The organism is Fervidicella metallireducens AeB (assembly GCF_000601455.1).
Taxonomy (GTDB): Bacteria; Bacillota; Clostridia; order Clostridiales; family Caloramatoraceae; genus Fervidicella; species Fervidicella metallireducens.
Genome location: NZ_AZQP01000009.1, coordinates 1 through 57,671 on the forward strand (window position 1 = coordinate 1; position 57,671 = coordinate 57,671).

General features: G+C 30.5%; 63 protein-coding genes, 3 tRNA genes and 1 pseudogene. 48 read left to right on the plus strand and 19 right to left on the minus strand.

The features are described 5' to 3' along the window. From Q428_RS16505 to Q428_RS04110, 3 genes are all read left to right on the plus strand, one after another. Positions 1-189: hypothetical protein (locus tag Q428_RS16505; protein WP_341349000.1), on the plus strand; the 189-nt coding region annotated here is incomplete at its 5' end. Beyond that, the gene (locus Q428_RS04105; protein WP_341349001.1) at positions 144-1,091 is read left to right on the plus strand and encodes a class I SAM-dependent methyltransferase; all 948 of its coding nucleotides are present in this window, start codon (positions 144-146) and stop codon (positions 1,089-1,091) included. The genes Q428_RS16505 and Q428_RS04105, both read left to right, overlap by 46 nt. A gap of 96 nt (positions 1,092-1,187) precedes the next feature. Then, the gene (locus tag Q428_RS04110; RefSeq protein WP_035378479.1) at positions 1,188-1,517 is read left to right on the plus strand and encodes a DUF1904 domain-containing protein; all 330 of its coding nucleotides are present in this window, start codon (positions 1,188-1,190) and stop codon (positions 1,515-1,517) included. A 153-nt stretch (positions 1,518-1,670) separates the two neighbouring features. Here Q428_RS04110 and Q428_RS16280 read toward each other — a convergent pair whose 3' ends face one another. The 3 genes from Q428_RS16280 to Q428_RS04120 form a co-directional block, all read right to left on the minus strand. Next, on the minus strand, positions 1,671-1,952 hold the full coding sequence (locus Q428_RS16280) for an HAD family hydrolase (RefSeq protein WP_341349002.1): 282 nt from the start codon (positions 1,950-1,952) through the stop codon (positions 1,671-1,673). Between the two features lie 23 nt (positions 1,953-1,975). Further along, positions 1,976-2,329, minus strand: coding sequence for an HAD family hydrolase (locus Q428_RS16285; protein WP_278244864.1), 354 nt, complete (start codon positions 2,327-2,329; stop codon positions 1,976-1,978). A gap of 89 nt (positions 2,330-2,418) precedes the next feature. After that, positions 2,419-2,658 carry a hypothetical protein gene (locus Q428_RS04120; protein ID WP_035378481.1) on the minus strand — a complete coding sequence of 80 codons (240 nt, stop codon included), beginning with the start codon at positions 2,656-2,658 and terminating at the stop codon, positions 2,419-2,421. A gap of 175 nt (positions 2,659-2,833) precedes the next feature. On the opposite strand from Q428_RS04120, the gene Q428_RS04125 reads away from it, so the two are divergent. Continuing rightward, a complete protein-coding gene (locus tag Q428_RS04125; RefSeq protein WP_035378483.1) occupies positions 2,834-5,299 on the plus strand; it encodes a DsrE/DsrF/DrsH-like family protein in 2,466 nt (821 codons plus the stop codon). A gap of 20 nt (positions 5,300-5,319) precedes the next feature. Here the strand turns inward: Q428_RS04125 and Q428_RS04130 are convergent, their stop codons facing one another. Then, entirely contained in the window at positions 5,320-6,138 is an 819-nt protein-coding gene (locus Q428_RS04130) for an RMD1 family protein (RefSeq protein WP_035378485.1), read from the minus strand. A 230-nt stretch (positions 6,139-6,368) separates the two neighbouring features. On the opposite strand from Q428_RS04130, the gene Q428_RS04135 reads away from it, so the two are divergent. Next, positions 6,369-7,022, plus strand: a complete 654-nt coding sequence (locus Q428_RS04135) for a hypothetical protein (protein ID WP_161633587.1) — start codon at positions 6,369-6,371, stop codon at positions 7,020-7,022. Between the two features lie 92 nt (positions 7,023-7,114). Here Q428_RS04135 and Q428_RS04140 read toward each other — a convergent pair whose 3' ends face one another. From Q428_RS04140 to Q428_RS04150, 3 genes are read right to left on the minus strand one after another with little or no spacing between them, the layout of a single operon-like run. Next, positions 7,115-7,894 carry a DUF2225 domain-containing protein gene (locus Q428_RS04140; protein ID WP_035378489.1) on the minus strand — a complete coding sequence of 260 codons (780 nt, stop codon included), beginning with the start codon at positions 7,892-7,894 and terminating at the stop codon, positions 7,115-7,117. A gap of 29 nt (positions 7,895-7,923) precedes the next feature. Beyond that, positions 7,924-8,187 (minus strand): EscU/YscU/HrcU family type III secretion system export apparatus switch protein, encoded by a 264-nt coding sequence (locus Q428_RS04145; protein WP_035378496.1) that lies wholly within the window; start codon positions 8,185-8,187, stop codon positions 7,924-7,926. Beyond that, positions 8,184-9,401, minus strand: coding sequence for a hypothetical protein (locus Q428_RS04150; protein ID WP_035378498.1), 1,218 nt, complete (start codon positions 9,399-9,401; stop codon positions 8,184-8,186). The genes Q428_RS04145 and Q428_RS04150 overlap by 4 nt, the downstream gene beginning before the upstream one ends. 76 nt (positions 9,402-9,477) lie before the next feature. On the opposite strand from Q428_RS04150, the gene Q428_RS04155 reads away from it, so the two are divergent. The 3 genes from Q428_RS04155 to Q428_RS04165 all read left to right on the plus strand — a co-directional run bounded on the left by Q428_RS04155 (position 9,478) and on the right by Q428_RS04165 (position 11,460). Then, positions 9,478-10,158, plus strand: coding sequence for a metallophosphoesterase (locus Q428_RS04155; protein WP_035378500.1), 681 nt, complete (start codon positions 9,478-9,480; stop codon positions 10,156-10,158). Between the two features lie 36 nt (positions 10,159-10,194). Then, positions 10,195-10,407: a heavy-metal-associated domain-containing protein gene (locus Q428_RS04160; RefSeq protein WP_035378502.1), complete on the plus strand. Its 213-nt coding sequence runs from the start codon at positions 10,195-10,197 to the stop codon at positions 10,405-10,407. Positions 10,408-10,554: 147 nt separating this feature from the next. Further along, a complete protein-coding gene (locus Q428_RS04165) occupies positions 10,555-11,460 on the plus strand; it encodes an AEC family transporter (protein ID WP_035378504.1) in 906 nt (301 codons plus the stop codon). 49 nt (positions 11,461-11,509) lie between these two features. Here Q428_RS04165 and Q428_RS04170 read toward each other — a convergent pair whose 3' ends face one another. After that, positions 11,510-12,055 carry a class IV adenylate cyclase gene (locus Q428_RS04170; RefSeq protein WP_035378506.1) on the minus strand — a complete coding sequence of 182 codons (546 nt, stop codon included), beginning with the start codon at positions 12,053-12,055 and terminating at the stop codon, positions 11,510-11,512. Between the two features lie 127 nt (positions 12,056-12,182). On the opposite strand from Q428_RS04170, the gene Q428_RS04175 reads away from it, so the two are divergent. The 8 genes from Q428_RS04175 (at position 12,183) to Q428_RS04205 (ending at position 17,953) form a co-directional block, all read left to right on the plus strand. Then, on the plus strand, positions 12,183-13,094 hold the full coding sequence (locus tag Q428_RS04175; RefSeq protein ID WP_051514918.1) for a DUF5685 family protein: 912 nt from the start codon (positions 12,183-12,185) through the stop codon (positions 13,092-13,094). Further along, positions 13,024-13,632 (plus strand): J domain-containing protein, encoded by a 609-nt coding sequence (locus Q428_RS04180; protein ID WP_035378508.1) that lies wholly within the window; start codon positions 13,024-13,026, stop codon positions 13,630-13,632. Before Q428_RS04175 ends, Q428_RS04180 begins: the two co-directional genes overlap by 71 nt. Positions 13,633-13,644: 12 nt before the next feature. Further along, positions 13,645-14,157 (plus strand): hypothetical protein, encoded by a 513-nt coding sequence (locus Q428_RS04185; RefSeq protein WP_035378510.1) that lies wholly within the window; start codon positions 13,645-13,647, stop codon positions 14,155-14,157. A 69-nt stretch (positions 14,158-14,226) separates the two neighbouring features. Next, on the plus strand, positions 14,227-14,409 hold the full coding sequence (locus tag Q428_RS16715) for a hypothetical protein (protein WP_479723634.1): 183 nt from the start codon (positions 14,227-14,229) through the stop codon (positions 14,407-14,409). A gap of 145 nt (positions 14,410-14,554) precedes the next feature. Next, entirely contained in the window at positions 14,555-15,223 is a 669-nt protein-coding gene (locus tag Q428_RS04190; protein WP_035378512.1) for an LCP family protein, read from the plus strand. Then, complete coding sequence (locus Q428_RS04195; protein WP_035378514.1) at positions 15,220-15,819, plus strand: LCP family protein; 600 nt, start codon at positions 15,220-15,222, stop codon at positions 15,817-15,819. The genes Q428_RS04190 and Q428_RS04195 overlap by 4 nt, the downstream gene beginning before the upstream one ends. Before the next feature lie 202 nt (positions 15,820-16,021). Then, positions 16,022-16,972 (plus strand): nucleoid-associated protein, encoded by a 951-nt coding sequence (locus tag Q428_RS04200; protein WP_051514919.1) that lies wholly within the window; start codon positions 16,022-16,024, stop codon positions 16,970-16,972. 48 nt (positions 16,973-17,020) lie between these two features. Then, the gene (locus tag Q428_RS04205) at positions 17,021-17,953 is read left to right on the plus strand and encodes a diguanylate cyclase (RefSeq protein WP_035378516.1); all 933 of its coding nucleotides are present in this window, start codon (positions 17,021-17,023) and stop codon (positions 17,951-17,953) included. A gap of 22 nt (positions 17,954-17,975) precedes the next feature. On the opposite strand, the gene fba is transcribed toward Q428_RS04205, so the two are convergent. From fba to Q428_RS04220, 3 genes are all read right to left on the minus strand, one after another. Next, positions 17,976-18,905 (minus strand): class II fructose-1,6-bisphosphate aldolase, encoded by a 930-nt coding sequence (fba, locus tag Q428_RS04210; RefSeq protein ID WP_035378518.1) that lies wholly within the window; start codon positions 18,903-18,905, stop codon positions 17,976-17,978. 135 nt (positions 18,906-19,040) lie between these two features. Continuing rightward, complete coding sequence (locus Q428_RS04215; RefSeq protein ID WP_035378520.1) at positions 19,041-19,433, minus strand: DUF4363 family protein; 393 nt, start codon at positions 19,431-19,433, stop codon at positions 19,041-19,043. Next, on the minus strand, positions 19,423-20,103 hold the full coding sequence (locus tag Q428_RS04220; RefSeq protein ID WP_035378522.1) for a YetF domain-containing protein: 681 nt from the start codon (positions 20,101-20,103) through the stop codon (positions 19,423-19,425). The genes Q428_RS04215 and Q428_RS04220 overlap by 11 nt, the downstream gene beginning before the upstream one ends. A 118-nt stretch (positions 20,104-20,221) precedes the next feature. Between Q428_RS04220 and Q428_RS04225 the strand changes: the two genes are divergently transcribed. The 5 genes from Q428_RS04225 (at position 20,222) to sdaAA (ending at position 25,807) form a co-directional block, all read left to right on the plus strand. Next, entirely contained in the window at positions 20,222-21,310 is a 1,089-nt protein-coding gene (locus tag Q428_RS04225) for an SMI1/KNR4 family protein (RefSeq protein WP_161633588.1), read from the plus strand. 91 nt (positions 21,311-21,401) lie between these two features. Then, the gene (locus Q428_RS04230) at positions 21,402-23,057 is read left to right on the plus strand and encodes a nucleoside kinase (protein ID WP_035378527.1); all 1,656 of its coding nucleotides are present in this window, start codon (positions 21,402-21,404) and stop codon (positions 23,055-23,057) included. An 18-nt stretch (positions 23,058-23,075) separates the two neighbouring features. Further along, on the plus strand, positions 23,076-23,888 hold the full coding sequence (locus tag Q428_RS04235; protein WP_035378529.1) for a carbon-nitrogen hydrolase family protein: 813 nt from the start codon (positions 23,076-23,078) through the stop codon (positions 23,886-23,888). Positions 23,889-24,246: 358 nt separating this feature from the next. Then, complete coding sequence (sdaAB, locus tag Q428_RS04240) at positions 24,247-24,915, plus strand: L-serine ammonia-lyase, iron-sulfur-dependent subunit beta (protein WP_035378530.1); 669 nt, start codon at positions 24,247-24,249, stop codon at positions 24,913-24,915. Between the two features lie 19 nt (positions 24,916-24,934). Next, a complete protein-coding gene (gene sdaAA / locus Q428_RS04245) occupies positions 24,935-25,807 on the plus strand; it encodes an L-serine ammonia-lyase, iron-sulfur-dependent, subunit alpha (RefSeq protein ID WP_035378531.1) in 873 nt (290 codons plus the stop codon). A gap of 25 nt (positions 25,808-25,832) precedes the next feature. Here sdaAA and cax read toward each other — a convergent pair whose 3' ends face one another. From cax to Q428_RS04265, 5 genes are all read right to left on the minus strand, one after another. Then, the gene (gene cax / locus Q428_RS04250) at positions 25,833-26,891 is read right to left on the minus strand and encodes a calcium/proton exchanger (protein WP_035378532.1); all 1,059 of its coding nucleotides are present in this window, start codon (positions 26,889-26,891) and stop codon (positions 25,833-25,835) included. A gap of 52 nt (positions 26,892-26,943) precedes the next feature. Beyond that, on the minus strand, positions 26,944-27,111 hold the full coding sequence (locus tag Q428_RS15355) for a hypothetical protein (protein ID WP_161633589.1): 168 nt from the start codon (positions 27,109-27,111) through the stop codon (positions 26,944-26,946). Positions 27,112-27,123: 12 nt separating this feature from the next. Then, positions 27,124-27,663, minus strand: coding sequence for a rubrerythrin (rbr, locus tag Q428_RS04255; RefSeq protein ID WP_035378533.1), 540 nt, complete (start codon positions 27,661-27,663; stop codon positions 27,124-27,126). A gap of 87 nt (positions 27,664-27,750) precedes the next feature. Beyond that, positions 27,751-28,260, minus strand: a complete 510-nt coding sequence (pssA, locus tag Q428_RS04260; protein WP_035378534.1) for a CDP-diacylglycerol--serine O-phosphatidyltransferase — start codon at positions 28,258-28,260, stop codon at positions 27,751-27,753. Beyond that, positions 28,260-28,892 carry a phosphatidylserine decarboxylase family protein gene (locus Q428_RS04265; RefSeq protein ID WP_035378535.1) on the minus strand — a complete coding sequence of 211 codons (633 nt, stop codon included), beginning with the start codon at positions 28,890-28,892 and terminating at the stop codon, positions 28,260-28,262. The genes pssA and Q428_RS04265 overlap by 1 nt, the downstream gene beginning before the upstream one ends. A gap of 232 nt (positions 28,893-29,124) precedes the next feature. Here Q428_RS04265 and Q428_RS04270 point away from each other — a divergent pair, with 232 nt between their 5' ends. Together Q428_RS04270 and Q428_RS04275 are read left to right on the plus strand one after the other, a co-directional pair. Beyond that, positions 29,125-29,553, plus strand: coding sequence for a CBS domain-containing protein (locus Q428_RS04270; RefSeq protein WP_035378537.1), 429 nt, complete (start codon positions 29,125-29,127; stop codon positions 29,551-29,553). Between the two features lie 264 nt (positions 29,554-29,817). Further along, positions 29,818-30,603, plus strand: a complete 786-nt coding sequence (locus tag Q428_RS04275) for a YegS/Rv2252/BmrU family lipid kinase (protein ID WP_051514921.1) — start codon at positions 29,818-29,820, stop codon at positions 30,601-30,603. 57 nt (positions 30,604-30,660) lie between these two features. Here the strand turns inward: Q428_RS04275 and Q428_RS04280 are convergent, their stop codons facing one another. Next, a complete protein-coding gene (locus Q428_RS04280) occupies positions 30,661-31,278 on the minus strand; it encodes a DedA family protein (RefSeq protein ID WP_035378538.1) in 618 nt (205 codons plus the stop codon). Between the two features lie 223 nt (positions 31,279-31,501). On the opposite strand from Q428_RS04280, the gene Q428_RS04285 reads away from it, so the two are divergent. From Q428_RS04285 to Q428_RS04330, 10 genes are all read left to right on the plus strand, one after another. Then, positions 31,502-32,569 (plus strand): hypothetical protein, encoded by a 1,068-nt coding sequence (locus tag Q428_RS04285; protein WP_035378539.1) that lies wholly within the window; start codon positions 31,502-31,504, stop codon positions 32,567-32,569. A 98-nt stretch (positions 32,570-32,667) separates the two neighbouring features. Further along, positions 32,668-33,333 carry a spore cortex-lytic enzyme gene (sleB, locus tag Q428_RS04290; RefSeq protein WP_035378541.1) on the plus strand — a complete coding sequence of 222 codons (666 nt, stop codon included), beginning with the start codon at positions 32,668-32,670 and terminating at the stop codon, positions 33,331-33,333. Positions 33,334-33,508: 175 nt separating this feature from the next. Further along, entirely contained in the window at positions 33,509-34,513 is a 1,005-nt protein-coding gene (queG, locus tag Q428_RS04295) for a tRNA epoxyqueuosine(34) reductase QueG (RefSeq protein WP_035378543.1), read from the plus strand. A 34-nt stretch (positions 34,514-34,547) separates the two neighbouring features. Next, positions 34,548-35,237, plus strand: coding sequence for a lysophospholipid acyltransferase family protein (locus Q428_RS04300; protein WP_035378544.1), 690 nt, complete (start codon positions 34,548-34,550; stop codon positions 35,235-35,237). A gap of 168 nt (positions 35,238-35,405) precedes the next feature. Beyond that, positions 35,406-36,599, plus strand: a complete 1,194-nt coding sequence (locus Q428_RS04305; RefSeq protein ID WP_035378546.1) for a glycine C-acetyltransferase — start codon at positions 35,406-35,408, stop codon at positions 36,597-36,599. Between the two features lie 121 nt (positions 36,600-36,720). After that, positions 36,721-37,350 carry an endonuclease III gene (gene nth / locus Q428_RS04310; RefSeq protein ID WP_035378548.1) on the plus strand — a complete coding sequence of 210 codons (630 nt, stop codon included), beginning with the start codon at positions 36,721-36,723 and terminating at the stop codon, positions 37,348-37,350. A 44-nt stretch (positions 37,351-37,394) separates the two neighbouring features. Beyond that, positions 37,395-38,777 (plus strand): VanW family protein, encoded by a 1,383-nt coding sequence (locus tag Q428_RS04315; RefSeq protein ID WP_051514922.1) that lies wholly within the window; start codon positions 37,395-37,397, stop codon positions 38,775-38,777. A gap of 104 nt (positions 38,778-38,881) precedes the next feature. Beyond that, positions 38,882-39,814: a UV DNA damage repair endonuclease UvsE gene (gene uvsE, locus Q428_RS04320; protein WP_035378550.1), complete on the plus strand. Its 933-nt coding sequence runs from the start codon at positions 38,882-38,884 to the stop codon at positions 39,812-39,814. Between the two features lie 72 nt (positions 39,815-39,886). Beyond that, positions 39,887-39,970: transfer RNA gene (locus tag Q428_RS04325), tRNA-Leu, on the plus strand. Positions 39,971-40,063: 93 nt separating this feature from the next. Next, positions 40,064-40,978, plus strand: coding sequence for a TRM11 family SAM-dependent methyltransferase (locus tag Q428_RS04330; RefSeq protein WP_051514923.1), 915 nt, complete (start codon positions 40,064-40,066; stop codon positions 40,976-40,978). Positions 40,979-41,016: 38 nt separating this feature from the next. Here the strand turns inward: Q428_RS04330 and Q428_RS04335 are convergent, their stop codons facing one another. Further along, a complete protein-coding gene (locus tag Q428_RS04335) occupies positions 41,017-41,460 on the minus strand; it encodes a copper chaperone Copz family protein (RefSeq protein WP_035378554.1) in 444 nt (147 codons plus the stop codon). Positions 41,461-41,696: 236 nt separating this feature from the next. On the opposite strand from Q428_RS04335, the pseudogene Q428_RS04340 reads away from it, so the two are divergent. From Q428_RS04340 to Q428_RS04350, 3 genes and pseudogenes are all read left to right on the plus strand, one after another. Then, a pseudogene (locus Q428_RS04340) lies at positions 41,697-42,490 on the plus strand (Cof-type HAD-IIB family hydrolase). A gap of 53 nt (positions 42,491-42,543) precedes the next feature. Next, a tRNA-Glu gene (locus tag Q428_RS04345) sits at positions 42,544-42,618 on the plus strand. 3 nt (positions 42,619-42,621) lie between these two features. Then, positions 42,622-42,712, plus strand: a tRNA-Ser gene (locus tag Q428_RS04350). A gap of 32 nt (positions 42,713-42,744) precedes the next feature. On the opposite strand, the gene splB is transcribed toward Q428_RS04350, so the two are convergent. Then, positions 42,745-43,770, minus strand: coding sequence for a spore photoproduct lyase (gene splB, locus Q428_RS04355; protein ID WP_035378556.1), 1,026 nt, complete (start codon positions 43,768-43,770; stop codon positions 42,745-42,747). Between the two features lie 66 nt (positions 43,771-43,836). On the opposite strand from splB, the gene Q428_RS04360 reads away from it, so the two are divergent. From Q428_RS04360 to secG, 12 genes are all read left to right on the plus strand, one after another. Next, the gene (locus Q428_RS04360; protein ID WP_035378557.1) at positions 43,837-44,979 is read left to right on the plus strand and encodes a DUF362 domain-containing protein; all 1,143 of its coding nucleotides are present in this window, start codon (positions 43,837-43,839) and stop codon (positions 44,977-44,979) included. A 219-nt stretch (positions 44,980-45,198) separates the two neighbouring features. After that, positions 45,199-46,551 (plus strand): radical SAM/SPASM domain-containing protein, encoded by a 1,353-nt coding sequence (locus tag Q428_RS04365; protein WP_035378558.1) that lies wholly within the window; start codon positions 45,199-45,201, stop codon positions 46,549-46,551. Between the two features lie 130 nt (positions 46,552-46,681). Beyond that, positions 46,682-47,149 (plus strand): tRNA (cytidine(34)-2'-O)-methyltransferase, encoded by a 468-nt coding sequence (locus tag Q428_RS04370; protein ID WP_035378559.1) that lies wholly within the window; start codon positions 46,682-46,684, stop codon positions 47,147-47,149. 56 nt (positions 47,150-47,205) lie between these two features. Beyond that, complete coding sequence (locus tag Q428_RS04375) at positions 47,206-48,315, plus strand: DUF362 domain-containing protein (RefSeq protein WP_035378560.1); 1,110 nt, start codon at positions 47,206-47,208, stop codon at positions 48,313-48,315. 147 nt (positions 48,316-48,462) lie between these two features. After that, positions 48,463-49,821 (plus strand): RNA polymerase factor sigma-54, encoded by a 1,359-nt coding sequence (rpoN, locus tag Q428_RS04380; RefSeq protein ID WP_035378562.1) that lies wholly within the window; start codon positions 48,463-48,465, stop codon positions 49,819-49,821. 157 nt (positions 49,822-49,978) lie between these two features. After that, a complete protein-coding gene (locus tag Q428_RS04385; RefSeq protein WP_035378565.1) occupies positions 49,979-51,013 on the plus strand; it encodes a sugar-binding transcriptional regulator in 1,035 nt (344 codons plus the stop codon). Positions 51,014-51,153: 140 nt separating this feature from the next. After that, entirely contained in the window at positions 51,154-52,164 is a 1,011-nt protein-coding gene (gap, locus tag Q428_RS04390) for a type I glyceraldehyde-3-phosphate dehydrogenase (RefSeq protein WP_035378567.1), read from the plus strand. Positions 52,165-52,324: 160 nt separating this feature from the next. After that, complete coding sequence (locus Q428_RS04395) at positions 52,325-53,512, plus strand: phosphoglycerate kinase (protein WP_035378568.1); 1,188 nt, start codon at positions 52,325-52,327, stop codon at positions 53,510-53,512. Positions 53,513-53,545: 33 nt separating this feature from the next. Continuing rightward, a complete protein-coding gene (tpiA, locus tag Q428_RS04400; RefSeq protein WP_035378570.1) occupies positions 53,546-54,292 on the plus strand; it encodes a triose-phosphate isomerase in 747 nt (248 codons plus the stop codon). A gap of 11 nt (positions 54,293-54,303) precedes the next feature. Then, on the plus strand, positions 54,304-55,833 hold the full coding sequence (gene gpmI / locus Q428_RS04405; protein ID WP_035378571.1) for a 2,3-bisphosphoglycerate-independent phosphoglycerate mutase: 1,530 nt from the start codon (positions 54,304-54,306) through the stop codon (positions 55,831-55,833). Between the two features lie 23 nt (positions 55,834-55,856). Then, on the plus strand, positions 55,857-57,152 hold the full coding sequence (eno, locus tag Q428_RS04410; RefSeq protein WP_035378573.1) for a phosphopyruvate hydratase: 1,296 nt from the start codon (positions 55,857-55,859) through the stop codon (positions 57,150-57,152). Positions 57,153-57,282: 130 nt separating this feature from the next. Then, positions 57,283-57,519, plus strand: a complete 237-nt coding sequence (secG, locus tag Q428_RS04415) for a preprotein translocase subunit SecG (protein WP_035378574.1) — start codon at positions 57,283-57,285, stop codon at positions 57,517-57,519. The last annotated feature ends 152 nt before the right edge of the window (positions 57,520-57,671 follow it).

Below are 57,671 nucleotides of genomic sequence, written 5' to 3' on the forward strand. Positions count from 1 at the left end.
TCAAATATGAATAAACAGATATGCGAAAAAATAAAGTTTGTGCTTTGGGGAACAACTTCCAGAATAGAAGAGAATAAAGATTTTATTAAAAAATATTTTTTACATTTAAGTCTGGGGCCAAGGAATATTATGGAAATTATCACTTGGAATCCAATACAGTTAATTTCAATGGAAAAAATGAATCTATAGAAATAAAAGCTCTCCCTGACTTTCTAAGTAATCAGGCATTGAATTATGATTCTTTAGAAGTTGTTGTGGAAGAGAGAGGGTTATCAACAATTTTAAATGCCGATAGTAAAAACGTGAAAGTAAAACAGGTAGATAATAAATCAGAGGACAAGGATAACAATCAGTCTAGAACTTCTCATATTTTGAAAAGAAATTATTTTGTAAAAATTGGAGAAGCTGACGATTTATTAAAAGAAATTGGCATTTTAACAAAAGAGGGAAAAATTAAAAATGATATGATAAGAAAGTATAATCAAATAGATCATTTTGTAGAATTAATAGATTCAATGATAGATGAATTAGGTGACGTTGATACAATAAATATTTTAGATTGTGGTTGTGGAAAATCCTATCTTACCTTCGTACTAAACTATTACATAAAAGAAAAGAAAAAGAAAAATTGTTTTTTCATAGGAATAGATAGATCAGATAAAGTTATATCAGCATCGGAGAATATTGCTAAAAATTTAGGATATAAAAATATGAAATTTGTTGTCGGCGACATTAATAACTATGAACCAGATAGAAGAATTGATATAGTAATCAGTCTTCATGCCTGTGATATAGCAACAGATATGGCTCTAGGTCTTGCTGTAAGAACAAAGGCAAAGGCGATAATGTGTGTACCTTGTTGTCATAAAGAACTCCTTGAACAATATAGATTTGATACAATGCAGCCAATAATAAAGCACGGTATCTTTAAAGCCAGGTTTGCAGACACATTAACAGATGGGGTAAGGGCTCTTTTACTTGAAACACAGGGTTATAAAGTATCAGTTGTAGAGTATATATCTCCCCTGGAAACACCAAAAAACTTATTGATAAGGCAATTAAGGTTGGGGAAAAGAGCCAAAAGTCAATAGAGGAGTATAAAAGAATAAAGGAATTATTTAATATTAATCCATATTTAGAGAGACTAATTTCATTATAACAAAAAATATAGTTAGGAGATGATAAAAATGCCACAGATAAGAATAAGAGGAGTTAAGAAGGAAGATATTAAAACTATAAGTAAAGAAATGGTGGATAATCTAGAAAAAATAATAGGATGTCCAAGAGATTATTTTACCATTGAAGTGTTAAACTCAACCTTTATACAGGATGGAGAAGAAACTGATGGATATCCATTTGTAGAGGTTGCTTGGTTTGACAGGGGACAGGAGATTAGGGATAAGGTTGCTGAAGAAATAACAATGAGAGTAAAGGGTGTAACTGGTGCAAATGTTGTTGATGTTGCATTTTCAACATTTGAAAAAAACAGTTATTACGAAAATGGGGGGCATTTTTAAATTAAATATTATAAATTGCATTCTGTGAATAGTTAGCTTAAGAAATAAAGCCCAATAATCTATTTTAGCAGAGGGAGAGAACCCCAGTCATAAAGTAGATTTCGGGCTTTGTTCTTTTGCTTAGGTAAAAATAACGCCATCAATGTTGGAGTGTTATCTGCAGTAACGGGTAATTATTTCTTCAAAGTCTTCAATCAAATCATCTGTTATTTCTGCTAATTCCTCCGGAGTACAAGTACCATTAGAATCGTAAACACCAATAACTTTCATACCTGCAGCCCTTGCTCCAGCTACAGCAGGGACAGTATCTTCAAAAACTAGACATTCATCAGGATTAACCATTAATCTCTTGGCAGTTTCTAAAAAAACATCAGGAAAGGACTTGTCACGGGGAACTTCACATGTTGTGACAATTTCATCAAAATAGTGAAATATTTTATTCCTTTTAAGGACATCATCTACAAGCTTCTATAGTTACTGGTCGCCATTCCAATTTTATATCCGTTGCTTTTTAAAAAATCCAAAAATTCCTGAACACCTTTTTTAACCTCTATTACTGATGAATAGTAATCCTTGACCATGTTATTCCAATCATTTTTGATAGTTTCAATGTCATCTTCTAAATTAAATCTTTCTTTAAAATATGCAGCAGTTTCAGTAAAGCTCAAACCTTCAATATTTTTTTGCAGATCTGATGGTAAATCAAATCCTTTTTTCTTCAAATACTCAATATCAACTTGTTTCCAAACCCACATAGAGTCAATTAATGTTCCATCCATATCAAAAATTACTGATTTTATATTGCTCAGCATTGAATCACCTCTTAGTATTAAATTACATAAAACAGAATACACCATTTTATACCTTGTATCAAGAAAAATCAGCCTGTTTAACAGGCTGATCAATTCATATATTTTAGTTTTTCATAAACTTCTGAAGGACTAATACCATTACATTCTATTATAGTTTGATCTTTTGAATTACTTGATACGTCACTTTGTTCACGTACAACAACTATGTCAAATTCATCTAAAGGTATTGAACCAATTCGATCATGAGGCAGCTGTACAAATTCAAGTTTATTGTTTTTTAATGTACTTATTACATCTTTTAGAGTGTTATCGATGCCAATTCGAGCCATTAATTTCACCTCCTAGACATTATTTTATGCAATATAGCAAATAATAACTCAAGAAATAATTATAAAAAATTTACATGTTACCCATAGGGGGTATATTGACATTGCCTAAAAATTAACATAATATATAATTATAAATTACAATATTATAATATTACGATATAAAGGGGTTGAATTTATGAGTAAAAAAGTTCTTATTGTTGGCGGCGTAGCAGGTGGAGCTAGTGCAGCAGCAAGGCTTAGAAGATTAGATGAAGATGCAGAAATAATACTATTTGAAAGAGGAGAATACATTTCATTTGCAAACTGTGGGTTACCTTACTATGTAGGCGGTGTTATAACTGATAGGGATAATTTACTTGTTCAGACTGTAGAGGGTATGAAAAATCGTTTTAATATTGACATAAGAGTTAAAAGTGAAGTGACAAAAATTGATAGGGAAAAGAAAGAGGTTGAAGTAATTACAGATGGTAAATCATATAGAGAAAGTTATGATTATCTGATACTTTCCCCAGGTGCTGCACCATTTGTACCACCAATAAAGGGAATTGATAAAACAACATTTTACACATTAAGAAATATGGAGGATGTTGATAAAATTAAGGCAAGGGTGGTTGAAAATAAACCTAAGAGGGCTGTCGTTGTAGGCGGTGGATATGTTGGTGTAGAAATGGCTGAAAATTTAAGAGAGCTTGATATTGACGTAACCCTTGTTGAGGCTGCAGAACAAATAATGGGACCATTGGATATTGAAATGGCAAGGATTTTGGAAAAGCAATTATTAGATAATGGTATAAAATTAATTTTAAATGATGCTGTTGATAGTTTAGAAGAAGAACAAAAAATTGTTGTATCTTTAAAAAGTGGGAAGAAACTAGAATCAGATATATTAATATTAGCTATTGGTGTTAGACCAGAAAATAAACTGGCAAAGGAATGTGGATTAGCTATAGGAGAAAGAGGAGGTATAAAGGTAAATGAGTATATGGAAACTTCCGATCCATCAATATATGCAGTTGGTGATGCAATTGAAGTAAAAGATTTTATAACAGGAATGGATACTCTGATACCTTTAGCAGGCCCAGCTAATAAACAAGGAAGAATAGCTGCTGATAATATATCAGGAAGAAAGGTAAAATATAATGGAACCCAGGGAACTTCAATTATTAAGGTTTTTGATTTGACAGGTGCTTCAACTGGTAACAATGAAAAAATGTTGAAAAAATCAGGTATACCTTATTTAAAATCTTATACCCATTCAGGTTCCCATGCAGGTTATTATCCAGGTGCATTTCCAATGACAATAAAATTATTGTTTTCACCTGAAGATGGTAAGATATTAGGGGCTCAGGCTGTTGGAAGAGACGGTGTTGATAAAAGAATAGATGTTATTGCAACTGCAATAAGACAGGGACTTACCGTTTATGATTTGGAAGAATTAGAGTTAGCTTATGCTCCACCTTACTCATCAGCAAAGGATCCAGTTAATATGGCTGGCTATACTGCTTCAAATATATTAAAGGGAGATATGAAAGTCATTCACTGGGATGAAATTGACAGGATAAATAAGCAGGAATATTTTATACTTGATGTTAGGACAGATTTAGAATATGAAACAGGTTATATAGAAGGTTCAACAAATATACCATTGGATAAGTTAAGAGATAGGTTAAACGAAATTCCCAAAAATAAAAAGATACTAGTTTATTGTAAAATTGGTTTAAGAGGATATATTGCATATAGAATTTTATTTCAAAATGGATATGATGTATATAATTTGAGTGGTGGGTACGACATATATCTTTCAGCTAATTACAAACATGGAGAGGGTATTTCTATGAATGATGAAATGACCAAAGTTGAGAAGGTAGAAAAAAAGAATGAAAAACAAATGAAAACCATTAAGGTAGATGCATGTGGACTTCAATGTCCAGGACCTATTATGAAAGTTTATAAAGAAATTAATAATATTAATTCAGGTGATATATTAGAAGTCCATGTTACAGATCCTGCATTTACAAACGATATAAAGGCATGGTGCTCTAGAACAGGAAACACATTGTTGGGATCAGAAAAAACATGTTGTGATTATGTTGTATATATTAAAAAAGGATTAGATGGCGAGTCTAAAAACTCCTGCTGCATTCCAAGTTCAACAGCAAATGTGGAATTACCACAAGGAAAAACAATGGTAGTATTCAGTGGAGATTTGGATAAAGCAATAGCTTCATTTATCATAGCTAACGGTGCTGCAGCAATGGGAAGACCTGTTACAATGTTTTTTACCTTCTGGGGCTTAAACATTTTAAGAAAAGATGTTGCACCAAAGGTTAATAAGAATTTAATAGAAAGAATGTTTGGGTTTATGATGCCAAGGGGAAGCAGAAAATTAGGTCTTTCTAAGATGAATATGGCTGGTATGGGAGCTAAAATGATTAGGGGAATAATGAAAAAGAAAAATGTATCATCTTTAGAAGAATTAATAGAACAGGCACTACAAAACGGTGTAAAAATTGTTGCATGTTCAATGTCAATGGATGTTATGGGAATTAAAAGGGAAGAATTAATTGACGGAGTAGAAATAGGTGGTGTAGGTGCTTACCTTGGAGAAGCAGAACAATCAAATGTTAATTTATTCATATAAATATATAGGCCCTTTGGGGCCTATATAAATTTATCCAGCAATGATAAAATTAGTTCAGCAAGAATTAAAATAATAACCATCCATTCAAGTTTAGTTCCGCGCTTAGCATGGGTTAAACTTGAGAAAACTTCTGTAATATCAAGTAATATTTCAGTTTTATTTTTTATAGTTTCATATCTATCATGAAGTTCAAACAGTTCAGATAAACTTACATAGAAATCTTCAGCGGACTTATTTTGCCACGCAATGTCAGGTTTATCAAGAAGCATAAGGTAAGATATCGTATTGTATTTAAAACGTAAGATATTACCAGACATTTTTGCAAGGTTTTCATCACTTAAATTTAAATGCCCCTTATCTAGAAACTCAATTATATTCTCAATTTCATCAAGCAGTTTATCAATATCAACTTCTATCTTTTTTAGTGCAACTGATTTAGCTAAAATTGTAGAAACAATATTTATTTGATACTCTTGTAGTTTTTCTACTGCAATGGAGTTATGGTATAATTCAAATTCTGAAACGTCTTTTACCTCTATTCGAAAATCCTCTGTGTAATTAAAAGGAGGGTTATTTTTAAGATTAGTGTCTAGTTTTTTTATGTATTCAATTATGTCTTTTATTTCATGTAGTGTTAAATTTACACCAACTATACTTCCAAAATGATAAATGTGTACCACTTTATTTTCAGGATGTAATATTATACCAGTGAGAAGTTTTGTATCGAGAACTAAAAAATCGCCCCATTTAAATTTTTTATTTATACCGAAATGAGTGGCTATAGTATTTAAATTTATCTCTATTCCAATTGTACATGCTTTAAAATCATATAGATTCATATCTACCATTCCTTTCTTAATAATACCTATATTTTGTGCATTATTAAAAAAATTAGATGATTATATAAAAATTTTTTTTCTAAAATAAAAATTAAAGGAAAAAATAAAAAAGTATAGAATATTAATGTAAATAAATGGGTGGTGGTTTTATGTATAGTGGGAATAAAGCATATGACTATAGCGGGGGAAAATATATAACAAACATAAACAGGATGAATATTTTGAAAATTTTGCTTGAAAATAATCCAGATATCAAAGGAATTTTAAGAAAAAAAGTTGATTTTTTATTTGATAATGGGTATTTAAAGGAGGCAATCGATGATGCTTATAGTTATTTGGAACAAAACAATGATGAGGCTATAAAAGCTAAATTGGTCCGAGCACTGATGCATCTTGAAAGGGTAAATGAGGTGGAAAAAGTTATAAATATAAATATTGAAGAATTATATGATGTTTATGGTGTCTATAAAAATGATTACAGGTTTGTAAAAGAAATACAAAATGGAAGTTGTGATCTAGATATTGTCAGGCAGGAATATGTGCTTATGTCATTAAATATTCATACATTGAAGTGGATATGGATATATTTCATGCCCTATGTGATTTCATTATTAAACAACAATTTAGAAGAATCTAATGAATGGCTTGAATTTTTAATAGATAAATTTCACTATCCAATAAATATATTAGCTCTTGAGTTGAAAAAAGAAAAATTTAATTATTTCAATAGGAACAATGATTACATAGCATTATATCATTTTATTAATTGGGCGAAAAAGAATAAGTTATCAAATTATAATGACTTACAGCTAAGTTACAATTATTCGAGGTTCCCAGATGGGATATATTTTTTCTCCAGGTGCCTGTTATATGGATTTAAATAGAAGGAATTTTAAAGTAATCTAGGGCTGACAAAATTGGTTGCATTGTAGATTTTTATTTAAATCTATTGCCTCCAAATTAGTCAGCCTTTTTACTATGAAATATTAGTTTTTATTAAATCCTTCTGATCCCTTGCTAATTCTTTTAATTTCGGATTAACATGCCTTGAGATTATTACTTTACCAAACCAACGAAGTGCCTCTTCATTATTACCTAGTCTTCTTGACAATTCTCCCATTAAATACATTAAGGTGAAAGAATCCATACCATAAATAGGAAATGATTCTCTTTCGAAGGCTTCCTTAAATCCATAGAGTGCTTGCTCTATAAATTTATTTTCATTTGTTTTATCATCCTTTAACCTATATAACCAGGAAATTTTAAGACATATATAAGCTCTTTCACTATATTTTCCGTTTTTAATAATGGAATTTAGTAGAGCTAATTTATATCTTTCTATTGCTATGTCAACATCATATAAATCTGGATAGGTTTTTGGTTTAAATTTTGTAGTAATATGTAGTTTTATCGAATCAATTTGATGACTTTTAATCTTATCAAATTCCTTAGATATTGCTGAATACCCACATTTATTGCATATTATTACATCATAAAACATTGGGTTTATACCTTCATATATTGGCATTAAATCGGTGTCTTTAGAAATAAGTCTGGATTTACCTATTTTAACTGACTTTTCTTTAAAATTATTTCCACAAACTGGGCATTGAAATGTTTTATCATACAAAGCTTCTTCTGATTTTTGTTTTTCAATAACTTTTTTTTCATCTTTGTCCTCAATATCCTTTTGAAAAATTTCAACATTAAGGTTTTTAAATCCCATTGATTCTAGCTCAGAAAACATGTTGTCCATTTAAATCATTCCTTCCTTGACTTGAAACTTTAAAAATCCTCAATTTTACTGGAAATTCTATGAATATATGCAATTATTTCTGCCACTGTTTCATATAACTCCTGTGGTATTGTATCTCCAAGATTAAGCATACTTAGACTTTCAGTTAAATCCTTATTTTCAACAATTGGTATTTTATTTTCAGATGCTAAATTAATAATAGATTCAGCTATTTTTCCAGCACCAAGGGCTGTTACAATAGGGGCCTTATATCCTTTATCATATTTTAGTGCTACTGCTTTTTTTCTTTTCATATTTTCACATCCAATTCCTTAATTACACCAGGGTTGTTGCAAACCTCAAATTTAGTAATATCCATGTATTCAACTATAGGTTCAAATGATAAATTAATATTATTAAAACCTTTTGCTTTAAGTGATGAAATTAGCAATTTATCATTATTTTTTAACAAGGAAATAAATTTTTTGTTACAATTCAAGGTTATTTTTAAGTCTTTATAATGCTTAACAATAAAGCCTTCAATTAAACCTAATTTTTCCGAAGAAATAGATACATATGCCTTTAGATTATCTGTATCTATATAATTTGTATTTTTAAATTTCCTTTTTACTATAATATTACTTTTATATTGAAGGTTATCCAAGTAGGTATTAAAGTTGAAGAAGAAGTAATTTTCATTAATATTTTTTAGAATAGGTAAACTTTCATAAAGTTTTATTAAATATTGTGATTCTAAAAAATTCATTTTTAAATCAGAATTTGAACTATAAAGTGATTTCAGGATTTCTTTAAAAAATACAGTATTTTTATTTTCATCTTGTTTTTCTGAGTTTAAGTGACAATTATTTAATTTCAAAACTTCTTCAATAACGTTATTTAATACAAAATTATCCTTTATTAAATTTTGGGTTTTTAGTATTGTATTTACATCTTCAGAAAGTTCATTTGCTATTAAGAATGTTAAAAAATCAATATCTATTGATTTTAAATTTGAAAAAACTTCCTTTGCAACAATAAATTCTTTATCCATTAAAGTTATTTTTTTTTCTGTGTTTTTATTCAAAAGTAAAAGGATATCGTCATCAGTCATATTCTTAATATCATTTAAATGTTTTAAATTATTATATAATCTAACAATATATTCATCTTTTGCTGGAAGATTAAATTTTAAAAGGCTCATAACGATTTCTTTGCCATCATCGTCATTAATGTTTAAACTACGTAATATGGATATAATTGATTTATTAGTATTATCTTTTTTTTCTTTAAATAGCTTCAACAATAGGGTATCATTATCTACACCCATGAGTACAAATTTTGAAAATTTGTCTTCCAATAATGATTTGTCAAAAAGTAATTTAACTGGTATAGTCGAGCCATTTAATAATTTTATGGCATCTGTGCCATCAGCTAAAGTTACAATTCTTCCTGTAATTGTATCCTTAAAATTAATATTAGAATTATTTTTGGCTGTAAACAAACTATTTTCGATATTTTTTAAATACATCAACATCACCTATTAATTTATCGGAAAAAATATAATAAAATAAATAGGTACGAATACTAAAATAGGATGTGATTTAATGGGTCTATATGCAATATCAGATTTACATCTTTCTTTAAGCTCTAATAAACCTATGGATGTGTTTGGAGAACTTTGGAAAGATCATCATATGAAGATTATGGAGAATTGGAACAGCAAGATAACAAATGAAGATGTTGTTTTAATCTCTGGAGATATCTCATGGGCAATGAAACTTAGTGATGCCCTGGTTGATTTAGAATATATACATAGACTAAATGGGAAAAAAATATTAATAAAAGGCAACCATGATTATTGGTGGTCTTCCATAAGTAAATTAAATTCTCTTTATGAGGATATGAATTTTATACAGAATACTCATTTCAACTATGAAGATTACGCAATTTGTGGTACACGAGGTTGGATTAATATTGATGATAATGAAGAACATGATGAAAAAGTTTATAATCGTGAAATACTACGATTGAAAATGTCCCTTGATAGTGCAGTTTCAGCTGGTTATGACAAAATCTTAGTTATGATGCATTATCCACCTGTTACTAGAATAAGTAAGAGTAAAGAATTTATTGATATAATTAATGATTATAAAGTTGAAAAAGTTATTTATGGACATATACATTATGATTCAAAGGCAATATGTATAAATGGTGTTTATAATGATGTACAGTATATATGTACCTCAGCTGACATAATTAACTTTGATCCTATAAGGATATTATAAATTAAAATACAAAAAATAAATGCAGGAGGGATTTATATGAAGGAATGTGTTTTTAAAATTCCATCTATGCATGACGAAACCTCTGCCAAAGATATAAGGAGTGCTGTTGTAGGAATCAGGGGGGTTGAAGACGTAGACGTTGACTATGAGGATAGCAGAATTAATGTATACTATGATGAAAACCAAGTTATTAAGGATAAAATTAAGCTTGTGATTGAGAAAAAGGGATACAAAACAAAAATAATGTGAGTTTACTTACACTAAACAGCCTATTGAAAGAAAAACTTACTATCTGCAATAGGCTGTTTTTTGATATAATAAAACATGATTAGAATAATATATAAATAAAATTAATGAAATGATAAATTTCTTAATAATGTCCTCAGGGGGGAATATATGAATAATATTATATTTAATCAAATAACGGTTTTATTTCTTATTATGATTGTAGGCTATATTGCAAAAAAAAGGAACATTATTAACAGTGCTGTTAATAAAGGTTTTACCGAGTTATTGCTTAACATAACATTGCCTTTTATGATTGTTGCTTCATTTAATTTTAAATTTTCAAGGACTATGTTAGTTAATGCAAAGAATTTATTTATTATTTCCATAGTTATATATATGGTATTCATTTATATTGGTGGGATTTTATATAATCGATATGACATTGGAACCAAGAGAGTACTTTGGTTTATAACTGTTTTTTCAAACTGTGGATTTATGGGGTATCCAATAATTGAAAGTATATATGGTAAAACAGGTGTTTTTTACACGGCTATTTTCAATATACCATTTAATGTACTAATTTGGACAGTTGGGGTTTCTATATTTACTGGTGAAAAGGATTTAAAGGCATTTAAAAAGGTTTTATTTAACCCCGGAATAATATCAGTAGCAATTGGACTTATAATTTTTATGTTTTCAATAAAATTACCTCAACCTATTTATAAAACTTTGGATATAATTGGATCAATGACAACTCCTATATCCATGTTATTGGTAGGTGCAATGCTGGCTGATGTAGAAATAAAAGATGTTTTTTCAGGAATTTCTATCTATTATGGTGTTTTTGTAAGATTGATTTTAATACCATTAATAGTTTTATTCGTTTTAAAGTGGATAGGATATAATGATATGTTTTTAGCAATTCCAGTTCTAATAATGGCAATGCCTGCTGCTGCAAATACAGCAATATTTGCTGAAAAGTATAACGGTGATACTTCAGTTGCCTCTAGAAGTGTTTTTTTATCAACTATATTGTCAGGTATAACTATACCTTTAATTATGTTTCTACTATAAAAATGACATTTACATAACTCATAATTTTTTAAAAGTAAAGGGCAAGCATCTAATCTGATACTTGTCCTTTTAGATTTTTTTTTATTTCTTCCAAAGTTAAAGAGGTAGTTTTTTCTTTTGGTATAGAAAGCGCTGCTAAGATTGATTCAAGTATTTCTGGAGTTTTTGCTTCAATTTCTATATACGGATCAGGAAAGATATCCTTGTCCCATTCATCTATTTCGATTAATGAATCTGATAACAGATAACTTTCACGATATTTATTTTGTTTTCTAAAAAATTTAACTTCTAATGCTTCTAAAAAATTTTTGCAGTCTTCTATACTAGAAACAGTAACTTCATTTTCCTCAGTAATCCTGAAATCATCCTGGGAAATTATTTTTTTAATACAGAGTATGTTTTCATAGGTGTCCTTCAGTAAATCATGTGTTCTTCTGATTCTGATATAACCATTTCTATTGTTTAAATGCATTGGCAGAGAATAGATATAGTTTTCCTGATATTCTTTTTTTATTAACACTCCTTTAAGCTCAACTATTTTTTTCTTAATAGTTTCTATATCAACATCTAAAACCTTTACTTCAATTTCATTCATAATATTACCTCCCTGAAAAAGCTATTACTAATATTATATAATACAATTGTTAATGAAGTAAAAAATAACTTTCTAAAAGAATCATAATAATGTAAAATATCCATATAGAATGAAATGAGGTTGTAGAATGTTTGGATATATTACACCATTGAAAGATGAGTTATTAATCAGAGAGTATAATACTTTTAAAGCATATTATTGTGGGCTGTGCAGTGATATGGGGAAAAAATCATATCCTTCAAAATTTGCATTAACTTATGATTTAACTTTTTTAGCCATTGTACTTTCATCTTTATATAATGATGTAGAGTCTGTAAGGAAAGTATTTTGTCCTTTTAAAATGAAAAATGTTATAAGAGTAAATAATAATCAATTCATTGATTATGCTGCAGAAATGAATATTTTTTTATTTAATAGAAAACTATACGATAATTATATAGATGATAAAAATTTCATTAGTCTGTTTCTTTCAAAATTAACAGGGTTAAAAAGCAAAAGTGATATAGTTATTGATAAAATTTCTTGTATTGATTATAGCCTTAAAGAATTAAATAAATTAGAAAAAAAATATTGTGATAATTTAGATGAAGTAAGTCATATATTTGCTGAAATTACTTCTGATATATTCAGTATTTATGAAGATAGAAACAGTAAACTACTAAGACATTTTGGATACCATATTGGAAAGTGGATATATGTTTTAGATGCATATGATGATTTAACTAATGATATTAATAAATCCAATTATAATCCTTGTATTTATAGTTTTCACTACAACGGTGAGGAACCAGATAAATTTAAGGAGAAAATTAGAGATAATATAGAGTTTGTTTTATTTAGGTGCCTTACTGAGGTAGCAAATGCCTTAAATCTTTTAGAGTTTAAGAAAAATAAAGGAATAATTGAAAATATAGTTTATTTAGGAATGAAAGATAAGACATTTAAAGTATTAGAAGGGAGAAATGACAATGAAAAATCCTTACGAAATATTAGGTGTAAGACAGAATGCATCCCAAGAGGAAATAAAGCAAGCCTATAGGGAACTTGTTAAAAAGTACCATCCTGACAGGTATACAGATAACCCTTTAAAGGATTTGGCAGATGAAAAAATGAGGGAAATAAATGAAGCATATGATTTTTTAATGAAAAATCAGCAGTTTAGTAATGATAATAGATATAATAATCATAATAATTATAGGGGAGGCTATAGCCCATCAGACTTCATGAGAGTCAGAGAGTATATAAACAGGAATGATATAAGAAATGCAGAAGATGAATTGAATAGAATATCAAATAGAAATGCTGAGTGGTTCTTTCTTAGAGGTCTAATTTCTATTAAAAAGGGTTGGTACAGCCAAGGTTATCAGGATATACAAATGGCTGTTAATATGGATCCAAACAATTATGAGTACAGGGAAACGTTAAACAGGTTGATGAATGCAAACAGAAATTATACAAATTATTCTTATCAAAGAAGGGGCGGAAACAGCAATGACATGTGCTCCACATTAACTTGTCTGTGTTGTACAGATCAATGCTGTGAATGTTTAGGGGGAGATTTAATTTCCTGCTGTTAGAGGGGGATGTTCATGGAAAATGGTAAAACCATAAAGCTAGTGAACTCAGGTGTATCGATTGCATTAATAATTTTAAGCCTTTATGGAGGTATAATAATAAAAAATAATAAAATTGCTTTTTTAGCTTTGGCAACATATTTTTCATCCATACCTTATATACAAGGTGGGATAAAATATGGAGTAATAAGCTATTTTGCATCAATTGCTTTGATTTTTATTTTAATCCCTAATAAACTTTATTCAGCAGCATTTTTTGCCTTTGGAATTTATCCATTAATTAAGCTATTAACAGAGCAGAAAAAGTATGTTTTTGAACTATTACTAAAATTATTTTGGTTTAATTTAACTATAGTACTTTATTATTTAACATTAAAAGATTTTATAATAATTAATCAAGTGTTTTTAAACAATAAATTGCTAATATTTGTATCAATTATTAGTCTACAGCTTTTCTTTTTAGTTTACGATTACATTTTTTCAAAATTTATTTTGTTCATAACTGATAAAATAATTGGGAGGAGATGAAAAAATGGCCATCAATATCATGGCAATAGCATTAACTTAAGGAGTCATAATGCACCAAAGGTTCAGGAGATTTTAACAAAGTACGGATGTGTCATTAAAACAAGACTAGGTATTCATGAGACATCTGAAAATAATTGTTCGGAGGAAGGAGTAGTCATATTACATTTAAAGGACGAAAAGAAAATTATCGATGAACTTAAAGCTGAGTTAACAAAAATTGATGGGGTTAGGCTAAATGTGATGGAGGTGTGATTTAACATCTCCTTAATAATTTAGTAAAACAAGTTTCAACTTTATTGAGATACGCAATAATATATTGAGTCTGTTTTAATTTTGTGAGATAATATGGTTTGTTGAAATTATTGTTTATTGGAAATAGCAACTGGGGGGAGAAGTTTTGAAAAAAAGATATATATATTTTCTTATTCCATTAATACTTGTAATTGTGACTGTATTTGGAGGTTATTATTATATCAATTCAAAGATATATAAACCTTTAAATAACACGTCAGATGATATTTCAAATGACAAAAGGAAACTTAATTTGAAGGAAGAACAAGGAATAATTAATATTCTATTAGTAGGTGTAGATGCAAGAGGAAACTATGAGGATGCAAGAACAGACTCAATAATTTTACTAACAATAAATACAAACACTAAAAAAATAAAACTTACATCATTTATGAGGGATATGTATGTCCCAATTCCTGATCATCAAGACAGCAGAATTAATACTTCATTTTTTTTAGGTGGTGTTGAGCTGTTACTAAAAACAATTAATCAGGATTTTAATTTAAACATTCAAAATTACATATCTGTGGACTTCCATGCCTTCCAGGATATTGTTGATAAACTTGGAGGAATAGATGTTGAAGTTAAGGATTATGAAGTAAAAGAGATAAATAAATATATAAAGGAAGTAAATGGAAATAAGTCTACGCTTTTAAGTGGACCTGGAATGCAGCATTTAAATGGTCAGCAAGCTTTATCTTATTGTAGAATAAGGAAAGTAGCAACGGTGATTATGAGAGAACTGAAAGACAGAGGAAGGTACTTTCCTTATTGATTGAAAAAGCAAGGAAGACAAGTTTATTTAAATTACCTGATTTAGTTTCAACAGTATTACCATATGTTAGGACAAACATACCAACAACAAAACTTATGAGTATTGGTTATACAGCTTATAAGTTCGGAGATACACCAGTTGAAACATTGAGGATACCTGCAAATGGATTATTTGAAAATGCAAATATAAGGGGTATGGCTGTTCTTTTACCAGATATTGAAAAAAATGCAGAACTATTAAATAGATTTATATTTTTAGATGGATCAGCTTCTGTTGGTAATATACCTGCATATATGAACAACAACTATCATGAAAAGGATAAGGCTATTGATAATAGAGGTAAGAAAAAAACAACAGTTAAGGTTGTAGTGCCTAAGGATAAAATTGAAAGTGATTCAAAGGCAAATAATGATAAAGAAGATAATACAGATAAAAAAAGTACAATAATTGAAGAAAATAATACAGAATCTAATACAGAATCTAATACTGACAAGGTTGAAAATATCGAAAAACCTGCAGAGCAGCAAGAAAATGAAATAGAAAAAATTGAAGGCAATGATGAAGCTAATAATAGCATAAACCAACCATCAAACTAATAATATAAAAAGAAGTCTATGGAGGCTTCTTTTTTATATATTTGCTTATCTATTTGTGTGGTTTGGATTGAATTTTTTAAAATATTTATTTATTATAGAACTACTAATTAGATTTTTGGAGGGAAAAAATGAGAAACATTAGTGAAATTGAAGTTGAGAAGGCGGTTATCCATATTATGGATAAAAGTATGGATGAGCTCTATTGAACGATTTCGAACTTGAAATAGATGAGGAGACAAACGAATTTATAATTAAGCATATTTTAAAAATAACATCTGATGATGAGGCTAAATGTGCAGTATTTCAAAATGATAATAATTTTGTTAAAAACGAGATAGAGGCTATTTTTAAAGATAAAGATTCTTTTATAGAGCATACTAAAAACATTTCAAGTAACCTTTTTATGATTTTAAAGGAATTAAATGATATACCCTCTGGAGATTTACTTATATGTCTGTTTAATTATGAATATGGGGAAGCGATAGCCATTTTAAAGTTAGACTATAATAAGACATATATACATGGTATAGATTATGTTGATGGAAAAATGAATATATCAATTGTACCACAAATGATTGGATTACCAAGTTCAACCCAAAGGATACAAAAGGCAGCAATAATAAATAGTAATTTTGATATTTTAATAATAGAAAAAAATAGTAAAAAAGATGAGAATGAAGTTTTGAAAGATTATTTTTCCCAAAAATTTATAATGTGTCAGCTTATTAAGGATAAGAGGGACTATACAAAAAATATTTTAAAAACCTCGGAACAGTGGATAAGAAAAAACTTCAGAGAAGATGCAGATAAAGCAGAAAAAGCAAGAAATGTTTTAAGTAAAGCGATGAAGTCTGATGATGTTGTAAATATAGAAACACTTGCTCATTATGCTTTAGAAAAATCCGAAGAACTAAAGGATGAGTTTGTAAAAACTTTAAAAGATGCTGGAATAGATAAAAATGAGGTTCCTATTGATAGAGAGTGGGTAGAAAAGAAACTAAAAAGGAAAAAACTTAAAATTGATAAAGACATAGACATATACATTGACTCTGAAACTTATAATGATGCTAATAGATTTGAAATAAAAAGAAATGGAGATGGAAGTATAAATATTGTTATTAAGCATGTCAGGAACTATATAGAAAAACAATAAATCATAATATATAATATAGGTATAAAATATTTTTTTATGAGGTTTATTATGAAAAAACCAGAAATTTTAGTTGTAGAGGACAGTAAATTTCAGAGTCTGATATTGAAGGATATCCTGAATAAGGGAGGATATGAGGTTGTTTGTGTTTCCTCAGCTGAGGAAGCCATTAATAATAATTTTTATAAAAAATTTGATTTAGTTCTATTAAATGTTGTACTGCCAGGGATGAATGGGTATGAATTTTGTAAGGTGGTTAAAAACAACGATAAGTTCTTACCTGTTATAATTATTACATCCATAGAAGATAAAAATAGTCTTGTTAAAGCTTTAAATTCTGGAGCAGATGATTATATTAAGAAACCATATAATGTTGATGAACTTTTAGCAAGAATAAGGGTTCAAATCAGGACACGAAATCTTCAACTAGAATTAAAGGAAAAAAATAAAGAACTGGAAAAAGCTTATGATAAAATAAAAGAAATGGCTGTAACTGATGCTTTAACAGGAGTATATAATAGGGCTTATATTAAGGATTATCTGGATAAAATTATTAACAAATACGACTCAGCCTCATATAAACTTTCCTGTTTTATGATTGATATTGATAATTTTAAGAAAGTTAATGATACCTTTGGTCACCTTGTTGGAGATGAAGTCTTAAAGGATGTTGCTAAAATATGCAAAGAAATAATTAGAGATAATGGAGCTGTTATTAGATTTGGAGGAGAAGAATTTTTAATTATACTGAATAAAGATATAGATAATAGTAAAATTATTGCTGAAGATATAAGGTCAATCTGCAGTAAAAGTATTGTAGGGGATTGTAAATACACGATAAGTATTGGAGTTTGTAATTTTAATGTAATTAAATTGAATCATTTAAATGATTTTCAGAAGGGATTGCAGGAAGCTGATAGAATGCTATATATATCTAAAAATAGTGGCAAAAACATGGTAACAATAAATGAGATTCAACATTAAAAATGTGAATCTCATTTGTTTTTTAGATAGTATTACTTGAGCCTAATACGTTTCTAATTTTATGTTTAACCATATCTTTTATAGCAGTCCTTGCTGGTGCTAAATACTTTCTAGGATCGAATTCTTCAGGGTGGTTAGTTAAGTACTCTCTGATTGTTGCTGTCATTGCAAGTCTTAGGTCTGTATCAATATTGATTTTACAAACTCCCATTGTAGCAGCTTTTCTCAGCATATCCTCAGGCACCCCCATGGCACCAGGGAGTTTTCCGCCGAATTGATTGCACTTAGCTACAAACTCAGGCATAACAGTTGAAGCACCATGAAGTACTAAAGGAAAACCACTTAATTTTTTAGATATAATTTCCAATCTTTCAAAATCAAGTTTTGGCTCACCTGTAAACTTATAAGCACCGTGACTTGTTCCAATAGCTATTGCAAGGGAGTCACATCCGGTTCTTTCTACAAATTCAACAGCTTGATCAGGATCAGTATATGTAGCATCCTTTGCAGAAACTTTAACTGCATCCTCTACTCCTGCAAGCCTTCCAAGTTCTGCTTCAACTACAACACCCTTTGAATGTGCATATTCAACAACTTCTTTTGTTATTCTGATATTTTCTTCGAAGGAGTGTTTGGAACCATCAATCATAACCGAAGTAAATCCACTATCGATACAAGCTTTAACAATTTCAAAATCCTCACCGTGATCAAGGTGTAGTACAATTGGTAAATTTGAGTCTTCAACTGCAGCTTCTACAAGTTTTTTTAAATAAATTGGATTGGCATATTTTCTTGCACCTGCTGAAACTTGTAAAATTAAAGGTGATTTTTCTTCCTTTGCTGCTTCAACTATTCCCTGAATTATTTCCATATTATTAACATTAAAGGCACCGATTGCATATCCACCTTGGTAAGCTTTCTTAAACATCTCTGTTGAAGTGATAAGTGACATGTTAATTCCCCCTTTTTATTTAATAAGTATATCACAATTAAATATATATGCTATTATTTTTATTTTATCATATTTATTAATAATTTCAACTCATAGAAGAAGGATATATTAAATATTATTTAATATATCTGATTACTAAAATATATTTTCTAAGGTAAAAGCCTCCATATTAGGTATATGGCTTAAATAATGCTGAAGTGTTCTAAGTGAGGCAAGGGACTGGGAAAAATTTTTGGATTTAACATATGCTGTGGTGGATTTAAGAGATATAGTGATATTGTCAATCTCTTTATGGTCAGTAAAAAGTCCCCATTTTGATTGAGTTTGCATCCAGTTTGATTCCAATTTTTCAAGTCTTTTTTCTGCCTCACTCCAATTATCATTTGTAATGTTGAATTCAACTTTTTTAAGTTCAGCTAAATAGGTATCTGTTGTTTTTATTAAATATTTTCTAATAAGAATTCCAGAGGTTAATATTGCAAATAGAATAAAAAGGGAAAGTATAAGAATTTTATTGTTACTTTTCATTTTTTAACCTCCTTTGAAGGAAGAGCTGGTCATTAGAATCCAACATGGCAATAAAAACATCTTCAATTTTATCAATACCATTTTTTTTAAGTTCTTTATTTAGCCAATTTATATCTCTACCGGAAATAACCAAATTTTTTTCATTTAATTTACCATCTAAAATTAACCCTATGGGAAGGTGAATTTTCTGTTCAGGAATCTTCATATCTTGTTTTGTTAGTGGCGACACGTTGAATTTTGGTATAATACTTAATTTTCCGCTTGTTTCCAATATAGCATACTCAATATCAGCTATGTTGATGTATCCCATTAATCTAAGCTCTTCAGTTAAATCATCCAGATTAAAACGCTGTCTCCTTAGCTCTTCTTCCTGCACTTTGCCATGTTTAATTAAAATACTAGGAACACCGCATGTAACTTTTCTAAATGGCTGAAATTTCAGTGTTAAATAGGATATCAGAATCTCTAATATCATTAAGGTTAAAATTGGGATTATACCTCTAATCAGTGGGATCCCTGTATCCTGCATTGGAACAGCAGCTAATTCTGATAACATTATAGCTATAACTAACTCAAAGGGTTGAAGCTCACCAATTTGTCGTTTACCCATTATTCTCATCACAGCAACTACGATGATATATAAGAGTATTGTTCTTGCAAATACTATCATACCCATCACCTCTCATCTATTATTTCACTTAAGAGAGAAAAATAATCATAATAGAATACTGAATGAAAATTACTTGAGAATATACTATATAAAAGGTATAATTCAAATTGTAAAATTGATGAAAGGAAAAAATTTGATGAAAAGACCAAGGTTTGAAAAATTTGAAATGAAATACGGTTACTATTTTCCAGAGGATTTTAAAGAATTTATGTATTTTTATGGAGGAGATACTCAATTTGGAAGCTGCAGATTTGAATACCCAGATAATATAATAAATAATCTATTAAGGATACCAGGGAAAATGGATTTTCATTTAATTCCCTTTGGGGATGTAGGAAATGGTGATTACTATTGCTTTTATAGATATGGAATTGGTAAAGATGAATATTTTATTGGAATATGGCTTCATGAAACCTATAACTTTGTAATATTAACTTCTTCATTTAAAGGATTTCTTTATAAATGTATGCTGGATGATTATCTTGCAACAATAGTTCATGGCGATGAATTGTCAGAAGAGGAGATAGAAATTTGTAAGACTGAAAGTATGGAAAGATGTATAGAGTTAAGTAAACGGTATGGTTTTGATTTTGAAAAGGTAAAGAAAATGAGAAGTGAATTTGACTACCATAAGCTAATGGTAGAGTTTGATGAAATGGCATTACAAAGTTTATGTTTTTTAGGTAAAAATTTAATTAAAAAAAGGGATCTCAATGGTTTAGATATATTAAAATATGCCTTAAATGTTTATCCATTTTATACAGCTCCATATTATTTGCTGGGGATATCTTTATTAAACCAGGGGAAAGATTTTAGAAAATATTTCAAAGAAGCAGTGAAGACATCAGTAATTTTAACTGGATATAGCTATTGGGAAGAGGATTACCTTGAAATTCCTGAAGATGTACATAGAGAAATTGCTTTATATGTGGATAATGAACTAAAAGATGCAGAAACAGTATTTGAGAAAAAATTATATTTAGGAGCAGATCCCTATGACTATTCATTAAGGCTGGAATTAGCAAGGGAATATATTTTAGATAAGAAATATCATCATGCCATGGTAGAATATAATAATGCGATTTTTTGTACTGATTCTTCCCAGATTAAAAGAGAAATTTTAGAAGAAGCTTATATATGTGCAAGGGAATATGGACTTTGTTTCATAAAAGGAATAATTGAGCATGATTTAAAGTATATAAGATAAATTGATGTGAAAACATAATCAACAATATATGCTATACTACATATTATAAAATACACATAAATAAGCAAATTTAATGAGAGGGGGAGGACAAATGGCGGGAAAGGTTAAGATAAAGTTAGCTAATGGCCAGGAGAAGGAATATGACGTAGGGCGTACACTAGAGGAGATATTATTACCTGATAAAGAGCCAGGGTGTCCACTTATTGCTTTAGTTGATGGTGAAGTAGAAGAATTATCAAAACGTATACATTACGATGTTGAGGTACAGCCAATTACAATAAACAACTCTCTTGGCGTAAGGACTTATATGAGAAGCTTGAGCTTTCTTCTAATAAAGGCAGTAGAAGAAGTTTTTCCAGGTTCAAGGGTAACAATCGAGCACTCATTAAGCAAGGGTTTATATGGTGAAATTTATAATGGTAGAGAAATTACTGACAATGATATATTACTAATAAAAACGAAAATGAAAGAATTAGTAATCAAAGACGAAAAGATTGAAAAGATTAAAGTCAATAAAGATGAGGCAATTAAGATATTTAAAAGATATGGTATGAATGATAAATTACGTTTGTTAAAGCATATAGAACAAAGTTATATTAATATTTATAAATGCGGATACCTATATGATTATTTTTATGGTCCAATGGTACCTTCAATGGGATATTTGAAAATTTTCGATATAATGCGTTACAATAGAGGGTTTATTTTAACTTATCCACATGAGGATGACCCTGTTGCTATACCTGTATTTAAGGACTTACCTAAGTTAGCAAAGGTTTTCAAAGAAACAGAAGATTGGTCCAAAATTCTTGATGTAGGTTGTGTAGGTGCTTTAAATGATAAGGTTGAATCTGGGGAGATTGAGGAGATAATATTAGTTGCTGAAGGTTTGCATGAGAAAAAAATTGCAAATATAGCTGACAAAATATATGAAAATATAGATAAAATAAAAATCGTGTTAATTGCAGGTCCTTCTTCATCTGGCAAAACAACTTTTTCAAAGAGACTATCGATACAGCTAAGAGTATTAGGATTACGACCTTTTGCTATTTCACTTGATGATTATTTTGTCGATAGAGAACGCACTCCTAAGGATGAAAAAGGTAATTATGATTTTGAATCAATAAAGGCATTAGATCTAGAGCTATTTAATAAACATCTGACACAGTTATTATCTGGCGAAGAAGTAGAGTTCCCTGTTTTTAACTTTAAAACAGGTTCGAGGGAGTGGAGCGGAAGAAAATACAGGATGCAGGAAAACTCTATACTGGTAATTGAAGGTATACATGGTTTAAATGAGGTATTAACCAAAGCTATACCGAGGGAGAATAAGTATAAAATATATATCAGTGCTTTAACACAGTTAAACATTGATGATCATAATAGAATACCAACAACTGATGTTAGAATGTTAAGACGAATAGTTAGAGATAATATGTCAAGAGGTAGAAATGCAGAGGCCACTATATTGTCTTGGAAAATGGTCAGGGATGGAGAAGAAAAAAACATATTTCCTTTCCAGGAAGAAGCTGATACAATGTTTAACTCAACATTAGTTTATGAAATGAGTATATTAAAAAAATATGCGGAACCACTGCTTAGAGAAATAAAAAAAGAAAGTCCAGCTTACATTGAGGCTAAACGGTTGTTGATATTTTTAAGTTATTTTAAAAGTGCAGGTGAAGAAATAATACCAAACAATTCTATTATAAGAGAGTTCATAGGAAGAAGCTGTTTCTATAAGTAAAGAATAGGAGTGTTTAGATTGCTTAAAGTTGCTCTTTGTCAAACTTTAGTTTCTGATAAGAAATTAAATAATTTAGAAAATGCATATAGGAAGATTTCAAGGGCTGCATTTAATGGTGCCAAGATTGTTTCACTTTGCGAGATGTTTAACTGCCCATATTCTGGACAGTATTTCAGGATTAATGCTGAGGAAGAAGATGACAGCCAATCAGTGGATATGCTTAAAAAAGTTGCAAAGGAATGGCAGATTTATGTTGTAGGAGGATCTATACCAGAGCTTTGTGAGAACAAGGTTTATAACACTTCTTATGTTGTAAATCCCCAAGGTGAGATTATTGCAAAGCATAGAAAGATACACCTTTTTGATGTAGATATTCAAAACGGTATAAGATTTAAAGAGTCAGATTTTCTATCTTCAGGAAATGAAGTAACTGTCTTTGATACAATTTATGGTAGGATAGGTTTGTGTATATGCTATGACATCAGATTTCCAGAGTTAATAAGAAAAATGTCCCTGATGGGTGCAAAAATGGTATTCGTTCCAGCTGCTTTTAATATGACTACTGGTCCGGCACATTGGACAACGCTATTTAGGGCAAGGGCAATTGACAATCAAGTATATATGTTTGGTATTTCACCAGCAAGAGACATAAATGGAGCTTATACATCATATGGTCATTCTATAATAGTTAATCCTTGGGGCGAAATATTAAATGAAGGAAGTGAATTTGAGGATATAATATATGGAGAAATTGACTTGGATTATGTAGATAAAGTCAGGAATGAAATTCCAATTTATAGTCACAGAAAACCTGAACTTTATAACAAATAGCTATTTAAAGTATAAAATAAAATCATTCTGCCTTTATAAAATAAAGTGCCATGAATAATATCGAAGTATGTTTCATATATCCATATACTTCAATATTTATCCCATGGCACTTGTTTGTGTGCAATTTAAATTAAAACATGGTCATTGTAGTGATACTTTTAATTAGAAAAAGGTTTTATAGGGTTTATTATAATTATCAAAGTTAAGGGAAAATTATAAACAATAAAATTTATATGCAATATAGCAAAATTAAATAACATTTTAAAAAATTACATCAAATGCTTGAGAAATAATATATTTATGATAAAATAATAAGAGAATATGTCGAAATATGATGATTATAGAAGGGAAGATTTAGATGAAAAATTATAGTGTTTTTGACATTCTAGGACCTATAATGATAGGACCTTCAAGCTCTCACACTGCTGGAGCAGCAAGATTGGGAAAAGTTGCTAGAGGAATAGCAGGAGAGGATTTTAAAGCTGTTACATTCTACCTTCATGGTTCCTTTGCAAAAACATATAAAGGACACGGAACAGATAGAGCATTGGTTGCAGGAGTACTTGGAATGGAAACTTATGATGAAAGACTAAGAAATGCTCTTTTTATTGCAAAAGATATGGGTATAGACATAAAATTTATTGAAACAGATTTAGGAGATGAACATCCCAATACAGTTAATATAGAATTTGAGAAAAAGGATGGAAGCAAAATATCAGTTCAGGGAGCATCTATCGGAGGAGGAAATATAATAATAAATAAAATCCAAGGAGATAGTGTGGAATTTACTGGTACAAACCCAACTCTTATAATAAAAAAATATGACCTTAAGGGAAGTATAAATACAATTACATCAATAATAGCTGAAAGTGATATAAATATCGGAATGATGAAAGTTACACGTCAGGGTAAAGGGAAAGAAGGACTTATGATACTTGAGACAGACAGTAAAATAACTGATGAAATAGTAGAAAAAATAGAAAAAGTAGATGGAGTTATTTCTGTTAGGGCTATAAATCCAGTATAAGAAGGAGAGTTGTTGTGTTATGTATAATTATGGATACGAAATGCTTCAATTAGCAAAGGAAAAGAATGTTAGATTATGTGATATTGTAATAGAAAATGAAGTTAAATTAACTGAACAATCAGTAGAAGTTGTTAGAGAAAAAATGGGCAGAAATCTTGATGTTATGATGGATTCAGCAAAGTATGGCTTGGAAAATGATGTTAAGTCAGTTAGTGGCTTAATAGGTGGAGATGCTAAGAAATTAGAAGAGTATAGAAAAAATGGAAAAACTCTTTGCGGTGATGTAATAGTAAAAGCAATGGCCAGAGCTTTATCATGTTCAGAAGTAAATGCTGCAATGGGAAGAATTGTTGCAGCACCAACAGCAGGATCATGTGGTATAATGCCAGCTGCCATAATTACAGCAGCTGAAGTTTTAGGTGCTGATAGAGAGAAAATGATAGATGCATTGTTTACTGCATCAGGAATAGGTCAGATTATAGGAAAGAATGCAACTTTTGCAGGAGCAGAGGGTGGTTGTCAGGCTGAATGTGGTGCAGCTGCTGCTATGGCTGCTGCAGGTATAGTTGAAATGGCAGGTGGAACACCAGAAATGGCTTTACATGCAGCATCTATTGCTCTAAAAAATATCCTTGGACTTGTTTGTGACCCAATCGCAGGGTTAGTAGAAGCGCCATGTGCTAAGAGAAATTCATCTGGAACAGTTAATGCTATGACTTCAGCAGAATTGGCTTTAGCTGGAATTAAAAGTATAATACCTTTCGATGAAATGGTAGAAACTATGTACAGAGTTGGAAAAGCATTGCCTGAAGAATTAAGAGAAACTGCTATGGGTGGGATTGCTGTTACTCCAACAGGTATAAAACTAAGAAAACAAATATTTGGTGAATAAAAATCCGGCATTTTTGCCGGATTTTTTACATAAATAAATATCCTAGGGCAATTATAAAATAGGAAGCAAGTAGTATAGCACCTTCAATCCAAAAGGTTTTACCGTCCTGAAAAACAAAAAATGATAAACCTATAGCTATAATTAAACTTGTTATTTGATAAAGATTGTATGATAAATCTATGGTATAACCATATGTCAGCCCAATCAGCACTAAAAATGGCATAGCGAATAATGCAATCTGCATACCTGAACCTATAGCAATTTCAATGCATAAATTTATTTTGTTTTTTAAAGCCATCAGTATAGCTGTGGAATATTCAGCAACATTTCCTACCATTGGTATTATTATAATACCAAGGAAGTTCTGTGAAAATCCATAACTAAGAGAAATATATTCTATTAATTTTACTAAAATATTACCCTCAATAATTAAAAATAAAAATGTGAATATAAATGAGATTAAAGTAAGGAAAAACCTTAACTGTCTGTTGCCTGTAACATTTTTATCAATAGCTTCTTCCTCATTTTTGCAAGTAAAAATAAACAGATTTCTATGAGTTATAAGTGAAAAAATTAAGCCTAAAAAGTAAACAAGTAATAATATAATTGATATACCGTAGCTCATTTCTTTAAAATTTCCATTATTAAAGAAAGAACGCTTATAGGTAGATGCTATTATTATACCTGTCAGAGCAAGAAATAATAAACCAAAATTTGTTCTGGCGAATTCCCTTGAGAACTTCTGCTCGTTATATTTTAGACCACCGAGGAAAATACTGATACCTTCAACTAAAAGGAGATTTCCAATAATAGAACCGATTAAACCTGATTTAACCAATTCAAACATTCCAGATTTCAATGCAAAATAACTGATGATTAGCTCAGGTATATTCCCAGCAGTTGCATTTAATAAACCTCCTACCTTATCACCAAGTTGTTCAGAAAAAATATCTGTATATTTACATATTGAAGAGGATATAGGGATAACGGCTAAAATAGTTACAAAAAAGCACAATGTAAAAAAATTTAATTTATAAAGAAGAATGCTTACTGGTAAAAAGATATAAAGATATTTAATTTTCATTTTGTCACCACCTAATTTAAGAAGAAGCCTGCCGTAAGGCAGACTTAAAACATTATTGACCAAGACTTTGAGAAATGTATTCCTCATCAATCTCGTCAAATAGCATCTCTAAAGAGTTTTCTGTTTCTTCCTCAGCTAATGTAGTGTCATTTCTATAAATATTTAAGTTTTTACTGTTTTGAGGATATATAGGAACCCAAAAAATCATACATGAATTCATATTTTCATCCCCTTATTTGTAATTTTCACAGTATATTTCAAAATAACTTCTTGGGAATTTACAAAGTGGGCAAAAATCAGGAGCTTCAGTTCCTTCATGAATGTATCCACAATTCATACATTGCCATTTTACAACCGTATCTTTTTTAAATATCTTTCCTGATTTTAAATTCTTCAGTATAGTCATAAATCTGTTTCTATGATTTTCTTCAACTTCAGAGAGTTCTTTATAAAAATCTGCAATATCATTAAAACCTTCTTCTCGAGCTGTTTTTTCAAATTCTTTATATAGTTTTTCGCTTTCAAATGCTTCTCCTATTGCTGCATCATATAGATTATCAGCAGTACTTTTTACTTCTTTAAGAAAATCTTTATATACTCTTCGAGCATGTGCCTTTTCATTTTCAGCTGTTTCGTTAAAAATAGCAGCTATAAATTCATAGCCATCTTCTTTTGCTTTTTCTGCATAAAAGGAATATTTATTTCTTGCACGAGATTCACCAGCAAAGGTTTTTAATAAATTTTTTTCAGTTCTGCTGCCCTTAAGTTGCATATTTACCTCCATCATTAATAGTACAATATATAATATGATTGATATTTTCTTTTGACACATAAAAAAAAAGCCCTATTGGGCTTGAAATCAGAATTTTTTAATTTGTAAAGTACTAACCATAAGATAAGATAAAATGAGCATCATAACAGCAGAAACAATAGTATGGCTTGAATTTAGAGAAACAATTAAAATATCTATGGCCATAATCGCACCTGCTATAGTTATAGGTACTCCCATAAACACATTATTAAAGGTAGTTACATTAAATCTAGCTAATCTGTATGCTCCTGCGATTGGAAAGATTATTGTAACTATGTATCCAATAACTCCAAGATTTTGTAGAGATAAGCTCCACATAACAATTGCTGGAGCTGCACCAAAGGAAACTAAGTCTGCCAAAGAATCTAATTCTTTTCCTAGAGGACTTGATACATTTAGTTTTCTAGCCACTCTTCCATCATATCTGTCAATTAAGGCAGCTAGTAAAATAAGTATTCCAGCAATGGTATATGACTTTGATAAAGTAAAAATAATAGCTAAAATCCCGCAAGTTAAGTTTGCAAAAGTAAAAAGGTTTGGAACTATGTTCTTATTCATTATTTTATCACCCCTAAAATTGTTATGCCACCTCGAACGATGTCACCTTTTTTTACTTTAATTTCTACATCAGAAGGTACAAGAATTTCTGTACATGATCCAAATTTAATTAATCCAAATCTTTCACCCTGCTTAAGAAAATCACCCTTTTTGCTCCAACATACTATTCTACGTGCCACTATACCGGTAATTTGATGAACAAGCACCTTAATTCTTTTGTTTTCAATACCAATTGTATTTCTTTCATTTAATTCTGATGCATGACTTTTAAAGGCTGGTAAATATTTACCAGGTCTATAGCCGGTAAATATCACTTCACCGGAAATTGGACTTCTGTTAACATGTACATTGAAGATGGATAAAAAAATGCTTATTTTAATAGCTTTACCATTGAAAAATTCCTCGTCGTATATCTCGGAAATTTCCATAACAGTTCCATCTGCCGGCGAAAGGATGTGGTTTTCACAAAATTCTGTTGGCCTCTCTGGATCTCTGAAGAAATAAAGAATAAAAATTAATAGAATAATAGGTATAAGTGCAATAACAGGTAAAACATAATATAGAATACCTGCTAATAAAGAAAGAAAAATCAAATATGGCAGACTTTCCTTTCTGAGCGGTAGTTTTGACATAAACATTACTCCTTTTTAAATAGTACTTCACATATCTGTTATTATAAACAATAATAAGTCTTTTTACAAGACTTCGTTATGATTTAAACAGGTATGAATATTTTGTTAAATGATTAATTCCACAAATAAATTGAACTGAAAATTTTTCAGTAAGCTTTTTCAGTCTTTGGGTATTAAAATTGATAATATTTATTCGGTAAATTGAGAAGAATAAAATAAGGAGGTTGATAATATGAAAGTAAGAGATATGATGTCAAAGAATATAGCAACAGTTAAGCCAGATACACCAATATTAGAAGTAGCAAAGGTATTAAAGGATATGAACATAGGATCAGTGCCTGTTTGTGACGGTAACAAGGTAGTTGGTATCGTTACAGATAGGGATATTGTAATTAGAGAATTGGCTATGGGCAAAGATGTGAAAAGGGATGTTGCAAAGGACGTGATGACCTCAGGAGTTACAACAGCAACGCCTGAGATGGATATTCATGAGGCATCAAAAATTATGGCCCAGAGGCAAATAAGAAGATTACCAGTTGTAGAAAATGGGACTTTGATAGGTATGTTGGCATTAGGAGATATAGCTGTGCAATCAAAATTGGAAGATGATGCAGGTGAGGCTTTAAGTGATATATCTAAACCAACCCATACAATGTATTAATTTTTGTTCCTGCAATAGCAGGAACTTTTTTAAAGTATAAGGTGTAGGAATTGTTAATTATACTCAATCTAGATAGTATAAATTTATGTTTGTGATTTAGATAAGATTATCTTAGAAAGATTCTTTACAAGATTTTTCTAATGAGATATAATACATTTTTATGGGGGGGATTTAATGCTATGAAAAAATTAAAGGTTATTTACAATCTATTCAGGGGATAGATCATTTAGAAACAATCTTGATATTGTAATTGAAAAACTTCAAATGGGAAATTATGAGGTTGCTTTACATAGAACAACTTCAATTGAAAGTATTTATGATTGCATAAAAGAGAGTAAAGATTTTGATTGTATAGTAGCATCGGGAGGAGATGGGACTTTAAATCATGTTATAAATGCAATGATTCAGAATAATTTAAATGTACCCTTGGGAATTTTGCCTTCAGGAACTGCTAACGATTTTGCAAATCATTTAGGTATTTCAAAAAAATTAACAGATGCTTGTGATGTGATTGTCAATGGTAAAACAACAGAATTTGATTTAGGAAAGATTAATGACAGATATTTTATTAATGTTGCAGCAGGTGGATTATTGACAGATGTTTCACAAAAGATAGATATTAATTTAAAAAACACTTTAGGAAAAATGGCATACTACATAAAGGGAATTGAACAACTTCCTAATTTCAGGGCAATACCGATAACAATAACAACAGAAACGCAAACTATTCAGGAAATGGTATATTTATTTGTTGTACTAAATGGTTCCACTGCTGGTGGATTTAAACTTGCTCCAGATGCAACTGCTAATGATGGTACATTAAATCTAATTGCAATAAAATCATGTAATATTGTTGAATTATTCAATTTATTCATTAAGATGTTAAAGGGCGAACACCTTGAAAGTAGTAGTGTAATTTATTTAAGAGGTAGAGAGTTTAATATAGAGTGTCATGAAGAGATAGAAACAGACGTAGATGGTGAAACTGGGCCTAAGTTCCCGTTAAATGTAAGGGTTTCAAATAAAAAGATAAAGATTTTCACGCCATAAATAAAGCCTGGCTATTATAAGACTGAAGATGATTTTATAATAGCCAGGTTTTATTAATTAGCCTTTGTTTTGAGATAATCTTTTTATGTATATGTAAAGTATAAAAACAGTCACTAATCCAACCCACAAATAATTGTTATATTCAACAAACATAATTTTTATTTTACTGATATTGTCTCCTGTCAACTTACCAGAAACGAAGAGAATTGTATTATGAATTACTGATGCTATTGCGATAGCTATTAAGGCAGGGATTTTGGAAAGTTGAAATGCACCTGCTGCAATTAAGGTTATAGAACCCATACCTGGAATAAATTTATTTATTATAATTGCCATAGCACCATATTTATTAAACCATTTCTCTAGTTTTGTAATATTTTCTGTATCAAAGAACTTTTCAGTAAATTTATGTGCAATAAGACTATTTCCAAATTTAAAGCTAAGAAAGTATAGTAATACGCTGCTTAAATAAGTTCCTGTTACTGTAGTTAGCAACAGCAAGTTAGAATTTAGAAATCCTAGGCTACTTATATATCCTTCAAGGGCTATTATAGTATCCCCAGGATAAGGGGGAAAAAGAATTTGAAGTGCAGCGTTGATAAAGAAGAATATATAGGCAATAATTGGGTTGCTGGTTGCAATGTGTCTTGCAAATTCTATAATTTCTCTTTCCATTTTATCACCCCACAAAATCTATTCAGCTTGATAATAAACAACACTGAAATAAAAATCAATAACTTAAAACTGTTATTTGTATTATTATGTATTGATAAATAATTTAAACAGAAAAATATAATAAATATCAATTTTCATTGTAAACATTTATTAATATGAATTTTTAATATATAATTATTTTAAAAAACATTTTTGAGTTAAAGAAGCTTAGGTGGTGAATATTTTGAAGAAAATTGTTGTCTTCATATTGAGTCTATTATTAATTGGATGCAGCAGATATGAAACAAATTACATAACTCCGGTTGAAAATAAAGGACAAATTAAAATGGATTTTATAAATTGGAGCCCAGGTGGAAACCAGATAGCTATTAAAAGGAATCAAAAAATTGAGATTGTGGAACCTGATGGAAAAAATCTAAAGATAAAAAAGACAATTGATGGAGAAAAGATAGAGAGTTATAGATGGGTTAACGTAAATGGAGATTGGAAGTTCACAACCGCTTTTAAAATCCCTGATTTAGAAAAAGTTGTACCTGTTAAATTAGTACACTATCCTATTATTGGAACATTGTATGACAACGAAAAAAATCCAAATGGTAATTTGATAATTAAAGTGCAGAAAGAGAGCCTTGCAGTAAAAATTTTATTGATAGATATTTATACTGGAGAATATGGAATTATAACAGAGGATGAAACTATAGATGATGTTAAAATCCTTTGGGTTAGCAACAACATAGCTATTTTAAATATAAAGAGTAACAGAAAGAGCTACCCTGCAATTGTTAGTGTAAGGGATAATTACATAGAAATTTTAGATAACAATGGAGATATTAATAATTTTTTTCAGAAACTAAATAATTTCATAGAAAAACACGGCGGAAAACATAAAGATGAAAATTTTATTATTAAAGATTTAAAATTAGAAAATATGTATATATTTTATTTCTCTTTAAAGGATGGTATTGCTATATACAAAAAAACTGATGAAAATATATATCTAATAAAGTATAAAGATAACATAATAAAACAAATACAAATTTCAAATGTGTATGAAGCAATATTTAATGAAAACAAAGCAATAGTTTTATATGAAAACAATAATACTTATATGGTTGATAAAGTTTATATAAATGATAATGTTTATTTAACGGTTATAAAAAGTAAGGATATTATATACGATTTACAAGATTATAAAGATGGTGTGTTTGTAACTTCTGTTGATGCAACAGATAAAAGAAGTAAAATGTTAATACAAATCAGAAAAGATAATAAAATAATTATGATGCAATAGTAAAAAAGCATTTCTTCTTATGAGCTTTCAATTTAATTTTTAACGAATTAAAAAAATTAAAATTTGAAAAAATATGCTTATAGGAAGGAGTGTTCGTTATGAAAAAAATTGTTTTAATTCTATGGACGGCGTTAATTTTTAATTTTACTTATGATATTTACCAATCACTTTTAAAAACTGATTACACAGCTAGTTATGGTTATGGTTCAAAGGGAAGTACAGTCATAACTATACAAACAAAGTTAAAAAAATGGGGTTATTATAATGGGAATATCGATGGAATTTATGGCTACCAAACCTATTCAGCAGTTAAATATTTTCAAAGGAAAAATGGTTTATATCCAGATGGAATAGCAGGTCCTAAAACCCTAGCTGCGTTAGGGATTAATGTTAATACTGCTTCAGTAACTACAAATGAAAGCGAGATGTTATTAGCCAGAGCTATTTCAGGTGAATCCAGGGGTGAACCCTATATAGGACAGGTTGCAGTAGGAGGGGTAATTCTTAACAGAACAAGAGATCCAAGATTTCCATCATCTATTGCAGGGGTAATTTATCAACCAGGTGCATTTACTGCTGTGTCAGATGGTCAAATAAATTTACCTGCCGCAGACAGTTCTAAAAAAGCTGCTAGAGATGCCTTGAATGGATGGGATCCATCAGGAGGAGCTATTTATTATTATAATCCGGAAAAAACAACTAATAAATGGATTTGGTCAAGACCTGTGATTAAAGTTATAGGTAAGCACGTTTTTTGTAAATGATTACATATGAAACAAAAGGAATTACTAACAGTTTTAGTGATGTAATTCCTTTTGTTTTAAATTTTTGTGCTAGTTTAGGAAGTACGAAAATAATTAATATTGTTTTTAAAGTATATAAGTCATATACTAATAGTGCGATAATAAGAAGTTATGAGAAACGAATGAGGATGATAAAATGGATATAAAATCAGAAATAGTACAGTTTGCCAATGAAATAGGAGTTTATTATATTGGATTTAGCGATACAAATTTTAACAGTAAATTCATTGAAGAACTGTTGTTTAGAAAAGAAAAAGGGTTTCTTTCAGGGTTTGAAGAGAGTGACTACGTTAAAAGGATAAATGTAAAGGGATTAATGAAAGAAGCTAAAACAATTATATCTATTGCTGTTCCATATAAAACAATAGATATTGATAAAAGTAAACCATATTTTTCAAAATCATCATTGGGAATAGATTATCATAAGGTAGTCATCAATAAATTAAGTCAGATATCAGATTTTATAAAGGAAAAATATAATGGCAGCTGCTTGTATTTTTGTGATATTGGGCCATTAGCAGATAGAGAAATAGCAAAAAAATGTGGTGTTGGGTTTTATGGTAAGAATACATGCATAATAACAGAAAAATTTGGCTCTTATGTGTTTCTTGGAGAAATAATAACTGATATCTATATTGACAGGGATAAGGAAAAGGACTTAAATTGTAATAATTGTGATTTGTGTATAAAAGCATGTCCTGTACAAGCTATAGAGATGCCCTACAGATTGAATGCTAAGAAATGTTTATCTTATATTAGTCAAAAAAAAGAAAGGCTCAGTTTACATGAAATTGACCATTTAGGAACTAGAATTTATGGGTGTGATACCTGTCAAGATGTATGTCCTTATAACAGAAATGCTGAAAAATCAAACATAGAAGAATTTATGCCTGAAAAATGGAATTATGATGTGGATATAAATTACATTTTAAGTTTGTCAAACAAAGAGTTTAAAAACAGTATTGGCTTAACATCTGCCGGATGGAGAGGAAAGAAGATTATTATGAGAAATGCAATTATTGCAGCAGGAAACAGCGGCAGAGAAGAATATTTAACTTTGCTAAAAAAAATAGATGCTGACGATGAAATGAAGTATTATGTAGATATTGCAATAAGAAAAATAAATGATAAATTAAAATGATTTTTAAGTACCGTTAAAGAAAGGGGTGTTTGATATGATTACTTCTTTTATGGCTGAAGCTTTATTAAAAATGCCTTCTTTTATTGTAAAGCCAGCTTCGAGAATAATCGTAAATAAATATCTTGATAAATATGCTAAAATTACTGTAAAAAATGGAGAAATAATTGATAATATAAAATCTCCGGTAATATTTGTATGCAATCATCTAAGCAATGCAGATGGTCTTGTTTTAAATAGAGTTCTAAAAAAAGTTGAACCATATTTTATTGCGGGGGTAAAATTAAATTCTACTCCAGTTAGCAGGATTGGTCTTGAGGCTGTAAATATAATACCAATTCAGCCTAATTCAGCAGATATAGATTCTATAAAAAGTAGCATAAGTAAAATAAAAGAAGGTAAGTCAATTTTGATTTTTCCTGAGGGAACAAGATCACGCAATGCTAAATTAATGGAGGGAAAAAAAGGTGTAGTTTTACTGGCAAAGAAATGTAAGGTACCTATAGTGCCCTTAGGAATTGTTGGTACTGAAAAATTAATGCCAATTAATGATGAAAATATGGGGAGTGAAAAGTTTGATTATGCAGAAGTTCAGGTAATTGTTGGTGAACCCTTTTTCTTACCTGAAAAAACAAAGGAAGAGGGTAATGATGACTACAATGAAAAATGTTTAAAACAAATAATGAAAAGTATTGAAAAACTTTTACCATTAGAATATATCAAGTAATAAAGAATAAACTCTGAAAATATAAAGCTTTAGATAATAAATTATAATAATATGTAGAAGGAATAATAAAAAAATAGAGAATAGTATTAATTGTTCAAAATATTTTGACAACTTTAAGATATTTATATCTTCATATTAATGTTGTCAAGAATGGAGGGGTTTATTTTTATGAGCGGAAAAGCGCTGCACCAGTTTTTATCTGAAAACCTTGAAGAATTAAAAAGTAAGGGTTTATACAGAAAGTTGCCGGTTGTAACAGGACCAACAGGACCAAGGTGCATAATCAATGGGAAGGAAGTTATAAATCTTTCTTCAAATAATTATTTAGGGTTAGCAAATGACCCCAGATTAAAGGAAGCAGCAATTAAAGCCATTGAAAAATATGGGGCAGGCTCAGGAGCTGTAAGAACAATAGTTGGAACCTTAGATATACATGAGGAATTAGAGGAAAAACTAGCAAAGTTTAAAAAGGCAGAGGCTGTAATAGCATTTCAATCAGGTTTTAATTGCAATATGGGTACAGTGAGTGCATTAATGACAAAGGATGATGCCATCCTTTCAGATGAGCTTAATCACGCCAGCATAATAGATGGATGTCGTCTTTCAGGAGCTAAAATATTAAGATATAAGCATAGTGATATGGATGATTTGAGAAGGGTGATAAAGGAAGCTAAGGAAAGTAATCAATACAAAAAACTTATGATAATTACAGATGGAGTATTCTCCATGGATGGTGATATTGCCAAACTTCCTGAAATTGTTGAAATTGCAGAGGAGTTTGAGGCATTTACATATGTAGATGATGCCCATGCATCTGGAGTACTTGGCAAAAACGGAAGTGGTTCAGTATCTCATTTCGGACTTTATGGAAAGGTTGATTGTCAAATAGGTACACTTTCAAAGGCATTGGGAGTAGTAGGTGGATATGTAGCTGGTACTAAGGAATTGATAGATTGGTTAAAACTAAGAGGAAGACCATTTTTGTTTTCAACTGCATTGACTCCGGCGGATGCTGCTGCGGCATTAAAAGCGGTAGAAATTCTTTCAGAAAGCCCAGATTTAGTTGAAAAACTCTGGGAAAATGCTAGATATTTTAAAGATAAAATGAAAGGGGCAGGTTTTGATATAGGTCATAGTGAAACACCGATTACACCAGTAATCGTCGGTGATGAGGCAAAATGTATGCAATTTAGTGATGAATTATTCAAAGAAGGTGTTTTTGCTCAGGGTATAGCTTTTCCAACGGTACCAAGGGGAACTGCAAGGGTAAGAAATATGATCACTGCATCCCATACAAAGGATATGATTGATGAAGCTGTTGAAATATATAAGAAGGTTGCTGAAAAAATGGATATACTATAAAAGTGTGGTAGGCATAACCTTGCCTACCTTATTAAATTTACTGTAAAAACAATGGATTTGCAAAGACAATATTAAAGAAATATAATATAACTTAAATAGACTATAGTAAAAGGGTGGTTTTATGGATTCAATAGAAAAAATTTTAGAGGTATTAGAGAATGAGTATAAAGATATGGGATGTGCTCTTAATTTTAACTCACCCTTTGAACTGCTGGTTGCAACAATGTTGTCTGCCCAAACAACTGATGTAACAGTAAACAAAGCCACTGAGAAACTTTTCAAAATGTATAATAAACCTGAGGAGTTTTCGGTATTAAAACCTGAGATTTTAGAAGAATATATAAAAATCTGTGGGTTTTATAAGACCAAAGCAAGAAACATAATAAGTGCCAGTCAAAAAATAGTTAGTGAATACAACGGGGAGGTACCAGATTCCCTTCAGGAGCTTGTTAAATTACCGGGAGTTGGAAGGAAAACAGCTAATGTTGTTATTTCTAATGCATTTGGCAAAGATGCAATTGCTGTAGATACACATGTCTTCAGAGTTTCAAACAGAATTGGTTTATCAAAAGCTAAAAACGTTGATGAGACTGAAAAACAGTTAATGGAGAATATAGACAAAAAATATTGGTCTAAAGCTCATCATTGGTTAATATGGCATGGAAGGAAAATATGTACTGCAAGAAAACCAAAATGTAATATCTGTCCTATTGCAATATATTGTAATTATTTTAAAGATAATAATCTATAATAATTTGTACATATAAAGTTATTATATTACTAAGGGGGGATCTAATGAAAAGAAAAATAAATTTTGCAATTATTATTTCGTTAATCTGTGCTGTTGGTATATTATTAATATTATTTTTGCAGATTGGAAAGGATAAAGGAATTATTAATAAAGGAGTTTATATCAATGATGTTTATGTAGGCGATATGACAAAGGAAGAAGCTAAAAAGATATTGGAAGCTAGGTTTTCAACTATTCAGAATAAAAAGATCGAACTGATTTATGAAGATAAACATTTTTTTATTGATTATAAAACATTGAATGCACATTATGATATTGATACTGCAGTTGATAAGGCGTATTCAATAGGTAATGAGGGTAATAGAATTTCAAGAGCAATGGACAGATTAAAAATGGTAAATAGGAAGACAAATATAGAAATGAATTTTGTATCAGAAAATACGGTACTTGATAAATTAATTTCTAAAATCAGCAAGAATATAAATATAAAACCTGTTGATGCCAAAATCAGATATACAGGAGGAAAGTTTGAGATTACTTCTCATTTAAACGGCATAAGTGTAAATGAAAAAAAACTGAAAGAAATGATAGTTTCAGCTATAAACCCTGAAAATAAACAAGAGATTATAAATATACCTATTGAAATTGCTGAGCCTAAAATCAAGGAAATTATGTTAAAAAAGATTGACACAAAGTTATCAGGATTTTCTACAGCATTTAAAATAAATGATGTAAACAGGACTGGAAATGTAACTTTGGCATCAAAAGCAATAGATGGAACGGTGGTTTTACCAGGAGAAGTTTTTTCTATGAATAAAACATTAGGACCTAGAATTGAATCAAGAGGATATAAAGAGGCACCAATAATAATTAATGGAACTATTACCCCTGGGTTGGCAGGTGGTGTATGCCAGGTATCCAGTACGTTGTATAATGCTGTTTTATATGCAAATTTTCAGATAGTTGAAAGAAGACCCCATGGATTAAGGGTTTCATATGTAGAGACTGGAAGAGATGCAACCATATCAGGAGATGCAATAGATTTTAAATTTAAAAATACAAATAAATACCCAATTTACATACAATCCTATGTTAAGGGTGCAACCCTTAGTATTAATATCTTTGGAGCCAATGAACATCCAGATCAGAGTGTTGAGATTGTAACAGAAGTATATGAAATTATAAAACCACAGATTGAATATGTAAAGGATCCTAACTTAGAGGCTGGTAAAAAAATAATTGAAACCAAACCAATACATGGTGCAAAATCAAGAACATACAGGAAAGTTTACAGCAATGGGAAACTTATAAAGACAGAGTTGATATCAAAGGATGTTTACAAAGCAGCAAAGGGTAAAATTATTATTGGTACAAAACCAACAGTTGTTAAAATAGAAGAACAAAAGCAAATAGAACCTGAAAATTAGATTTAAGGAAGCCTTTATACGGGCTTCTTTTTGTATCTGTAAATAAAAATTAATATTAAATAAAATACTATACATGAACATAAAAGTATGGAGGTTAAGTTTTTATGAAAATTAATTTTGGTTATGTGGCAATATCGATGAAACTTAAAGATGCCTCCCCTAATAGGACAATAACATTAAAAAGTCTTAGTAAAATTGAAAAATCACTCTGGAAAAATAAATTAAGGGAGATTGCACAAAAGAATATTGAAAATACAATGAGGATAATCAGATATAACAGTGCCTATGGAATAAAACTCTATAGAATGACTTCTAAAATAGTTCCTTTGGCTACCCATGATGAGCTTAGAGATTGGAATTGGCAGGAGGAATTAAGCAAAGAATTTTATGAGTTAGGATTATGTATAAAAGAAAATAATATCAGAGTCAGTACTCATCCTGATCATTATACTTTACTTAACAGTCCAAAGGAAGAAGTTTTAAAATCATCCATAAAAGATTTAGATTATCATTGTAAAATGTTTGAACTAATGGATTTAGGATATGAAGCTAAAATGGTTATACACGTTGGTGGAAGTTACAATAACAAAAGTGAATCTATAAAGCGCTTTTATGAAAATTACAGTAATTTGGATGAAAATATAAGAAAGAGAATTATATTAGAAAATGATGATAAAATATTTAATGCACAGGATGTATTAAAAATTTGCAAAGATTTAAAGATTCCAATGGTTTTAGACGTTCATCATCATATATGTAATCAAGGAAATGTGAAATTAGAAGAAATAATTGGAGATATCTTTGACACGTGGAATGGAGAGATATATGTGCCTAAAATTCATTTATCAAGTCCAAAATCAGATAGAGATATCAGGAGTCATCATGATTTTATAGATGTCAAAAATTTTCTTGACTTTATTAATACTATCAGATTTATAAAATGTGACTTTGATGTTATGGTTGAAGCTAAAATGAAAGATATAGCTGTTTTCAAGCTAATGGAGGATTTATATGGGATTGAATATATAAAAAAATAGGGGATGCAAGCGTAGAAATAGAGGAAGAAGATATGGACAAAATTACAAGTTAATGGTAAAATAATACTGTGAGCGGGTATGGCGGAACTGGCAGACGCGGTAGATTCAGGTTCTATTGAGTTTCTCGTGCAGGTTCAAATCCTGTTACCCGCACCATTTTGCTCCTATGAGGAGCTTTTTGTTTGCCTTTAATATGTAATTGTTATAAAATAGAAACAAATTCTATAACAGTTTTAGGCGGTGTTAAGTGTGTATTTATATTATATAAATTATAAAAACGAAGAAAAAAGTTTATGTCATTTAGAAATGAAATCTTTATTTGGAGTTGTTCCCAATGATAAGTATTTTATAACAGATAAATATATAAATGAAAATAGAAGCCCATTTATAAAATATATGCTTAAAATATTAGATTATAGTAACAACTTGGAAGAACTAGTAAATAAGGTAAAATTGAGAGAGTTAAAAATTGAAAGCTATAAAGTCAAATTTTTAGATATTGAAAAAGATATTGATTTTGAGAACAAGCATAAAATTGAGGGGATTATTGGCTATGAAATAATAGGAGATGTAGATATGTATAATCCTAGAGTTATATACGGCATCACTAAAATTGATGGAGTCTGGTATTTTGGAGAGTATAGTAAAAATAACAAACCTTGGATAGAGCATAGTTTAAGGCCATGCCAATATAGTAATTCATTAAGTACAACTCTGGCTAGAACTGTTGTAAATATAGCAGTTGGGGATAATTACAATTGGAAGATTATAGATCCATGTTGTGGAATAGGAACTGTTTTAATTGAGGCTTTAAGTATGGGATTAAACATTGTCGGCAGCGATATAAATCCCAAGGTAGTAGAGGGATCTAATAGAAATTTAAGATTTTTTGAACTTCCGGAAGTGGCATCTCTGAAAGATATTAATGAAATAGAAGAAAACTATGATGTATGTATTATTGATATACCATACGGACTTTTATCAAGGACATCAAAGGAGGAACAACAAAAAATTTTAAACAGTGCAAGAAGAATATCAAAGAGATTAGTACTACTTAGTTTAGATGATATGACAGCTGAAATTGAAAATGCTGGATTTAAAATTATTGAAAAATGTGAAGCATATAAAAAGAATTTTAAAAGATATTTGACATTGTGTGTTTAAAAATAAGTAAACTAAAATAAGGAACTGAAGTCAGTTCCTTATTTTTTAGACTCATCTCTAAGTTCCAGGGCATGTTCTAAAACATCGCAAACAACAGGTTGACAACATTTGCCAGAGGGATTGGTTGTTTTGCATCTACAGTTTTTCATAACATTTGTATTTTTAATGAGATCAGCTAATGTACTGGATGTTTTTTTAACAACAACTTCTTCGATTATATCTTTATAAGTTACATTGCCACAATAACAAATTATAGGATTTTCCTGATTTTTAAACCAAACTGGTACCTTTAAATCTCTTTGGTATAGTATTTGATCTGTTTCGTTATTAAAATATACTATGCTACAATCAGGATTTTTACAAAAACCGTATTCTGAGGACTTAAGATATTTTTTAAAATGATCTAAAACAATATTTTCCACAGTTATTCTCAAGACTTCATCTCCAATTTGCTTACACAATGGGCATATGTATTTAGACATAAAATCACCTCCAAAATTGCATTTTACAGCATTGCAACATTATATATTATATTCTTTGTAAATGAAGTTGAACAGATAAAAGTATACTGTTATATTAAATATATCGGAATAAATTACAAAAAATAAGCTGCTATGAAAAAATATGATTAGTTTAATTGTTATAGAATAACTTAATCAAAGTTTTTACATGAAAGAAAGGAAGAATGGTTATGCAATATAAACTCATAGCTATGGATATGGATGGAACACTTTTAAACAGCCAAAAGGAGGTTTCACAAAGGTCTAAAGAGTCTCTTAAAAAGGCCTCAGATATGGGACTAAAACTAGTAGTTTGTACAGGACGTATATTTACTTCAGCAAAAACATTTGCAAGAATTATTGGAACAAAGGCTCCTATTATAGCTTCAAATGGTGCTTACATAAGAGAAAAAGATGATGATAGAGTGATTTTTGAGAAACATCTTGAAACAGAAGATTTGGAGAAAATTATTAATATAACAAAAAATATGGACTTTTTCCTCAACTATTTACTTTTGATACTATCTTTTCTGAAAAATTAATACATTCTTCTTTAAATTATAAATTGTGGAATGAAAAAAGTCAGGAAGATGAAAAAGTCAATATAGTTATAACAGAAGACTTGTTTTCAGTTATTAAAAATACTAAGATACTTAAAGTAGTTGTATATGATGATAATATTTTAAGGTTAAACCACATAAGGGAAGAAATTAAAACAGAAACCAGGGTGTCGATATTTTCTTCAATAGTCAACAATATAGAAATAATGGCAGATGGTGTTTCAAAGGGTAGTGCAGTAAATTATATTGCTGAATATTTTAATATAAAATCTGAAGAAGTTATTTGTATAGGGGACAACGAAAATGATATAAGCATGATAAAATATGCAGGTTTAGGAGTTGCCATGGGAAATGCTGAAGGAAATGTAAAAGAGATAGCAAATTATATAACGGATACAAATGACAACGATGGGGTTGCAAAAGTAATAGAGAAATTTGTAATAAAATGTTGAAAAAAATATTGACTAGCCATTTCTTCACTGATATAATTTACTAGTAGTTAGTTGGCCCCTTGGTCAAGCGGTCAAGACACCACCCTTTCACGGTGGTAACAGGGGTTCGATTCCCCTAGGGGTCACCATATGGAGAGATGGTCGAGTTGGTTTAAGGCACCGGTCTTGAAAACCGGCGTAGGGGTGACTCTACCGTGGGTTCGAATCCCACTCTCTCCGCCAAAAACCTGGAATGCAAATTCCAGGTTTTTTTATTAAGTAAAATATTCGATATTGGCATTAGGAAAATATCTGTTTATATTTTCAGTAAAAAAATTTTTTATTTCAAATGCTGTTTCTTTAGAATACACATATTTGTAAACACCATAGGGACCCCATTTTTTTATTCTATTAGCTTCATCCATATCTAACTTAGTGTTTGGAAATCTTTCTATAATCACTTTTTTAGCCTTAGTTGTAAATCTGTATTGTATCAATTCAAAACTTAAATTTGCATCATCAGGATTAATAATTTTACTTTTTAAACTTTCAAGGAGCTCTATATACTGCTCCTTCCACCCATCGTAATACATAATAGGAGCTATGATAAAGCCTAATGGATATCCTGCTGAGTAAATCTTACCTGATGCAGAAATCCTTTCCTCCAATGAGTCGGTGTTATGTTCAAAATTTTGGATTACATATTTTGAGTTTAAGCTAAATCTAATTTTAGTATTTTTATTATGCAGGGCATCGAGTAAAGAATCTATAGCACTAAATTTAGTTACTAACCTAAGTCTTCCATATTTTTGTTTTCCAAAAAAATCAATGGTTTTTCTAACTGAACCAGTAAAATGTTCAACAGAAATAGGATCACAGGTGCTTCCAATTTCAAAGGAAGTGATGTTAGGGCTATTAATATCAATATATTTTTGAACATTCTCCAGAATTTCCTCTATGTTAACATAAATTCGGGTAAAAGGTTTCAAACTTTGATTGGTCTGAAGATAGCAGTACTCGCAGCTACCAGGACAGCCCGTAACTAAGGAAAATTGATAGTCTGCAGAGGGTTTGCATGGTTCAAGTTTCATGCTTTTTTTAACTCCCACTACAATACTTTTTTTAGCATGGGAATAATATTCTGAAGGATTTTCAGTTTTAGAATTTATTTTATTATGTGAGGAAAGATAAAAAATGGGTATATTAAGGGCTTTAAATTTTTCTAACAAATCTTTTCCAAGTGGATATTCAAGACTTCCTGGTTCAAAATAAACTTGTTCAGGTAAAAACAATTTAAACACCTCCTAACTTTTAATTTGCATATTAATTTGTTAGAATATGTATATATTTTTAGTGAGGTGAGAAAAATGGGACATGTTTACATAAAAAAGTGTGAAGACTATGAAAAGAATAATGTTAAAAACGCAATCAGAGAGTTGTTTGAAGAATATGGAGGACTAGATAAAATAGTAAATAAAGGTGATAAAGTTTTTTTAAAATTAAACCTTGTAATGAAGAAAAGTCCAAAGGATGCTGCAACAACCCATCCGGCAGTAGTAGAGGCGGTTGCACAAATACTAACGGAATATGGATGTGAAGTTTTAATCGGGGATAGTCCTGGTGGACCTTATAATGAAAAAGCATTAAAATCCTTATATAAAGTGTGTGGAATTGAAGAAGCGGCAAAAAACTCAGGGGCAAAACTAAACTTTGATTGTTCCAGTAACATTTATGATACTCCTGATGGATGTACTGTTAAAAAATTAGAAATGATATCTCCACCCTTTGATTGCGATAAAATCATAACAATTTCAAAACTGAAAACACATGGTATGGCACTTTATACTGGTGCTGTAAAAGTGCTATTTGGAATGGTTCCTGGAGTTTTAAAGGCTGAATATCACTTTAAGATGCCAGATATAAAGGATTTTTCAAATTTATTAGTTGATATATGTGAAACTACAAAACCTGATTTTTCAATAATTGATGGGATAATAGGTATGGAAGGAGATGGCCCAACTGCTGGTAATCCTAAAAAAACCTCTTTACTCCTTTGCTCAGAAAATCCCTATGATTTAGATGTTGTTGGAGCATATGTAATGGGGATAAATCCAAAGGATGTTCCAACTATTCAAAGAAGCATAGAAAGAAATTTATGCAATGGTGAGTTTTCAAAAATTACAATACATGGTGAAAATATTGATAACTTTGTTGATAAATATAAGGTACCTGATATTAGAAGTATAAATTTTTTCAGAGGTAGGGTACCAAAAAGGTTAGAAGATTTTCTTACATACTATTTATCTCCAAGACCTATTTTTTCAAGTGAGATATGTATAGGGTGTGGAAATTGTTCAGAGGTATGTCCAGCAAAGGCAATAGAAATAAAAGCAAAATCTCCAAAGGTTGATATGAAAAAATGCATCAGATGTTTTTGTTGTCAAGAGCTTTGTCCCCACAAAGCCGTGGAAATTAAAAGATCATGGTTATTAAGAAAAATATTAGGATAATTATCTAATGCAAAATATAAGTTAAATTTAATATGCTTTAAGAGAAAAATATCTAATTTTAACTGACTAGTCAGTAAAAATTAGATATTTTTATTAATTTAACGGAAGTTAAAGATAGTTTCAAATAATAAGAGAATCCTGGAATTTTAAAATTCATATTGTTAAATTATTATAATATATATAAAGTAAAAATATTATTAAAATTCTGGGGGGATACATATGAACCTTGCTAGGACAAGATTGGGGGAGACAGTCTTAAATAAAGCTTTTAAGTATATGGCTAAAAATCCTGAGGAAAATATACCAAAGCTGATTAATTTAGCAGAAAAAATAAGCATTAGAGAACAGGACAAAAAATATGTTTCCAACATTAAAAAATATATGGAACAAAAGGATAGTAACTGGTATAAGTATGCATATAGTTTGCTAACAGAGACACATCCTAACATCAGGGAAAAAATAATGGTGAATTATTTTTTAAATTCAGGATTATTAGGTATTCCACTTCAGTTAGAAAATGAAAAGAAATACGATTGTAATATTCCATGGGCGATTTTGATGGATCCCACATCTGCTTGTAATTTAAACTGTACTGGTTGCTGGGCAGGAGAGTATAAACCGTGGAATTTAAGTTTTGAAGTTCTTGATAAAATTGTAACTGAAGGAAAAGAACTGGGTACTTATATGTACATTTTTTCTGGAGGAGAACCATTACTTAGGAAAGATGATATTATAAAGCTATGTGAAAAACACAATGAATGTGCCTTTTTATCCTTTACTAATGGTACTTTAATTGATGAAGAATTTGCAAAAGAAATGCAAAGGGTTGGGAATTTTGCAGTTGCATTTAGTATAGAGGGATTTGAAAAGGAAACCGACATGAGAAGGGGTGAAGGTACTTTCAAATCAGTTGTAAAGGCTATGGATATATTAAAAAATGCCGGCTGCATTTTTGGATTCTCAACTTGTTATCACAGATACAATACAGAAGTTGTAGCATCACAGGAATATATAGATTTCTTAGTTGGAAAGGGATGCAGGTTTGGATGGTATTTTACCTATGTTCCAGTAGGCAAAGACAGTGATGTATCTTTTATGGCAACTGTTGAACAGAGAAAATACATGTATAATAGAATAAATGAAATAAGATCTAAGGATCCAATTTTTGTATTAGATTTTTGGAATGATGGTGAATTTTCAAATGGATGTATAGCAGGAGGAAAACGATATTTCCACATAAATGCCAACGGAGACTGTGAACCATGTGCATTTATTCATTATGCAAATATGAACATCAAGGACCACTCTTTACTTGAAGTTTTAAAGTCTCCATTATTTATGGCATATAGAAGAAGTATGCCATTTAACAAAAATATGCTCAGACCTTGTCCACTGTTAGATAATCCTACAGCACTGAGGACAATGGTACACGTTTCTGAAGCATATTCTACTCAAATTAACGATGATGAGACAGTGGATGAATTAGCACTGAAATTGGAACCATATTCAAATAAGTGGGCAGAGGTTTCAAGGGAAGTTTGGAATAAAAAATATCCAGATAGACAAGTATAAAGGTAGACAGCGCTGCAACTTTGTTTATAGATATTGAATACGTCAATTTGAGGAAGGTAATACCTTCCTTTTATTTTTAGAAATGATATAATGATAAATACTAGAAAATTAAAAATGATGGAGGTCAATTATGAGCTTAAATATTGTTTTATATCAACCTGAAATACCGCAGAATACTGGTAATATAGGAAGAACATGTGTTTTAACAAATTCAAAACTGCATTTAATTAAACCCTTAGGCTTTTCCGTTGAGGATAAGCATTTAAAAAGGTCAGGATTGGACTATTGGCCTTTATTAAATGTTAAGTATTATGAAAATTTTGATGAATTTTATCAAATGCATAAAGATAAGAAAATATATCTTTCAACAACTAAGGGGGGAAAGTTTTATCATGAAGTAAGTTATTCCATGGATGATTTTATAATGTTTGGCAGGGAGTCTTCAGGAGTTCCAAAGGAGGTAGCACAATTATTCAAAGAGAACCTGATTAGGATTCCTATGATAGAAACAACAGAAAGATCATTAAATTTATCAAACTGTGTTTCAATAATAGCCTTTGAAGCATTGAGACAGTTGGGTTTTCCTAATATGAAATAATGTTAAATATAAATTAGATACTTATTAAGAAGAATTTATTTTGGAGGTAAAATAAAATGAAAAGCAAGGTTTATTTCGCAAATCTAAGGGCAAGAAGTGCAAGAGAAAACAAAATCAGTAAAATTAAGAGACTATTTGATTTGGCAGGTTTTGATGATTTTATTAACAAAAATGATATAACAGCAATTAAGATTCATTTTGGTGAGAAGGGAAACGATTCTTACATTAATCCTGTCTATGTAAGACAGGTTGTAGATAAGGTAAAGGAAAAAGGAGGAAAACCATACATAACAGATACAAACACATTGTATTCTGGTAGCCGAGCTAATGCAGTTGATCATCTGATAACCGCAATTGAACATGGATTTGATTACTCAGTAGTTGGGGCACCACTTATAATTGCTGATGGTCTTTTAAGTAAAAATAGCGTTGAAGTAGAAATAAACAAAAAACATTTTCAAAAGGTAAAAATTGCTGGAGATATAAAGGCTGCAGATTGTATGATAGTCATGTCACACTTTAAAGGACACGAGATGGCTGGATTTGGAGGTGCCATTAAAAATCTTGCAATGGGCTGTGCACCAGCAGCTGGAAAGCAACAGCAACATTCAACTGTTAAGCCGGAAGTTAAAATAAATAAGTGTATTTCATGTGGAAAATGTATACAAATATGTCCGGTTAAAGCAATAGATTTTTTAGAGAAAAAAGCACAAATAAACCATAAAATATGTATAGGATGTGGAGAGTGCATTACTGTTTGTCCGGTAAAAGCCATTGCACCTAAATGGGATACAGACATTGAACCTTTCTTAGAGAGAATGACTGAGTATGCACTTGGTGCTGTTCAAAACAAGGGTGATAAAATTGGATATATAAACTTTCTAATGAATATAACGCCAGACTGTGACTGCGTTCCATGGAGCGATGCACCTATTGTTCCTGATATTGGAATATTAGCATCAAAGGATCCAGTAGCAATTGATAAAGCAAGCCTGGATCTTGTAAATCAACAGATAGGATTAAAAAATTCCCTCCTGACATGCAATCACGAGCATGGAAAAGATAAATTCTTCGGCATGAGGGAAAATGTCAATGGTCATATACAAATTAAATATGGTGAAGAAATTGGTTTAGGTTTTAGTGAATATGAATTGATTGAAATATAAGTTATTGCTAAATAAGAAAATGATTATTTATAATAAACAATCAACTTCAAAAATTTCATCATTAGGAGAGTGTTTTGTAATTTGTTTAAGCTTTCTTTATATGATATAATTTAGAAAATGTTATTTCATTGTTATGGGGGAGTTAAGATGAAGCTGGATTTTAATCTTCAATTGCAGCAGGAGCAAAAATTAATAATGACTCAACAACTGCAATTGGCAGTTAAAATACTTCAACTGACATCTTTCGAACTAGAGCAGTTTTGTCAAGAGCAGCTTATTGAGAACCCTATGCTTGATATAGATGAGGATAATAGGCCATTGGAAGATAATATTGATATAAGGAGTACATTAGACTACCTAGATGAATATAAGGAAAGTGATGACAATCAAAACGATTTGTATGGTGAAAATGACTATATATCTCCCTTTACATTTATCTCCAGAAAGGCTGATCTTTGGGAATATCTAAAGGAACAGCTATATCTTGTGCCTACAACTAAAAAGTCAAGAATGATAGGGGAATATATAATAGACAACATAGATGAAAATGGTTATTTGACTGTAGATGAGAAAATTATCTGTAAGCAGTGTAATGCAAGTTTTGATGATGTAGCAAATATGATAAAAATTATCCAGGGCTTTGACCCTGTAGGTGTCTGTGCAAGGGATGTAAAAGAATCCCTTTTAATACAGACAAGAGCTAGGGGTATTAAAGATGATTGTCTGGAGAATATAATATTATACATGCTTGAGGATATAGCAAATAACAGACTTGATAAGATTATGAAGGAAACAGGGTTAGACAGGGAGAAACTTGAAGGTTATATAGAAATAATAAGAACATTGAACCCAAAGCCAGGCACATTTATTTCAAATGAAGAAATAAAATATATAATACCTGATGTAATAATAGAAAAAGTTAATGGGGAGTATAACGTGACGATAAACGATTACGCAACACCACAGCTAAAAATAAATAAAACTTATAAGAAATTTCTTTCAGATAAAAATTCTCCTGAGTACAGATATGTAAAAAACAAAATAGATTCTGCTATATGGTTATTGAAAAGTATTGAGCAAAGAAAAAGCACTATTAAAAGGGTAGTAGAGTCGATAGTAAAATTCCAATATCAATACTTTGAATATGATTATGATTTAAAACCATTAAGTCTGAAGCATATTGCAGATGAAACTGGGCTTCATGAGTCTACAGTCAGTAGGGCAATTAAGGGAAAATATGTTCAAACTCCAAAGGGTTTATATGAAATAAAAAATTTCTTAATAAAAGGTATACAAAACAATGAAGGACTGGATATTTCAACTCAAAAAATTAAAAAGAAATTGAAGGAAATTATTAAAAATGAGAATGTAAATAAACCCTATTCTGATCAACAAATAAGTGATATATTTAAAAGAGAAAATATTGATGTTTCAAGACGTACAATTGCTAAATACAGAGAAGAAATGGGTATACCATCATCTTCTAAGAGAAAAAACAAATTTTAAAATAAAATTTTCAGAAAAAATAAAATAATATATTGAAATATAGTGAAATTAGTGATAAGATTGTTTTGTAGAAGAAGGGACGGAAGTCCCTTATATATTGCTTCATTAGGGACAAAAGTTATCCATAGGGACAAAAACAATCCAAGGGTGTGAAATAATGAACAAATTACTTAATTTACAACAAAAGATTATTCCTGAAATGATGGAGTTGTTGGATAAAAGATATCAAATTTTAAAAAGAATATATTATAACCAGCCCATTGGAAGAAGAGCATTGGCACAAGAGTTGAATTTAGGTGAAAGAATCGTCAGGACTGAAGTAAATTTTCTAAAGATTCAGGGATTGGTTGATATTAATTCAATTGGAATGATGGTAACAAAAGATGGAGAGAATATACTTGAGGAATTGGAAGATTTAATACATGAAATAAATGGTTTGTCTAAAATCGAAAAAAAGTTGGAAAAATATTTAGGAATATCAAAGGCAATTGTTGTACCAGGAGATTTAGAAAAGGACAGTACTGTTTTAAAGGAAATGGGAAGAATTGCTGCCTTACATGTTAAAAATCTTATTCAGGATAATTCAATAATTGCAGTCACTGGAGGAAGTTCAGTGGCACAGGTTGTTGATAATTTTCCTAAAATAAATAAACAGAACTTATTGGTAGTCCCAGCAAGGGGTGGGATTGGAAGGGTAATAGAGACCCAGGCAAGCACTTTAGCTGCCAAATTAGCTATAAAAATTGGAGCTAACCATAAACTCTTTCATGTTCCTGATAATTTAAGTTATGAAGCATTGGAAAAAATGATCAATGAGCCAGAGATTAAAGAGACTATATCCTATATTTCCAAAGCAGATATTTTAATATTTGGAATTGGCAGTGCAAAAGAAATGGCAAAAAGAAGGGGACTTCGTGAAGAACAGATAGAGAAGTTAATAAATAACGGTGCAGTTTCTGAAGCCTTTGGATATTACTTTGGAAAAAATGGGGAATTTGTATATAAAGCTCCTACTATTGGGTTGCATTTTGATGATGTTAAAAATATTAAACACATAATAGCAATTGCTGGTGGGAAAAATAAAGCAGATGCCATAATTTCAACCAAAACACAGAACCCTAACATGGTTCTTGTGGCAGATGAAGGTGTTGCAAGGGAAATTATAAATATAAAAGAATCAGAAGGTAATTAAAGATAATAATAGAAATTCACCTGTATTAAAAGCAATATACTAAATTTTAATATTGACATATTATATTATCGAATGTTTAATATATAGTGTAACACATATTAGAAATAATATATATTAATTATAAATTTAGGAGGGATATTATGACTATTAAAGTCGCAATTAATGGATTTGGTAGAATAGGAAGAAATGCTTTTAAAATCGCTCAGGAAAGGTTAAATAAGGATGTTGAAATCGTTGCTATAAACGATTTAACAGACACTAAGACATTAGCTCATTTATTAAAATACGATTCATGTTTTGGAAAATTCAACGGCACTGTTGAAGTAAAGGAAGACGCATTAATAGTAAATGGAAGAGAAGTAAAGGTTTTTGCAGAAAAGGATCCAAAGAATCTACCATGGAAACAATTAGGTGTAGATATAGTTATGGAATGTACAGGACTTTTCACAAAGAAAGAAAAGGCAGTTGCACATATAGAAGCAGGAGCAAAGAAAGTGGTTATATCAGCACCAGCAACTGATGAGGATATTACAATAGTTCTTGGGGTTAATGAAAAGGATTATGATCCAGTAAATCACAACGTAATATCAAATGCTTCATGTACTACAAACTGTTTAGCACCATTTGCTAAAGTGCTTGATGAAAAGTTTGGTATAATAAAGGGACTTATGACAACAGTTCATTCATACACTAACGATCAAAGAATATTAGACTTACCACATAAAGATTTAAGAAGAGCAAGAGCAGGTGCTGAATCAATTATACCAACTACAACTGGTGCAGCAAAGGCAGTAGGTAAAGTTTTACCAAATTTAAAGGGAAAATTAAATGGTTTTTCACTTAGAGTTCCAACACCAACTGTATCAGTTACAGATCTTGTATGTGAAGTATCAAAGGCAACTACAGCTGAAGAGGTTAACGCAGCTTTAAAAGAAGCAGCAGAAGGAGAATTAAAGGGAATACTAGGATTCTCAGAAGAACCACTTGTATCAGTTGACTATAAAGGAGATCCAAGATCATCTATAGTAGATGGATTATCAACAATGGTTCTTGAAGGAAATATGGTTAAAGTAATAGCTTGGTATGATAATGAGTGGGGTTATTCAAATAGAATTGTAGACCTTGTAAACTACATAGCTGAAAGAATGTAATACAAAAATGTCCGGTTTATAGTTTTGGTCGGAGAAAGAATAACTTCATCAGTGTTTTTGCTATCCGCTACTACATAATTTTGGCTAGCAATGGATGAAGTTAACTTCTCCCCTGAATTGTAACCGGACATTAATTACAGTTGCTGTAAGGAGGAATATTATGAATAAAAAAACTGTCAGAGACATAGATGTAAAGGGTAAAAGAGTAATTGTTAGATGTGATTTTAATGTTCCACAGGATAAGGAAGGAAATATAACTGATGATAGAAGAATCCAAGGGGCTTTACCAACTATTCAATATTTAATTGATAACGGTGCTAAGGTTATTTTAATGTCTCACTTAGGCAGACCTAAAGAAGGCTATGACGAGAAATATAGCTTAAAACCAGTAGCAGATAGATTATCTCAACTTCTTGGAAGGGAAGTTAAACTTGCTGAAGACAAGGAAGTTGTTGGAGAAAATGCAATAAACTTAACAAGCGAGATGAAAGAGGGAGAAATAGTACTACTTGAAAATGTAAGATTTATTAAAACTGAGACTAAAAATGATCTTGAATTTGCAAAAAAACTTGCATCTTTAGCAGATATTTTTGTAAATGATGCTTTTGGTACAGCTCATAGAGCTCATTCTTCAACCGCTGGAATTGCAGAATATTTACCAGCTGTAGCAGGGTTTTTAATAGAAAAAGAAATATCCATTATGGGTAAAGCATTAAACAATCCAGAAAGACCATTCGTTGCTATCCTTGGTGGAGCAAAGGTTTCAGACAAAATTGGAGTTATCAATAATTTACTTGATAAAGTAGATGGATTAATTATTGGTGGTGGAATGGCCTATACTTTCATGAAAGCTCAGGGACTTGAAATTGGAAAGTCTCTACTTGAAGAAGATAAAATAGACTATGCAAAAGAAATGCTGAAGAAGGCAGATGAAAAAGGTATAAAAATATATCTTCCAATTGATCATGTTGTTGCAGCTGAATTTAAAGGTGATGCTGAATCAAAGGTTGTGGAAGGAAACATACCTGAAGATTTTATGGGACTGGATATTGGACCTAAGTCAATTTCTTTGTTCTCAAATGCACTAAAAGATGCTAAAACAATTATTTGGAATGGACCTATGGGTGTTTTTGAAATGCCTAAATTTGCAGTTGGAACAAAATCAATAGCGGAAGCATTGTCAAAAGTAGAAGGCACAACTATTATTGGTGGTGGAGATTCAGCAGCAGCAGTTGAACAACTAGGATATGCAGATAAGATGACTCATATATCAACAGGTGGGGGAGCATCTTTAGAATTTCTTGAAGGTCTTGAACTCCCTGGTATAGCAGCATTAAATGATAAGTAACACATATTTTATTATCCTGTTAGGAGGTTTACTATGAGAAAAGCGATAATAGCAGGAAACTGGAAAATGCATAACACACCTAAGGAATCGGTAAAATTAATAATGGAACTTAAAGATAAAGTAAAGGATGCAAATTGTGAAGTTGTTGTTTGCCCAACTTTTACCTCCTTAGCACAAGTTCTGACACTTGTGGAAAATACAAATATAAAAGTTGGAGCTCAAAATATGCATTATGAAGAAAGTGGAGCATACACAGGAGAAATATCCCCTGTAATGCTTAAGGAACTTGGTGTTAAATATGTAATTTTAGGTCATAGCGAAAGAAGACAGTATTTTCATGAAGGTGATGACCTTATAAATAAAAAAATTAAATCAGCTTTAACCCATGAATTAATTCCAATACTTTGCGTAGGTGAAACCCTTGAAGAAAGAGAAAGTGGTGTAACATTTGAGAAAATAAAAACTCAGCTTGAAGAGGATTTACATGGTATAGAAGCTGGTAAAATAGCAGATATTGTAATAGCTTATGAGCCTATATGGGCTATTGGAACAGGTAAAACAGCAACAGCAAGTGATGCTAATGAAGTAATAAAATATATCAGAGAACAAATTAAAAAAATAGCTGGTGAAGAAATTGGAGATAAGATAAGAATACTTTATGGTGGAAGTGTTAAAGCATCAACCATAAAGGAACAAATGGCTCAATCAGATATAGATGGAGCATTGGTAGGAGGCGCTAGCTTAAAAGCTGACGAGTTTTCTGCAATTGTTAACTTTTAAGGAGGTTAAACATGCAAAACAGGCTTAGGATGTTATTAATACTTGATGGATGGGGATTAAACAATAAGGCAAATGGAAATGCCATAGCAAATGCCAAGCACCCTAACTTCGATAAATTATGGAATGAATACCCACATACCCAGCTTATAAGCAGTGGGTTAGACGTTGGTCTTCCCAGGGGGCAAATGGGTAATTCAGAAGTTGGACACTTGAATATTGGAGCAGGGAGAATAATTTATCAGGATTTTACAAGGATAAATAAAGAAATCGAAGAAGGAGATTTCTTTAGAAATACTACTCTATTAGAGGCAATTGAGAACGCAAAGAAGTTCAATAGTTCAGTACACCTTTTAGGTTTGTTATCTGATGGTGGGGTGCACAGTCATATTGATCATTTAAAGGCATTGTTAAAACTTTGTAAAGAAAAGGAGTTAGATAGAGTTTTTGTTCATGCCTTTTTAGATGGCAGAGACGTTCCACCACAAAGTGCATTAGAATATATTGATGAGATTGAAAAATACATGGGTGAATTAAAAATCGGTAGATTTGCAACAGTTGCAGGAAGATATTATGCCATGGATAGAGATAAAAGATGGGAAAGGGTTGAGTTAGCTTATAATGCTATGGTAAAAGGTGAAGGCGAATTAGCATTATCAGCAAGAGAAGCTGTTGAAAATTCTTATAAGGAAAATAGGACTGATGAATTTGTTTTACCAACGGTTATTATAAATGAAAATAGGCCTGTTTCTACAATTAAAAATGATGATTCTGTAATATTTTTTAATTTTAGACCTGACAGAGCAAGGGAAATTACAAGAGCTTTTGTTGACCAAGAATTTAATGGTTTTGAAAGAGAATATTTTAAAACCTTTTATGTATGTATGACTCAATATGATGTAACGATACCTAATGTTAATGTTGTTTATGGACCAGAAACACATAAAAATACCTTAGGAGAGTATTTAAGTAAAAATGGAATAAAACAGCTTAGAATTGCAGAAACTGAGAAGTACGCACATGTTACATTTTTCTTTAATGGCGGTGTAGAGAAGCCCAATGAAAATGAAGAGAGAATTCTCATTCCATCTCCAAAGGTTGCAACCTATGATTTACAGCCAGAGATGAGTGCTATACAAGTAACCGACAGGGTTATTGAGGAAATAAGAAGTAAAAAATATGATTTTATTGTCTTGAATTTTGCAAATCCAGATATGGTTGGTCATACAGGCGTTTATGATGCAGCAGTTAAGGCAATAGAGGTTATAGACGAATGTTTAGGTAGAGTTGTTGAAGAAGTTAGAAGACAGGATGGTGCTGTTTATATCACTGCTGACCATGGAAATGCTGAGCAGATGTATGATTATGAGACAAATGAGCCTTTTACATCACACACAACTAATCCTGTACCATTTATAGTGATTGGTGAAGGGGAAGTGAAATTAGGAAGTGGAAGGTTAAGTGATATTGCACCGACAATATTACAATTTATGAATTTAGAAAAACCAAAGGAGATGACCGGAAGGTCTTTAATAAATAATTAAGTATATGGAAAGGAGATAAAAAAATGAAAAAGTATGTTGAGATTATTGATGTTTATGCTAGAGAGGTATTAGATTCAAGAGCTAACCCAACTGTTGAAGTTGAAGTAACTTTAGAGGATGGTACTGTAGGAAGAGCAATTGTTCCATCAGGAGCATCAACTGGAGCTTTCGAAGCAGTTGAGCTTAGAGATGATGATAAGAGCAGATATCTTGGTAAAGGAGTTTTAAAGGCTGTTGACAATGTTAATACTGTAATTGCACAGGAGCTTATTGGATTAAATGTTTTTGACCAGACATATATCGATAAATTAATGATTGATTTAGACGGAACAGAAAATAAAGGTAAATTAGGAGCAAACGCTATACTTGGTGTATCCCTTGCAGTTGCAAAAGCTGCAGCAGCTTCATTAAATATGCCATTATATCAATACATAGGTGGAGTGAATGCTAAGGTTCTGCCAGTTCCAATGATGAACATATTAAATGGTGGTAAGCATGCAGACAATAACGTTGATATTCAAGAGTTTATGGTTATGCCAGTTGGTGCTCCAAACTTCAGAGAAGCTTTAAGAATGTGTGCAGAGGTTTATCATTCATTGAAGAAAACTCTTTCTGCAAAGGGATATAACACAGCAATAGGTGACGAAGGTGGTTTTGCACCAAACTTAAAATCAAATGAGGAAGCAATTCAAGTTATCATTGAAGCAATACAAAAGGCTGGATATAAACCAGGAGAAGAAATATCAATAGCAATAGATGCAGCTGCTACAGAGTTATTTAAAGAAGATGGAAAATATCATTTAGAAGGAGAAGGAAGAGTATTGACTCCAGAAGAAATGGTAAATTTCTATGCTGATTTAGTTGAAAAATACCCAATAGTTTCATTAGAAGACGGTTTAGCAGAGGAAGATTGGGAAGGTTGGAGATTACTTACTAAAGCTTTAGGTTCAAAAATACAGTTAGTTGGTGATGATATATTTGTTACAAATACAGCTAGATTATCAAAGGGTATAAAAACTGGAGTAGCAAATTCAATACTTATAAAATTAAATCAAATAGGAACTCTTACTGAAACAATTGAAGCAATTAAAATGGCTGAAAGAGCCGGATATACAGCAGTTGTTTCACATAGATCAGGTGAGTCAGAAGATACAACAATAGCTGATTTTGTTGTTGCTATGAATGCAGGACAAATAAAGACTGGTGCACCAGCAAGAACAGATAGAGTTGCTAAATATAATCAGCTGTTAAGAATAGAAGATGAACTTGGAGAAGTTGCTGAATACCTTGGAAGAGATGCTTTTTATAATGTAAGATAATTATCTAAATAAAGAGAGTAGAAATACTCTCTTTGCTTTTTCCAAAAATCAACATATTTGATAGCAAATATTGTTTTTAGTTGTTTTATATGATAGAATATGAGTAACTATAATGAGGGGAGGTAAGGTTATGAAGGTTTTATTTACAGTAATTCATGTTCTGGTTTGTTTTTCAGTGATTGTATCAGTATTAATGCAGCCTGCTAAGGTTCAAGGCCTGTCTTCAGCAATTTCAGGTGGAGCAGAGACTTTCTTTGGAAAGAATAAATCAAGAACATATGAAGGAAAACTTCAAAAAATAACTACAATATCAATGATTTTATTTGTTATTACATCAATGATTCTAGTTTATATTTCAAACAAATAAGAAGCTCAAATTTAAACCTTTTGTTTTTGTTTATAATATAATTTTTGTAGTAGATTTGAGTTAATTTGTTGTTTTTATATGCTTAATTTGAAGTTGATTTGTCTAGGTGTTGTGCTGAATTGCAGCTGTGGGGAGATATCTTTTGAGCTAAT

Bases quoted from the DNA above. Each gene is read 5' to 3' on its own strand.
- Q428_RS04110 (WP_035378479.1), top strand. From the start codon at position 1,188: ATGCCACAGATAAGAATAAGAGGAGTTAAGAAGGAAGATATTAAAACT.
- Q428_RS16285 (WP_278244864.1), bottom strand. From the start codon at position 2,329: ATGCTGAGCAATATAAAATCAGTAATTTTTGATATGGATGGAACATTA.
- Q428_RS04120 (WP_035378481.1), bottom strand. From the start codon at position 2,658: ATGGCTCGAATTGGCATCGATAACACTCTAAAAGATGTAATAAGTACA.
- Q428_RS04125 (WP_035378483.1), top strand. From the start codon at position 2,834: ATGAGTAAAAAAGTTCTTATTGTTGGCGGCGTAGCAGGTGGAGCTAGT.
- Q428_RS04130 (WP_035378485.1), bottom strand. From the start codon at position 6,138: ATGAATCTATATGATTTTAAAGCATGTACAATTGGAATAGAGATAAAT.
- Q428_RS04140 (WP_035378489.1), bottom strand. From the start codon at position 7,894: ATGGACAACATGTTTTCTGAGCTAGAATCAATGGGATTTAAAAACCTT.
- Q428_RS04145 (WP_035378496.1), bottom strand. From the start codon at position 8,187: ATGAAAAGAAAAAAAGCAGTAGCACTAAAATATGATAAAGGATATAAG.
- Q428_RS04150 (WP_035378498.1), bottom strand. From the start codon at position 9,401: ATGTATTTAAAAAATATCGAAAATAGTTTGTTTACAGCCAAAAATAAT.
- Q428_RS04155 (WP_035378500.1), top strand. From the start codon at position 9,478: ATGGGTCTATATGCAATATCAGATTTACATCTTTCTTTAAGCTCTAAT.
- Q428_RS04160 (WP_035378502.1), top strand. From the start codon at position 10,195: ATGAAGGAATGTGTTTTTAAAATTCCATCTATGCATGACGAAACCTCT.
- Q428_RS04165 (WP_035378504.1), top strand. From the start codon at position 10,555: ATGAATAATATTATATTTAATCAAATAACGGTTTTATTTCTTATTATG.
- Q428_RS04170 (WP_035378506.1), bottom strand. From the start codon at position 12,055: ATGAATGAAATTGAAGTAAAGGTTTTAGATGTTGATATAGAAACTATT.
- Q428_RS04175 (WP_051514918.1), top strand. From the start codon at position 12,183: ATGTTTGGATATATTACACCATTGAAAGATGAGTTATTAATCAGAGAG.
- Q428_RS04180 (WP_035378508.1), top strand. From the start codon at position 13,024: ATGAAAAATCCTTACGAAATATTAGGTGTAAGACAGAATGCATCCCAA.
- Q428_RS04185 (WP_035378510.1), top strand. From the start codon at position 13,645: ATGGAAAATGGTAAAACCATAAAGCTAGTGAACTCAGGTGTATCGATT.
- Q428_RS04205 (WP_035378516.1), top strand. From the start codon at position 17,021: ATGAAAAAACCAGAAATTTTAGTTGTAGAGGACAGTAAATTTCAGAGT.
- fba (WP_035378518.1), bottom strand. From the start codon at position 18,905: ATGTCACTTATCACTTCAACAGAGATGTTTAAGAAAGCTTACCAAGGT.
- Q428_RS04215 (WP_035378520.1), bottom strand. From the start codon at position 19,433: ATGAAAAGTAACAATAAAATTCTTATACTTTCCCTTTTTATTCTATTT.
- Q428_RS04220 (WP_035378522.1), bottom strand. From the start codon at position 20,103: ATGATAGTATTTGCAAGAACAATACTCTTATATATCATCGTAGTTGCT.
- Q428_RS04225 (WP_161633588.1), top strand. From the start codon at position 20,222: ATGAAAGGAAAAAATTTGATGAAAAGACCAAGGTTTGAAAAATTTGAA.
- Q428_RS04230 (WP_035378527.1), top strand. From the start codon at position 21,402: ATGGCGGGAAAGGTTAAGATAAAGTTAGCTAATGGCCAGGAGAAGGAA.
- sdaAB (WP_035378530.1), top strand. From the start codon at position 24,247: ATGAAAAATTATAGTGTTTTTGACATTCTAGGACCTATAATGATAGGA.
- sdaAA (WP_035378531.1), top strand. From the start codon at position 24,935: ATGTATAATTATGGATACGAAATGCTTCAATTAGCAAAGGAAAAGAAT.
- cax (WP_035378532.1), bottom strand. From the start codon at position 26,891: ATGAAAATTAAATATCTTTATATCTTTTTACCAGTAAGCATTCTTCTT.
- Q428_RS15355 (WP_161633589.1), bottom strand. From the start codon at position 27,111: ATGAATTCATGTATGATTTTTTGGGTTCCTATATATCCTCAAAACAGT.
- rbr (WP_035378533.1), bottom strand. From the start codon at position 27,663: ATGCAACTTAAGGGCAGCAGAACTGAAAAAAATTTATTAAAAACCTTT.
- pssA (WP_035378534.1), bottom strand. From the start codon at position 28,260: ATGAATAAGAACATAGTTCCAAACCTTTTTACTTTTGCAAACTTAACT.
- Q428_RS04265 (WP_035378535.1), bottom strand. From the start codon at position 28,892: ATGTCAAAACTACCGCTCAGAAAGGAAAGTCTGCCATATTTGATTTTT.
- Q428_RS04270 (WP_035378537.1), top strand. From the start codon at position 29,125: ATGAAAGTAAGAGATATGATGTCAAAGAATATAGCAACAGTTAAGCCA.
- Q428_RS04275 (WP_051514921.1), top strand. From the start codon at position 29,818: ATGGGAAATTATGAGGTTGCTTTACATAGAACAACTTCAATTGAAAGT.
- Q428_RS04280 (WP_035378538.1), bottom strand. From the start codon at position 31,278: ATGGAAAGAGAAATTATAGAATTTGCAAGACACATTGCAACCAGCAAC.
- sleB (WP_035378541.1), top strand. From the start codon at position 32,668: ATGAAAAAAATTGTTTTAATTCTATGGACGGCGTTAATTTTTAATTTT.
- queG (WP_035378543.1), top strand. From the start codon at position 33,509: ATGGATATAAAATCAGAAATAGTACAGTTTGCCAATGAAATAGGAGTT.
- Q428_RS04300 (WP_035378544.1), top strand. From the start codon at position 34,548: ATGATTACTTCTTTTATGGCTGAAGCTTTATTAAAAATGCCTTCTTTT.
- Q428_RS04305 (WP_035378546.1), top strand. From the start codon at position 35,406: ATGAGCGGAAAAGCGCTGCACCAGTTTTTATCTGAAAACCTTGAAGAA.
- nth (WP_035378548.1), top strand. From the start codon at position 36,721: ATGGATTCAATAGAAAAAATTTTAGAGGTATTAGAGAATGAGTATAAA.
- Q428_RS04315 (WP_051514922.1), top strand. From the start codon at position 37,395: ATGAAAAGAAAAATAAATTTTGCAATTATTATTTCGTTAATCTGTGCT.
- uvsE (WP_035378550.1), top strand. From the start codon at position 38,882: ATGAAAATTAATTTTGGTTATGTGGCAATATCGATGAAACTTAAAGAT.
- Q428_RS04335 (WP_035378554.1), bottom strand. From the start codon at position 41,460: ATGTCTAAATACATATGCCCATTGTGTAAGCAAATTGGAGATGAAGTC.
- Q428_RS04360 (WP_035378557.1), top strand. From the start codon at position 43,837: ATGGGACATGTTTACATAAAAAAGTGTGAAGACTATGAAAAGAATAAT.
- Q428_RS04365 (WP_035378558.1), top strand. From the start codon at position 45,199: ATGAACCTTGCTAGGACAAGATTGGGGGAGACAGTCTTAAATAAAGCT.
- Q428_RS04370 (WP_035378559.1), top strand. From the start codon at position 46,682: ATGAGCTTAAATATTGTTTTATATCAACCTGAAATACCGCAGAATACT.
- Q428_RS04375 (WP_035378560.1), top strand. From the start codon at position 47,206: ATGAAAAGCAAGGTTTATTTCGCAAATCTAAGGGCAAGAAGTGCAAGA.
- rpoN (WP_035378562.1), top strand. From the start codon at position 48,463: ATGAAGCTGGATTTTAATCTTCAATTGCAGCAGGAGCAAAAATTAATA.
- Q428_RS04385 (WP_035378565.1), top strand. From the start codon at position 49,979: ATGAACAAATTACTTAATTTACAACAAAAGATTATTCCTGAAATGATG.
- gap (WP_035378567.1), top strand. From the start codon at position 51,154: ATGACTATTAAAGTCGCAATTAATGGATTTGGTAGAATAGGAAGAAAT.
- Q428_RS04395 (WP_035378568.1), top strand. From the start codon at position 52,325: ATGAATAAAAAAACTGTCAGAGACATAGATGTAAAGGGTAAAAGAGTA.
- tpiA (WP_035378570.1), top strand. From the start codon at position 53,546: ATGAGAAAAGCGATAATAGCAGGAAACTGGAAAATGCATAACACACCT.
- gpmI (WP_035378571.1), top strand. From the start codon at position 54,304: ATGCAAAACAGGCTTAGGATGTTATTAATACTTGATGGATGGGGATTA.
- eno (WP_035378573.1), top strand. From the start codon at position 55,857: ATGAAAAAGTATGTTGAGATTATTGATGTTTATGCTAGAGAGGTATTA.
- secG (WP_035378574.1), top strand. From the start codon at position 57,283: ATGAAGGTTTTATTTACAGTAATTCATGTTCTGGTTTGTTTTTCAGTG.